Source organism: Legionella steelei, from assembly GCF_001468005.1.
GTDB classification, from domain to species: Bacteria; Pseudomonadota; Gammaproteobacteria; order Legionellales; family Legionellaceae; genus Legionella; species Legionella steelei.
Window position 1 is genome coordinate 2,123,783 of sequence record NZ_LNYY01000019.1, and the last position, 57,671, is coordinate 2,181,453.

Here is a 57,671-nt window from a genome sequence, read left to right on the forward strand (position 1 = left end):
CATGGAATGCAAAACTACATCCCGATGAATGTAGAGTTCTTCTCTTCTAAAGACTATAAAGAGTTAGTTAATCTAGGCTCTAAGTTAGCAAGTTTGGTGGAAGAAGGAGCTTATATCAAACGCGGCGATAAAGAGTTAGTTGTCGAAAATTTTGAGCAGGCATTAGGCTGGTTAATGGATGAAGCGAAAAGAGGCCAGACTATTCAGCGTTATAAAGGTCTGGGAGAAATGAACCCCGATCAACTCTGGGAGACAACAATGGATCCAGCTGTGCGGCGAATGCTGCAAGTGAGCATTGAAGATGCGGTTGCGGCAGATGCTATTTTTACCACGTTAATGGGTGATAATGTTGAGCCTCGAAGAGAGTTTATCGAAAGTAATGCTTTAGAAGCAGAAAATATAGACGTATAAAGCATCTTGCATGATCATTCGACTTGAATGATCATGCAACATCCACCCCTCAAAGTAAACCGTGAGCAAAAACACCTTTTAAAAAGAAAAATTATTTTAAATCAAACACATATGATTCTTTAAAACATTTCTGGACAAATGATATCACCTATGACAGGATATCTATCACTAGAAAATACCTACTAGCCGTACAGTTTAGAATGTAAAGGCCTCTTTCAAACCGAGTCAATATAATGAAGTAATTTAAGTAACTACACTGCTGTTTTGTACTCAGCTAACATCGTTGCGCTTTATGGTTGTAAAGGATTTAACTATATAAAGGAAACGTTATGAAATTAAAATTGAATGGGTTGCCATTTAAACTTCTAGTTACACCAGTTGTTTTAGCTTTATTGAGCCTCCAGGCTTATGCACTACCGAAAGCTCCAGGGTTAGCACATCATCCCATCCACTATAAACCAAATACCCCCCATTTCTTGCCTTCAGGATTAACACCAAATCAGGTCAGTGTAGCCTACGGGTTTAATTCAATTAGTGCTCAAGGCCAAGGACAAGTTATTGCCATTGTAGATGCATTTGATGATCCTAAGATTGAGGCGGACTTGCGTGTATTTTCAAAACAATTTGGTTTACCTGCATGTACTACTGCAAATGGATGCTTTAAAAAGATTTATGCAAGCGGTAAAAAACCAAAGACCGATGCTGGATGGGCGGGCGAGATCGCTCTGGATGTGGAGTGGGCGCACGCCATGGCTCCTGCTGCTAAAATTATTTTGGTCGAAGCAGCAGATGACAGCATGGATAATTTATTCAAAGCAGTACAAGTTGCGGTAAATAGCGGTGCTACAGTTGTTTCAATGAGTTGGGGTGCTGGTGAGTTTGCTGGACAAACCTCCTATGACGCTATATTTAATAATCCAAACGTAACCTTTACTGCCTCTTCTGGCGACAGTGGTGCAGGAACAATTTATCCTGCGGCTTCCCCATATGTTTTGGCTGTTGGGGGAACTACTTTATATGTGGACTCATACGGGAATTATCAGGGTGAAGCTGCATGGTCGGGAAGTGGTGGTGGAGTAAGTACGGTGGAAGCTTGGCCAGATAGTCAAAAAAATCTGCCTATCCCCCAAGCCAACAACATGCGCGGAGTTCCTGATGTAGCATATAATGCTGATCCAGAGACTGGATTTTCAGTGTACAGTTCAGTTCCAGGTGATGGCGGTGTCGGTTGGTCGGTGGTAGGGGGCACAAGCGCAGGGGCACCACAGTGGGCAGCAATTGTTGCAGTGGCTAACTCCATGAATGCTGTCGTCTACGGCGGTAGCTTCGCTAACTTAGTTTATGCTGCGGGTAATCCAAGTACTGGAAATTACTATTATAATTTTAACGACATTAATACTGGAAGTAATGGAACTTGCGGTTATTACTGTACAGCACAAGATGGCTATGATTATGTAACAGGTTTAGGCTCTCCAGAGCTTGGTAGCTTGATCCCAGATTTACCAAATTACCAACTGATAAAGATTCCATCACTTCAATAAGTAAATCCACTTTTGGTTGAGCTTAAGACTCAACCAAAAGCTGTTCTTCTTAAAAACGTTATTTTAACTCGATACAAGCTGTAATCATTTTGTGGCGTTTCCATGACGCATGTCTTGAATCGGTACGAGTTTTTGATTGAGTACCCAACAACATATATGTATAATCCGCACGCTTTGTGAATCTAAATTTGACATATCTTTGAGGCGAATATGATTTTTGTAGTTATTGGTGGAGCATCAGGCTCCGGAAAGACAGGGTTATCCCAACATTTATTAACAAAATTAAAACAAGCTGGAACAAGCGCACAAATATTAAATATGGATGATTATTATCGTGAAATTCCAGTAGGTGTTGATATTGCGGAATTTCGTAAAAAAACTAATTTTGATACACCGGATATGCTGCACTTAGATTTATTAAAACAGCATATTGTTGCATTGCATGAGGGCCTATCAATCACTAAACCTATTTTTGATTTCAAAACGAACAAACGTATCGGTGAAGAGACGGTGCATCCATCTGATGTGATTATTCTAGAGGGGATATTTGCGCAATATTTCTATAAGCACTACTGGTCATCTGAGCTGCCTGTCGTCACCGCAAATGTCGCAACTGACAATTATTTAGATATCATTGAGCGTCGTATCAAGCGCGATATGAAAGAGCGCGAACGAAAGCGTGAAGAGAGTACAGCGCAGGAACAAAAAAATGTTGGCCCTGGCTTCCTAAAATATACGGCCAGTAGCTCTATGGGGGCAGATGTATTTGTTATCAATGAAAATAGAGATGGAGCTGATGGGCAAAATCTTATTTTAGATGCTGCGGCTGATGAAATTATCGTTGAAGTCGAACAAAAACTAGCGGCACAACAGGTTGGTTCGCTAGAGGACAAAAAACCTTCACCCAATGCACAAGAACTCATCGCGAAAAGCCATCTTATTGCCGGAACCTTATTTCAACCACGCAGATTTGAAGGGCATTTTAGTGGTGTGTTTGGGGACTTTAAAGGAAAATATGTTCGGGAGTTTTCTGTACGGGAAGCAGAAGAAATTACCGCACCGTTTAAACCCTAGGAGAGCTTAGAATTATCATAATCCTTCAAGACGCTGTTATTCTTGGGAGCATCGTAGGTTGAGCCTTGGCCTAGCAATAAGTAATAAATTGCAAATTCTCGGACGCCACAACAATGCTTAGAATAGGGGATCTCTCTTCGCACCAGCCATGGCAGGAAGAGAGATTTTTTCTTATGGAGAAATAAGATACATTAAGCGTTTAGTGTGCTGCATCCTTGCAGCGAAGTACATCCCATGTACTTGTCCCTTAGTTTGACTTCCTGTCAGACGAATCCGTGTCATCCCTTTGAGTTACAGTATAGCCTTTTGGCTGTTGTTGTCATTGCGCAGATAGAGCAACAATGCGTAAGAAATATCTCAAAGAGAAGCGTGCGTTGTCTTAGGCTCCTGTTGTGTAATGCAATGAATTCCACCACCTCCAGCAAACACATCCAGCGCATCAATTTGTGTAATATGATAATCAGGATATAGCTGCGTGAATAATTGGTAGGCAGCTTTGTCATGCTGTTCATAACCAAAAGCAGGCATGACAATTCCTTTATTTGCTAAATAAAAATTAATATAGGATAAGGTCAACCGTTCTCCATCAAGATAGGTTGCTGGTGGTTGTTCTACCGTGTACACCTCTAACTTTCGTCCTTTAGCATCAGTTGTTGATTTAAGAATTTCCAGGTTTTCATGCAAGGTTGCGTAGTTAGGGTCTTCCTTATCATGCGTGATAAGACAAAGTACTTTTCCTGGTGCAATAAAACAGGCGATTTCATCAATATGTCCATCTGTTTCATCCCCTAATAAGCCCTTGTTTAACCAGATAATTTTTTGAGCACCAAGAAAATCATACAAATAATGTTCAATTTCTTGTTGACTGAGTTGAGGATTGCGATTCTCATTAAGCAAGCATTCGCGTGAGGTGAGCACGGTTCCTTCACCATCTACATGAAATGAGCCACCTTCCATAACTAAAGGTGCTGAAAAGGCCACGGCGTGGGTTCGCTTCAAGATGGCTGCCGCAATTTGGTTATCCAGCGCACAATCTTTATAGTTGCCACCCCAAGCATTATGAATCCAATCAACCCCAGCCAATTGTTGCTGCTGGTTTAACAAAAAAGTAGGCCCTGTATCTCGGGTCCATGAGTCATTAATTGCCAGAGTAAACAATGAAATTTCATCACCACATAGGTTTTTGGCTGATTCTTCATCCCCGGGATTGACTAACATAGTTACCGGCTCATATTGCGCTATGGCATGTGCAACCCGCGCATAAGCTACACGTGCTTTTTGCAGGCCGACTTTAGACCAAGTGTCGAGATGACAAGGCCATGCCATCCAACAGCGCTCATGAGGATGCCACTCAGCAGGCATAAAAAATCCGCTTTGTTTTGGTGTCATCTTATTATCTCCGAACATGTTCATCTAAATAGGTTAATTGAGAAAAAATGCTTCTTAATTCATTCAAATACAAAAGTGCAGTTTCCTTAGGTAATTCCGCATGGATTAATTGCTTCTCATAGGATTGCACTAATTTTTTGGTATCAAAATGAGCGAGATTCAGAACGTTAGTCACGGTATCGCCACTAACCAAATCATTAAGTTCAAACTGCCCATCGTCAGAGAGCTTGACGTCTAAGGAATTGGTATCGCCAAATAAATTATGCAAATTACCTAGGATCTCTTGGTATGCACCTACCAAGAAAAATCCTAATGAATATGGTTTGTTATCATCATACTGTGGCAGCATTAGCGTCGAGTTCACACAAGAACTACCAAGATATTCTTTAATAGTACCATCTGAATCGCAGGTTAAATCTTGCAAAACACTGTGCATTGCCGGTGTTTGTGTAAGCTGTGAAATCGGCGCGATCGGAAAGATTTGCCCTATAGCCCAAGCATCAGGAATCGATTGAAAAAATGAAATATTGCAAAATACTTTAACGGCCATATCTTCATTAATTTTTGCCAATAAAGTTTCTTCAGTGGGATTTTCCTCGTTGAGGCGTTCTTTAAGTTCCAGACATATATTGGTATAGAATGCTTCTACTTTCGCCTTCTCCTGCAAACTAATAACCCCATGCTTAAACAAAGAATGTGCTTCATTCAAAGAATGTTCTGCATAGTTGTATATCTCAATAGGTGCACTTGCAGTTATTGAGTGATATGTGTCATATATATCACGAATCACATGTGAGTCTTCTTCAGTAATTTCCGGAAGAGACGGTGATTTATTCATTATTTCTATATCACTAATATCAGAAATTAAAACCGCATGGTGAGCCGTTAATGCTCTTCCTGATTCTGAAATAATGTTGGGCTCAGGAACATTGGCTTCCTGGCAAAGATATTGAATGGCGAGAAGAATGTGGGTGGCATATTCATGGATGCTGTAATTCATAGAGCAGCCTTGATTTGAATGCGTTCCTTCATAATCCACACTGAGTCCACCACCCACGTCAATGGTATCTATGGGCGCATTTAATTGCCGTAACTCGACATAGTATCGAGATACTTCCTGCATGCAATGGCGAATATCGTGAATGTTGGCAATTTGTGAGCCCAAATGACAATGCATGAGTTGTAGGCAATCGAGCATATTATGGGCTTTTAATTGATTCACCAACTCGAGCACTTGTTTTGCAGTAAGACCAAACTTGGATTTGACACCACCAGTGTGCTCCCATTTGCCGGCACTTTTCGTGATTAAACGGATACGAACCCCTAGAGTTGGTTTTACTTTTAAGCGCGCAGACTCTTTTAAAATAATGTCCAACTCGGATATTTTTTCAACAACAATGAAGACCTTATGTCCCATTTGCTGGGCAATTAAGGCTGTACGTATGTAATAACTGTCTTTATAACCATTACAAACAATGGTGCCGTGTTGGTGATTACTCAGCATGCCAATTACCGCCATGAGCTCGGGTTTTGAACCGGCTTCTAGCCCTATCGTATGATTGGGTGATTTCAATAGTTCACGCACAACACTTTGTTCTTGGTTTACTTTAATGGGGTAAACCAGCTTATATTGCCCTGTATAGTCATTTTCTGCTATGGCTTGCGTGAATGCTTCGTAAATGCGATGCACGCGGTCATGTAAAATATCAGAACAACGAATGAGCAGCGGCAAATGGAGTCCTGTTCTGCTCGCCTCATTAACAATAGCCTGTAGCTCAACACCTGGTTTACCTGGTGCTTTGCTTATTTCAATATTCCCTCGGGGGTTAATACTGAAGTATCCCTCACCCCAGTTGTTGATGTTATATAAATTTTCTTCATGTAGTGCACTGTTGTTCATATATCGATATTCCAAAGGACTTAACGTGGTTTTACAAGGTCATGGTAGGTAGAAGGCTCTCGCTGCTGTGCAAAAGGAAACAATCTTCCCCATAATGCGCGTTGCCCAAAGTCTAATTCGGCGACTAATACGGCAGGTTTGTCTCGAGATGCTTGTGCTAAAACTTCTCCCATAGGTGTACTTATGAAGCTGCTACCATAAAACTCTAATCCGTCTTCACAACCAATTCTGTTGGCTGCAATGATAAATGTATTACTCATGATTCCCTGGGCAACCATAACTTTTTGCCACATAGGTTGTGTATTGACTTCAGGAGCAGTTGGTTCGCCGCCAATTGCAGTGGGATAAACCAAAATTTCGGTGCCTTTTAAACCATAAATTCGTGACAATTCTGAAAACCATTGATCATAGCAGGTCGGCAAACCCAATTTATGTCCTGCAATTTGGTGGACTGGGTAATCAGAGTCTCCAGGTTTAAAGTAGAAATTCTCATGGTATTTTTCCCCGCTAGGAATGTGCTGCTTGCGGGTTATGGCAATAAGCTCACCTTTATTGTTATAAGCCACGGCAGTATTGTAACCTGCTTTTTCAAAGAGTGAAGCGGTGATGCTCACATTATACGCTTTTGCCATTTTACTGACAAACTGAGTTGTAGGGCCGGTATGGATATCTTCCATAAATGGGGTGGGATCAACATCTGGGCGAGTACAGAAATAAGGGCTTAGTGTCAGCTCTTGCAAACAAACAAGGGCTGCTCCTTGTTGTGCCGCGGCAGTAATTCCGGACGCCAGTTTGTCTTGATGTTCTTTGGGGTTTTCATGCCATTTTTCTTGCACTAATGCAACAGTAAGTTTTTCATGCGTCATTAATATCTCTCTTGAAATTAAGGATCAAAATAAAGTGCCCTTACAAAGTAAGGGCGGGTGTGTTTCAGTTTAATGTGGCGTGAAAGAGGGTGAGTCTTCAAGATATTCTTCTTCCTCTTTATTCTCAGGCGTTTTACCTTGAGAAAGCTCATCATCAGCATCACTACCTGATTCAAATTCTTCTAAAGGCAGCGATTTTACACGTAGGAGAGGTGTTGGCGATTTTTTATATAAAAAGCCACTTGGATTGCTGGCTTGAGAACCGGTTTTCTTTGTCTCAGTACTTTCTTTGGCACTAATAGAATCGGCAATAACTCTAAACGGATTGGTTTCATCAAATGCTTCAGAGTGTAGGAGCTCTAATTCATGTTGGATTGATGCTTGGTGAGTAGATTCTAAAGTAGACAACTTTCCTGCAATGGATGTTTCATGACCTTGTAATAAGGTACTGAACATATTGACGAACGTTTTGCAGGTTTCAGCTTTATAATCGCGGCTGGTAAAAAATTTCTCTGGATTGTCACTTAATAACAATGTCTCTATATTTCGACGCAACGTAAACGCAAGCTGAATTTTTGCTGCGAGAATACTCTTAGGAAATACCGTACTTAGAGTATGCGCGATTTTGCTGCGTTCCTTTTCTGGCGTACACAAGGCTAATCGTTCGGCAATAGCTGACTCATTACTTTCTAATACCTGTGTGGCCAGATCGCTAAAGCGATGAAAAGGTGCAGGGTCAAATTCTTTTGCTAGAAATAAAGCATGTGGTGATTTATTGCGCAAATCATGTAACGAATTGATATGCTGTCTTACCAGATGCGCTGTGCGGAGTACCTCGTGGAACGTTCCCCCATTTTTAGCGAAGTTGTCTAAAGCTTTAATGTGGTTACTGTATTGTTTGAATTTTGATTCCGGACAAGCAGCAATTATCTTAGTTGCAAGCGCCAATTGTTCTTTAGTGCTTAATGCATTAAGCACTTTTGCGTTCTCAGCTAGGGCATCATCATCGCTCAGCTGCTCATAGGGATTTTCTAGTGCAATTATTTCTTTATAAGTAAATACCATTTAATCCTCCTTAATTAAGGTGAGAAAGGTACTGAACAATTATACAAAGGAGTTTCTCCCAAAAAATATAAGCATTATCTCCTTTGTCCTCTTTCGGCATAACCGAAATTCCTTTTATCGACTACAGAGTTAAATTTGCACACTATTTTAACGGATTAAAATCGAACTGTCATGAAATTAATCTAAAGTTTTACGAAAAAGTGTCGAATAACTGATCAGATGCATGTTTTGCCTTAAAAAAATACAATAACAATAAGGAGTGGGCAATGTCTAAAACTCATTTACTACAAGACCCCTTTTTAAATGAATTACGCAAAGAAAAGGTGCCTGTATCAATTTTTTTGGTCAATGGAATTAAATTGCACGGTATTGTGGATTCTTTTGATCAGTATGTGGTCATGCTGAAAAACTCAATTACACAAATGGTTTATAAGCATGCGATTTCTACGGTTGTGCCATCACGTGCAATAAAAATGCCGGCTGAAGACGAAAACTCTGGAAACGATGGAGCTGTGGAGAGTTAGAAGCAGTGGAATTCTATTATAGGCCTGAGTGTGGTTTGCAGAAAATCAATAGGCGTTGTTTTTTGCTGCACTCGGGCTTGTTTATGTGGTCTTTGCCGAAGGGTAGCACATCATGAACCACGATGGGCTATACTAGCTATTAATCATCATAGATAGTTCATATTGACTCAAAATTGATGAAGGCGTTAATTGGGCTGGATGGAAATAGATCTTTCTCAGAATCACCTCAATGGTCATCGCGTTTTTGTTTCAACAGACCAACATTTGGGGCTCATCTATTCTAACTATAGTGTTTTTTTTCTTCTTTTGACATAAACTGGCTTCTGTAGTTTTTAGCCTTATAAATAGGGGTTTCTACGCGCTTACACTGTGTTGTGATGCGAGATCCCTCGCTATGCTCGGGATGACGGGGTACAGTTTTGCCAGAATAGTAGAAATGTAATTAGGCTCTAATAAAAACATATTTTTTCGGAGAATAAGTTAGTGTTTGAACGTCCTCAAGGCGGTGAGCGTGCAGTATTGGTGCAATTAGCACTACCGGGAGTTGATGCAGATAAAGCATTGCAAGAATTTGAAGAGTTAGCGCTTTCCGCGAATGCGGAGATTTTGGATTGTGTTTTAGGTACACGTGCAACCCCAGATGCTAAATATTATCTCGGTAAAGGTAAAGCAGAGGAGATTGCACAGCTTGTTAAAACACTTGATGCAGAGTTGGTTCTCGTCAATCATGAATTATCCCCCTCACAAGAACGAAATCTGGAGCGTTTATTTGAATGCCGTGTGGTTGACCGAAGTGGTTTGATTCTCGATATATTTGCCCAGCGTGCACGTACGTTTGAGGGAAAATTGCAAGTTGAGTTGGCTCAATTGCAGCATTTATCAACGCGCCTAATCCGAGGCTGGACGCATTTGGAGCGCCAAAAAGGAGGGATTGGACTACGAGGCCCCGGTGAAACTCAATTGGAAACAGACCGTCGTTTACTGCGAGAACGCATCAAATACATTAATAAACGCTTGGAAAAAGTACGTAGCAATCGTGATCAAAACCGCCAGGCGAGACGCAAAGCCTCTTTGCTCACGGTGTCTTTAGTTGGTTATACCAATGCGGGGAAATCCACTTTATTTAATGTGTTGACTGGTGAAAGCATTTATGTGGCGGATCAGTTGTTTGCTACTTTAGATCCTACGATGCGCCAACTTAATTTACCGGGTTCTTCCTCCGTGATTTTAACTGATACCGTGGGATTTATTCGTGATTTGCCCCATCAATTGGTCGAAGCATTTCGGGCAACTTTGGAAGAGACACAGCAGGCGGATTTATTGCTGCACGTGATCGATATTTCTGATCCGCATTGGCGAGACAACGTTTTTTCAGTGCAACAGGTTTTAGATGAGTTAGGAGTACATGATATTCCTGTCATTCTGGTATTCAATAAAATTGACTTAAAAGAAGGGTATGAGCCTAAGGTGGATTATCAGGAAGAGAAATGTAAAGTATGGATCTCTGCTGCGTCCAATCTGGGGCTGGATTTACTCAAAGAAGCAATTAGCACCCAATTACATGGGGCTGTTCTTATTGAGCATGTAGTGCTTAAAGCGACACAGGCAAAATTGCGCGCACAACTTTATGCATTAGGTTCTGTTTTAAATGAATCGCATGATGAGCACGGTGATTGGTTGTTACAAATTCGCATCACTAAAGAACAAAAACAACGTTTGTTTGCAGAGAATACGCCCTCGCGAACGGAATAGCTTTGTAGCCTGGCCGCGCAGCGGAGCCCAGGCTATAAGATCCAAAATACAATGATTTAAGTCTTTTTTATTACCGTGTCTAAGGTTTTAATATCTTGGCCGCCATAGAGCGTATCAACGAGCTCACCTTGGGGATTAATCACAAAGGTAACCGGCACACCAATAATATCACCTAATCCTAAAGCAAGTGCTGGATCTGAAGCGAGTGAGGGGTACTGGATATTGAATTTTTGAATGAGTTTCTTTTGTTGATGTACTGGGAGCCCATCGTAATTTACAGCAAATAACACAACGGAATCTTGCTCATGCTTTTGATAAAAACGGTTCAATTCGGGGATTTCATCAATACAGGTTTTACACCAACCGGCCCAATAATTAATAAGCACCCACTTCCCTTTTAGAGATGAAAAAGGAATTGTGTTGCCTAGGGTATCTTTAAGCAGCACATCTGCCTGGCTTATAGATGTGATGCTCATTAAGATAAATGCGACAAATAAATTTTTTATTTTGAAGTTCATAGTTATCTCATATTTCGAAAGCTATTCCATTCTATGGTAAGTGCTCATAGGAAAAAATATTTTTTCATACTACATCAAAAAATGCAAAATCGCTCGTATTTAATCGCGCATTAATGAATTGGGACCAACATAGTAGATCATAGAGGGATGGTTTAGGTATGATGATCGTATTTCAAAAAAACTAAAATCCTATGGCCAAACTCTATTTTTATTTTGCTGCAATGAATGCTGGGAAAAGTACGGTACTCCTGCAATCAAGTTATAATTATCGCGAACGCGGAATGAACACTTTGTTATTTGCGCCATCAATTGATAATCGATATCAACACGGCGAAGTACATTCGCGTATAGGACTCTCCGAACAAGCTTTGATTTTTAATCCAAATGATGATCTATACCAGCAAGTCATGGCACAAGAGAAAGAATATGCCTGTGTTTTGGTTGATGAAGCCCAGTTTTTAACCCGTACGCAAGTTCATCAATTAACAGAAATTACCGATCAACTTGGAATTCCTGTGCTTGCCTATGGCTTGCGTACCGATTTTCGCGGAGAACTCTTTGAAGGAAGCCAATATCTTTTAGCATGGGCGGATGAACTTGTTGAACTCAAAACCATTTGTCATTGTGGACGTAAAGCCACGATGAACTTACGCTTAAATGCTCATGGTGATGTAATCACTGAAGGAGATCAAGTCATTATAGGCGGTAATGATATGTATTCATCAACGTGTAGAAAACATTTTAAGCAGGGAGAACCAGGACTTAATCGAGCTATAAAAGAACCCTCGATGGAGAGTGTTTTTGACCTGGATTAAGTGTTCATCCGTTAATTAAAATCCTGTCTGTTACAACAGGTTCCTACGCGATAAAGAATATCTGGAGTGTAGGGTGAAGGACTGCAACCTGGGTTTCCACTTCGTTTCACCCAGGCTACATTTCCTGCCCACCGGGAGGCTCGCTAGATAGTTCATCTATGACGGAACGCTTATAATGTCGGCGCTTCGCCAGTGCCAGGTGCTATAGGTTCTTTTTTAGGATTGGATTCAATTAGAAAGCGAGCGTACTCAAGGAGTGCTGGCGAGCCAATAGGAATCTCCTTGGGAACACTTTTCAATACCATCGTTTCTTCAGTTGCTGTATACCCTTCAATAAGCGCACGATATTCAGCAGAGCTCATTAAAGTAGAGGCATCAGCGAGTACTAAAATTCTACTGTCGGGTGCGATTAATTCTAATTCACGTGCTCGTTTATTCATTTTGTCAAATTGTTTGTGAAAGTAGGCGCCCTCACCCGTGGTAGTTGATGCAACCTCTATTGCCATCATTCTTTGACAGAAGCTTGGATTGACAATAGTTGTCGCCTGTACTTGCTCAGCTTTAGCAAATCCTTTCAAGAAGCGTCCGGCAGCCCCCTCTACAATGACCATACTATGTAGATCGGTATCAAAATTTAGGCGCCAGTCATCTTCTGGTCTTGCGCCTAAGATTGCCGTTGTTTCATTATTTCCCTGGGCAAGATCAAAAATGTCCTCAACTCGTCTAAAGTCCCCAACATCCTGTTCTCCATGAAGGAGCTTTTGATAACATTGAAATGCTTCAACATCGACATGTCGTGCTGTTTGCGGACGAATATATACACAGGGTAAACACGTGGAGGCAATGGCTCCTTTCGCACTGATGAGCTGAAATCCAACCATATATTCTCTCACCGTGTGTGGATCAGGTGACATCGAAAATAAAGCACAGCTCTTAGGGACATGTATGTATTTAGCAATATCTAAATCAAAAGGTCTTTTGGCATAGAGCCCTGCACCAAATCGTCCATCGGTTGCAATATTTACGACCTCTTTAAATCCTGACATCCCACGATGAACTATATATGGTCCTCTGGGCAAACTTTTTAATAACTCCTCATATTCCATCTTTGCTGTTTTTACAGATACTTCTGCAGGTGGATGATGGGCGCCCTTAGGTGCATGATGGGCGCCCTTAGGTGCATGATGTGTGCCCTTAGGTGCATGATGTGTGCCCCCATGTGCATGATGTGTGCCCCCATGTGCATGATGTGTGCCTCCATGTGCATGATGTGTGCCCCCATGTGCATGGTGTGTGCCCCCATGTGCATGGTGTGCACCGCCCCCTGTAGCTGTATGTGGTGATTTTCCAAAAAGTCCTTTGGGAGTAACCGCTTTTAAAACCGCTGCGCGGCATGGGGATGGGGGTACGCGTACACGTAGAGGTCGAGTTACTCTGCCTAGCATAATTTGGCCCTCCGGCTTATTTTAATTAAATGCAGTTATTTTAAATAAACTGTTTTTTTTATAAGCATAGCAGAGAAATTTGTGTTTAAAAATAGGCCAGGCGGATTAATTTATGAATGTGCAAAACGCCGCCCCCAACATAGTGGGGGTTGAAAACGATATTTGGGTTTGGGTTCTGTCGCAAAAAGTTATTTACCAAGGCAAGATCTCGATTTTTGCATAGGAATGGTGAGCGATGATTAGTTTTAAGTAGCATCATTAAGCATAGCAGAGAAACTTTTGTCTAAAAAACAGACAATTCGTGTTGGCTTATAATTCATAGATAAAACTTCTTAGCCCCACACTGGCGGCTAAGAATAACGTGCTGAGCTCGTTGTATCCGTGGGTATTACTGGTGTTTTCTCAGGATTGGATTCAATTAAAAAGGCCACATACTCAATGAGTTCTTCAGAGCCAATGGGAATACCTCTTGGAACACTTTGTAATACCATGGTTTCACCGGTTGTTGTATGCTGCTCCATCAGCTCAAGATATTTAGGTGAGCTCATTAGAGCGGATGCATCACTCATTGTTAATATTCTTTGGTCGCCTTCGATTAGTCCTAATTCTTGAGATCTTTTCGTCATCGTTCTATGGTATTTGTCATAAAATGCCCCTTCACCAGAAGCAGTTGAGAAGACTTCAATGGCCATGAGTCTTTTAGAATATCCTGGATTCTCAATCGTTGTTGCTTCTACAGTATTGGCATTTGTAAAGCCGCTCAAAATACGTCCTGCACCTTCTACTAGCACGATGCTATGGATATCTCTATCAAATCGGGGACGCCAATCATCCTGTTTTGTTGCACCTAATATTACAGTGGTTTCATTATTTCCATGAGCAAGATCAAAAATATTCTCGTATTGGGTCCGATTTCCTAATTCCACCGCCGCATTGATGACTTTCTGATAATGTTCAAACAATTCCACATCGACATGTCGTGCCGTTTGTGGGCGAATAAATACGGCCGGTAAGCCCATGGAGACAATAGCGCCTTTTGCCGTGATGAGCTGGAACCCTATCATATATTCTCTAACAGTGTGTGGGTCGGGAGAGGTAGAAAGCAATAAGCTGCTCTTAGGTTTATCTATAAATTCCGCAATATCTAAAGAAGCAGGTCTTTTAGTGTATTTCCCCGCGCCAAATTTCCCATGGGTTACAATACTTTCTACCTCTTCAAGTCCGGCCATGCCGCGATGAAGGGGGACGCTTTTGGGTAAGCCCTCAAGCATTGTCGGGAGATCTACCTTTGCCTTTTTAGCAGGTAGAAGCACGGTTGACTTAAGCGTTTGCTCGAACTCTCGAGCGCGAAACGTGCTGCTAAAAATGGTACCCAATCGACCACTATAAGAAGAGCTTACATTGCTTAAAACCGTGGAGCCGAAAGGACTGAGTACAAGTTTATCTGCTTTTTTCCACATTTGTGTCTCCAGAAACTTTAGAAAGAGAAATAATTTGGGCGGCAGCGTTAAATTTGATTAACGTGGCCTTTATTTGATCATAGCACAAGAAAGTTTTTGTTCAAAAAACGGAATCTATGAATTTATATAGATCAAATTAATATATGTTTAGGAGGTGCTGTTGATGGCAGAATTTCTGCTTTAGTCCCGTCTACAGGGTGATTAAAAATACTTCTGATGAGCAACGTAGATTTTTTAGTAGATTTCACCGCTGCAGACGATTCTGTTTTTTCTGTCACAACCAAATCTACAGGGCTAGAAGTGGTTGTTTTCAGGGATCACATCACCTCGAGCTAATTTTTTTTTGTGTTTTCGTATGTTTTGTGTGGCCGCAAATTAAATATTATTCAATGTGGTCATTTGCTGAATGTATGATGCAATAAATTTATTTGCAAGGCTTAATTTTGTTGCTAAGTGCAGATTGCGAGAGCTTGTTGAGAGTTAAAAAATTTCTTCGTGCATTAAATGGGCGGCTATTGATTTAGGCCTTTGATTAATATTTATATCGCCTGATAAATTTTGGACTATGCTATATAGCAGTGATGTGGAAATTAATGTTTTTTGTTAGCTAACATGGAGCGTATTCATGAGCGAAATTAAAGTAGAGCGATTGATTAAAGGTATCCTGGTACGCGAAGGTGCTGGGGTGAAATTACATCGCTATATTGGTATTGAGAGGAGTAATGATTTTGAGCCTCTTCTTCTGCTCGATTATTTCAATAGCACGGATCCTTTGGATTATATGGCAGGGTTTCCTGCCCATCCTCATCGAGGTTTTGAAACAATTACTTATTTGCTCGACGGTAGTATAACCCATGAAGATAATAAGGGGCATAAAGGAACTATTGCGGCTGGAGACGTGCAATGGATGACCGCTGGTAAAGGAATTGTGCATTCAGAAATGCCCTCCACTAATGGTCGATTACATGGTTTTCAGTTGTGGTTAAATTTACCTGCATCAGAGAAAATGCGCGCTCCTCGTTATCAAGAAATGCAAGGTACTCAATTGCCAGTGGAAACACATGATTCAGGTGGGCAAATTAAGGTAATTGCGGGTCAGACCGATAAGGGGACCGTTTCGCCGATTACAGGCATTGCTACGCACCCCTTATTATTCGATATTGTTTTACCACCTGAAGCAAGTATACAGCAACATATCCCCAAGGATTACCAAGCGATTCTTCTCGTTATTTCAGGAACTGTACGTATCGGGGAGCAGTTAGTACAACATGATACCGTAGCCAAACTTGGTGCGGGCGATGTTTTGCTTTTGAAAAGTGAGACCGCAAGTCAATGCATCTTGATCGCTGCTGCTCGAATTCATGAACCGATTACCCGCCATGGGCCGTTTGTAATGAATACCCAGGAAGAAATAATACAAGCTATGGATGACTTTCGTAGTGGTAGATTTTAATTGTGTGATCTATTGATTAACGGGACTTTACTAAAAATTGGTCTAAAATTGGATTATTAGGATATAAAAAAGGCAAGTGAATGGGAGTGAAGCCTGTGCACCCAAGAAAAGAGCAATCTGCCAAAGAAATCTATAGGATTGTAGATCAATACTGTGAAGCAAACATGCACAGTAAATACCGATCAAGTTCAGCGATATCTCTGGTTTTAGGTATTTCAAATACCGATGCGGTGAAATTGATTAATAAAATTTTGATTGCATTACCGGATTGTTTTTTTTATTTGGCAAAGCCAGAGCGTATTAGTGAGATGGTGAGTTTTATTGCCCAACAGTATTTGCTTTTTCAGGCCCAAGAAAACGTCAATGATGAGTTATTCCCTAACTTACTTATTAACTTTGTTGACAACTTAGTCGAAGAAATAATGCTTCGTTATTTTTCATATGCTTAACCAGGTGATTTATGACTCGAGAAGAAATAATTCAAATAACAGGACTTAGCAGCAACGATTTAGATGCATTATTTTTACTGAATAGATTAATGCAAGCGGATAACCCGCGGCCGGACCTAGAATTAGCAGGCAGAGAAAAAGAGATGGTTGTTGCCTTTTTAGAAAAAGCGATTGGTAATATGGAGTTAAATGGAAAAATTATGGAGTTGAGAAAGCTGACAGAGCACGATACTGGGATCAGTTTTGCTGTGATTAGAACGCTGAGAAATCTGACGTTTAAATCAAGATATTGGCATCAAACTCATTTTGATGATCATGACAAAATAACCTTAGCCAAGTTGGGTGCGTTAGCTGATTTAGCCTCTCTGACTCATGATTTGGCTGTGTTTGAATCCTCTGGCATCACTATGGAAAGCGCGCGTTTGTCTCAGCTTTATCAGGATGCACAATGGGCATCACAATCCGGCTTTTCTAAAAATTTGGATCTTTCTTCTAGTACGACGGTTTTTGAGATTAAAGCGACAAAAAGTGGGGCGCCTATGTTTTTCCATGCAAAGCAGCAAAAAGATCAGTTCATTTTGTCTGAATTTCTCTATAGCGAGGAATATCGGATTAAATTGGACAAGTTAATTGGACATGATGAAACAAAAAAATTTTTAAAAAAACATTTAGGTGATGATTGGCTCCAGCAATTAGAGCATAAATTTGGGCTAATCCAACGTGAAATTCATGATGCACAGCTCATAGGTCCCATTCATCAAGGGATTGTACATCAGGATGCCTCAGCCCAAGAGCTTTTCCAAGCAGAAGATAAAAGCCCAGTAACCCTTATTTGTTCTCCATTTGTTGGTATGTGTACTATGGCTGCCATTAAGGAGTTAAATGTACAGATGGTGCAGGAGTTGAAAAGTAAAGGAGTGAAGGATATCCCTTCTCCTTTGTTGCAATTACCTGTTGCTGAAGAAGTGGCGGCATTATCTCCTTCCTGTTTTATTGATACATTGGACAAATGCAATGCTTTAGAGCGAATACCTAAATCTGCTATGAAAGGACGTTTGAGTAGTGATAAAGGTGAGGGTGACGAAGAGCGTCCATCCAATCAGCCTAAGTAGTGGTGAAAAGAATCCTCCACCGGGTTTACTTATATTAGATTCCCTTCTCCCACTTGGAGAGAAGGACTAAGGATAAAGGGCTATCAACCCAGGCGCATTTACTTAAGCCACTCAGCTAACAATGACTCCATCGTGCTGCGAGCGCTTTTTAAAGAATCTGAGTCAAGCACAGAGGGGCTATGTAAATCATCACAATGTGCCGCTCCTGCAATCAATTGATAAGTCAATTTAGGATTAATCGCATTACCATTTTTTTCCGCCAAAGAAAGCGTAGACCAAGGATCGTTTTCTCCGTTAGTGAAATAGATATTAGACGTTAAAGTATCCATTAGAGGAGTGTACAGCGTATTATTGAGTTCGGTTGTGTTAACCGGTTGCGTGAGACCAAACAAGCGTTGGCAGATTTGATGATGATAATCCAGATTAATTAATGAAGAACGCGTAGACAGAGCTGGATTCGGATGGGCATTTTGCCAATAACCGTATTCTTTACAGGATTGATAGTACCATTGGCGCATGCCCAAGCCATTTTTATAATCACGTGGATTTTCACTCATAGCACCTTGTGCGGTCATCTCTACCGCAGTGACATGCATGTCTTTATATAATTTTTTAGCGAACTCAGCATAGCCTTGAAGTGGTGTTGGACTGGACGCTAAGCTGGAACAAAAAGTATCGCGCATCCCATATTGCACCGCAGCCGCACCGGTATCCGCAATCAAGTATAAAAAATCAACTGGATGGTCAACTGCTGCCGCATCAAATAGTGATTTCATTTGTGCCCACTTCCCTGCATCATTTAGGCTGGCTTCCACCTCACTGACCACTTCACGCATTTGACTGGCGCATTGTAAGCCCGCAACTTGCGTCACATGGGCATCATATTCAATGAAATCTTCTTTTGCCATGACGGGAGCGGACGAGGCCAAAGCGCCTACAACCAAATAAGGGAATTTTAAACGATAATAAGCCGATAAAGAACCAGGGTATGAGCCTCCAAATGCAACCCATTTCCCATTCCAGTTTTTTTCATTTTTGAAATGGCGTTGGAAATATGCCAAATCATCTAAAGCGGCTTCGGTGGTTAAGAAACGTAAGTTTTGAGTTGACAATGAATTGAAAGGTAAACTCTCACCATAATATCGATGTTCTAAGGCAACCAATTTGGCATGAAATTTTTGTGCATAATTTCTGATTGCCCCATTTAAAGCGCGTTTCGTGCATGCGGCTTCACCGCAAATGTAAAAGAACACTGGTGAATCATCTGTCGCACCATAAGATTCATCGATGTAGTAGCGTTGTGAAAAGGTACCCGCGGCGGGATCATTATGGTCAATCAATTGTTTAAAGTAAGCGAGCTGAATTGTTTTTTCGGTGACTAAAGATTTATTTTCTGCTTGTTTTTCTTGCATGTAGCGTTCTACCATCCCTGCATGAGCGATAGACAAAGCCCAGAGACTAAGAAAAAGTATGGTATATTTTCTGGCAAACATCATATTATCCTTAAAAGAATTAAAACAGTTAATCTTGCTATATGAATCAGCAGGGCTAAGAACCCTGCTGTTTTAGTTAATTTGCCAAATTACGAGCGCAGCGAATACCAAACGTAAAATTTTTCCCATTAAGCTGTTGGGAGCTAGGTGAGCCAAATTGTCGGTTCCATGAAAAAATTGCTACATCCGACGCTTCTGTGCTACTCCAGTAGGTACCATTATTAACTAATCCACCAATACCCTGTAAGAATAATTCATCGAGCATATTCGTGCTCCCTGGGGTACATAGAGAAGAAGGACTATATGGATTAAATGGTCCTAGCTCACACATTGCAGGTAAATGCCAATCTAAATATCCTCCATCACTAATACCTTGACATATTCCTGCAGAATAAGTATTACCGGTTGAAAATGAGGTAAGCATATTACTGCTGTTGCAGAATCCATCATCTGGGCCATCACAATTTGCCTGTCCCAAAACAAGAATAGCAGGGTAAGGGGACGTAGCATTAGGTGAAGGGTAGAAGGCGGTGGAGGGGATGGAACGGTCTCCTATCCCCCAAATCGGAGTATCTATCCCACCTGGACTCCAATAAATGCCTGTAGAGGGAGATACCTGATCGCTTAATGCGGCAACAATTCCCCCGATGCTTGCTGTAGTCGGTGTTGTGTCATCAATTGAAAAAAGATAGCCACTTTGATAGATACATCCATAACCTAAGATAAGAATGTTTGCATCCACTGAACTTCCAATATCAGGAGTGAATGTTAAAACACTCGGGGTTGGCCCTGTCGTACAGTTAGCACTGGTGTTGGCTGCAGATCCAGGATCAACGGTTACTGTGCACGAAGCACCCGGTAATAAAGTAGTTAAACAATTATTTGATGTAATGCTTGCAGCTCCTGATCCTGAGCCTGGTAATGCAGGCGTAGGACCAGAAATAGAGCCTATAGTAGTGGGTACTAGGTTGGTATTGGTTACTGTGATAGTTCTTGGAGCGCCACCACCAATACCTGAAAGTGCTAGAGTTGAAGGATTGACAACAAGCCCAGAGCTAGGCGTTACAAAATTACTATAGGTAAGAATACCTGTACCACTGGCATTATTCGCAGCCACCGTAAAAGTATAAGTTGTTCCATTAGTAAGGCCTGTTATCGTAGTAGTTAAAACAGAACTGCCTACTGTTACCGCTGTTTGTCCCACGCTGCCAATAAAAGGGGTAATGGTATAACCTGTAATAGCGGAATCTCCTGTATTCGTAGGCGCGCTCCACGTGAGTGTAGCTTGCCCATTCCCTGCTGTTGAAGTTAAATGACTAGGTGCTCCAGCAACTGCGCCAAGCACAGTAGCTGATAAACTGACTGTATTGGTGTTGTCACCATTGATAGGAACATTTTGAGTGGTTGTTCCTGTTGCGCTAAATGTTAGCTGACATGAGTTTCCAGACGATAAACTGGAGTCACAAGTTGTACTTTGTATGCTAAGAGGGCTCGTTGGTGATGCCGTGACGTTGAGTGCAGATGCACTTCCAATATTAGTTACCGTCACCAATTGACTTTGACCTATAGTCGTCGTGAACGATGAGGGTGTGACACTGAGTGTTGTTGGCGGTATCGTTTCTGTAATTCCTATGGGAACTGAGTTTACCGTGTTTGAGCCCGCGATCGTTGCCGTGGTGCTGCCAGCGCTGGAACCCGGTGTAAAAGTGATTTGGCATGAACCATTCGGCAGTAAAACAGAAGGACAATTGCTTGACACCATAATGCCAAGAGTAGGAGAGTTTAATGTAGCCAGTACATTATTTGCATTTGCATTACCGATATTAGTCACTGCGACACTCTGTGCTGCTCCTCCGTAGGTTAAATTGATTGTCGTTGGACTGGCACTTAGTTTTGCTTGCGGTATTGTTTCTGTAATTCCTATGGAAACTGAATTTATCGTGTTCGAGCCCGCGATCGTTGCTGTGGTGCTGCCAGCGTTGGAACCCGGTGTAAAAGTGAATTGACACGAAGTATTTGGCGCTAAAGTAGAAGGGCAATTGTTTGTTAACATAATGCCAAGGTTAGAAGAGGCTAATGTAGCTTGCACATTATTTGCATTCACATTACCAATATTGGTTACGGTGACGTTTTGCGATGAGCCTCCGGTGATTAAATTGACTGTAGTTGGCGTGGCAGATAGTTCTGCTTGTGGCGTAGCACAAGCTAATGCCTGCATATTAAAAAAAGTCGAACTGGTATTTGTGCCTTTGACCAGTACATTAGAAATTAAAAAGGCTATTGACGTATTGGTAAAAAAGCTAATGCTGCAGCTTTGCCCTGGTTGCAAGAAAGCAGGACAGCTATTGTTTTGCACGACATAATTAATGAAATTACTGTCTGCGGAAGATGCTTGTATATTATTTGCCACGATTCTCGAGTTGTTGGTAATCGTAATGGCCCCTGGTTTAGGCAGGCACTGAGGGAGGTTTTGGCTAATTTGGATCACACAATTTTGCAGTGCGTTAGAGCAGTTTTGCGCGCTATTTCCAGCATTAATGATTAGTGACGCTTTTTCCAAAGTCTTAAAGGATTCTTTTGCCCATAAAAGCTGGATTGGAACAATTAGAAGTAGTGCAAAATATAACCATGGTGATTTTGCGCGGCTCATGAGTTTATCCTTAAAACTAACCGGGGGCATAACCATATACAGAGCCCATCATTTTTGCAAGAGTATACCGCATCTGATGAGTTAATTGATTGAAAAAATTAGCTTATATTTGCTAAGTTGGCAAAGAATAATATTTGCACAAGCAACTTGTGGATTGTTTATTTTCATGCCATCATGATGCCATTGTAGATTTTTTGAGTGATTTTTATGTTAAAAAAACTTTTGTGCGCCACTCTTGTTTTTGTCACTTATGATGCATTTGCTGTAACCGAACTGGATTTATATCAAGCGCCCTTAAGTAGTTTAAATCAATTTTCACTCAAGCAAACGTCTCATGCAAAAGCGCGAGTTGCTGTTAGTGCAAACGCAGAAAAAAATACATTACAGCCAGTAAATCAGACTCAAGAACACGCAAAAACCATCATGCGGTATCAACAAATGTATCGAGGAATCCCTGTGGTTGGTGCACAAATTATGATTACTAAAGAGGATGGACAAGTAAATGGACATTTACTCAACGACATCCAACTAAACATACAACCCGTACTGACCTCGAATCAAGCGATTGATTTGGCGAAAAAATCTTGGTTCAGCTTTAATCCACAAATGCCTACTTATGAAGAGTTGAGTGAACTGCAAATCAGAGCAGAACAGCAGAATGAGTTGAAATTGGTTTATCAGGTTTCATTTAAAACAACTCAGGGTGACAATAAGCCAGCATGGCCATTTTTTATCGTAGATGCGCAAAGCGGTGAAATCACTAAGGAATGGAACAATATAAAAAATTATATGGATGGCGGGCCTGGCGGCAATGAAAAAGTTCATGAGTATTGGTATGGACGAGATGGATTACCTTTTTTGGAAGTAATTCAAAATGGCAGCCAATGCATTATGGATACATCCAAAGTAAAACTGGTTAATCTGAACTCTGCCTGGGATTGGAATGATCTATTGACTACTCCTTTTGAATATCCGTGCAACAAGAATATCGAAGAAAACATCAATGGTGCATTTTCACCAACTAATGATGCTTATTATTTTGGCCAAACAATTGTGGATATGTATCAAGAATGGTACGGCATCAGTGCGCTACAAAATACGAATGGTACCCCAATGCAGTTAGTGATGCGCGTTCATTTTGGCCAGCATTATGATAATGCTTTTTGGGATGGACAATTCATGTCTTTTGGCGATGGTGAGGATTTTTATCCTTTGGTGTCTTTGGATGTAGCCGGTCATGAGGTGACTCATGGTTTTACGGAACAGCATTCTGGCCTTGAGTATCATGATCAGTCCGGCGCGCTTAATGAATCATTATCAGATATGGCTGGCCAAGCAGCACGAGCTTATCTCTTGGAGAAATTTCCTCAGCTTTATAATAAGCTGTATCTGGAGTCCAATACGGTAACATGGGGCATTGGCGAGACTATTGTGCGCGAATCGTTTGGTAAGGCTTTACGCTTTATGGATTTTCCTTCTTCAGATGGTAGTTCTGCTGATTGTTTGGATAAAAAACTGGCCCAAAGTCATGGTGCCTATTGTGCAATTAGTTATCCTGATTTAGTTGCTTACGCCAAATCACGTATTACCAACCCTCAAGAGAGACAAAGTTTTATTGTGCATACGGCGAGCGGCATATTTAATAAAGCATTTTATTTATTGGCCAAAAATATAGGTATTAAAAAGTCCTATCAGATGATGATTATTGCCAACAGCAAATATTGGACTCCGACGACTAACTTTATTAAAGGCGCTTGTGGCGTAGTTTATGCTGCTAAGGATTTGAACGTGGATCGACAAATGGTTCAGTCGGTTTTTGCTCAGGTAGGTGTCAGTACTACCAGCTGCATGAGCAACTAATTACTTCCAAAATATTTCTTTGTGAGTAGAATTGATGTCAACAAGCGCGGGGCTTACAGCCCAGCCCACTTATGCTTTCTTTTGTAGCCTGGGTGAAGTGAAGCGGAACCCGGGGGACCGGAGTCTGATTTTTTATCTTAAATCCGAGTTACGGCGCCATTCCACCCTGGCTACTTTAACGATCAGGCCAAATTAAAAGTGGCTTATTTGTGTCCTTACGCAATTCATAAAGCACTATTTTTAATCTGAATGTTGTTTGCTGGGCAGCAGAATTAGTATATAATTGCGCAGTTCAATATTTATTTAGGTTGGTAGCCGAATGGTCATTTTTTTTATTACTCTAAGCATTTTGGTATTAAGCCTGCTTTGCGTAGCCGTTATGGTTTTCAAACTCGTTCGCCAGCCGGCTGAGCCACTGTCTTTTATGCAATATTTGAAATTAGGTATCAGTGGTGTGATTGCTTTTATTGCAGATACTTTGGGTATTGGTAGTTTTGCTGTCAATGTCGCTTTGGCAAAATTGACGGGTACATTTCGTGATGATGAAATGCCTGCTGTGAATAATGGGGCTCAAGTTATCCCCGGAACAATCGAATCATTATTTTTTATGGGTCTAATTGATGTTGATTTAACTACTCTTCTAACCTTAGTTATGGGAACTTGTGTTGGTGGTTTACTGGGTGGTTTTGTCGTGAGTCACTTAAGTAAGCAAGCGATTCGTTTGTCTATGATTTGTTGCTTTGCTTTAATTATTCTGCTCTTAGTGTCACATGAGTTTCGTTTATTACCTGTTGGCGGTGAGCTCACCGAGTTGAGTTCCTGGAAATTGATCGTAGGTTTCTTAGCGATGGTGGTTTGTGGCGCTTTAACCTCCGTGGGTGTTGGTTTGTTCGTTATGGTACAAGGTGTGCTCTTTTTAATGAATATTTCGCCTGTAGTCGCATTCCCAATTATGACTACTGCCGGAGCCATGCAACAACCGTTAACTACGTTGGTGTTCTTAAAACACGATAAAATCCCTCTAAAGAAAACCATGATTCTAAGCCTGTCAGGGTGTTTAGGTGTCCTAATTACTATTCCTATTTTTATGCAATTAACTATTACTTGGTTGCATTTACTTTTATTATTCATCCTGATTTATAACTTCTTTGCCGTGGGACGTACGTATTTACGTTCTAGACCCAGCAAACAGTATGTACAAACTCCAAGCCCTGCTTCTCTTGTAGCAGCTGAATAATAATCCATGCTGCACACGCTCATTTGGTGAGCGTGTGCAGTATATAGTATCATTAGCTAATTTTACGATTAAAAAGAACCCACTATGGATGAACCAGTCAGTAAATCACAGAAAAAAAGAGAAGCCGATTTCTTGCAAAAAACAGGTGTAAAATTTATCGACTTGAGTTTGGCCAAGCTTGATTTACTTCCCCTTCCCGAAAATTTGTACAAAGCAATTGTCGAGGCAAAAGCAATTAAAAGTCATGGGGCGAAAAGAAGGCAAGCACAATTAATTGGCAAGCTGATGCGTGCTGCCGATTATGAAGAAATTTTGGCTGCTTATGAGCGATTACTCGAAGAAGACAGTGCGGTGACTGCATCTTTCCATGAGGTTGAGCTTTGGCGTGATCGCTTGATTAACGAGGGAAAAGACGCATTAACAGCATTTATTGAAGCTTATCAACCTGAAGATGTTCAGCATTTAAGACAACTCATTAAAAAAGCAGTTGATGATCAGCAGAAAGAAAAAAATACAGGTGCTGCCAAAGCACTGTTTCGCTATTTGAGGTCATCCATAGAATGAACTATTCTCTATTCATTAGCTGTCCACGTGGACTTGAATATTTATTAGAAGAAGAAGTAAAAGCCATAGGCTTGTCGGTTACACGTGTTAATCCACAAGGTGTGTATGGCGAGGCCAATTTGTTGACCCTATATAAATTATGTCTTTGGTCAAGAATAGCGAACCGCGTGCAATTAATTCTTTTTAGTGGATATGCTGGTAATGAACAGGCTCTGCATCAGCTGTGTACCGAATTTCACTGGCAGACGGTTTTCTCACACGATAAAACCATTGCGATTGAATTTCATGGCGCTTCCGAGCACATTCGCAATACCATGTATGGCGCTCAGGTGGTTAAGGATGGAATCGTTGATCATTTCCGCCGCTTAGATCATTCTCGTCCTTCGGTGGATAAGGAAAAGCCACAAATTCTTATCCATGCCTATTTAAAAAATGATGTCGTTACGGTGAGCTTTGATCTTACTGGATACAGCTTACATCAAAGAGGATATCGCCAAAAAGCAGGTGCTGCTCCCCTAAAAGAAAATGTTGCTGCGGCATTACTTATGCGCGCTAAATGGCCAGAATTGGCTGCGAAAGGGTATGCGCTGCATGATCCTTTTTGCGGTGCAGGTACTTTGGTTATTGAAGCAGCGATGATGGCGGCACATATTGCTCCTGGTTTGTTGCGCCAGGACCAATCCTTGCAACATTGGGCACAGCATCAATCCTCATTATGGGAAAAAATACGTGTAGATGCTTTGCAGCAAGTTAAATCAATGCCTTTGACTTTATTAGGTACGGATGCGGACAACAAGATAATTGCTATAGCACGTGCTAATGCTGAGCGTGCTGGCGTGGCTCCCTTGGTTGAGTTTAAAACCCAAGCCTTAAAAGAAGTTCAGGCTTCAGCAAAAACAGGATTAGTAGTCTGTAATCCGCCCTATGGCGAGCGTCTCAGTGAGGCGACCCATTTGGTTCCTCTCTATCAGCAACTAGGCAAAATTTTGCATGCGCATTATCAAGGTTGGCAGGCAGCTGTTTTGACGTCCAATCCTATTTTAGCAAAGGCCTTAGGATTACGTGCCGGCAAACAATACACTATATATAACGGTGCATTGGAGTGTAAGCTTTATTGCTTGGATATTCATGTGACCAATGAGCTTAAAGGAAGCATGAGCCATACTTTGTCTGAAAGTGCACAGATGCTGTTTAATCGGATAGAAAAAAATTATCGTCATTTACAAAAATGGGCGAATAAGAACCATATTTCATGTTACCGAGTATATGATGCTGATTTACCTGAATATGCATATGCCATTGATGTATATAATGATTATGCTGTACTACAGGAATATGCGGCTCCTACAAGTATTCCTATTCATAAAGTAGAGAAGCGCAGTTTAGAAGTAATACAAGTTGTTCCAAAAGTGTTGGGGCTCGAGCCTCACCATTTGGTCGTAAAGCAGCGCAAACAACAAAAAGGAAGTGAGCAATACCAAAAACTAGGGCAAAGCCGACAAACCATGGTTGTAACAGAAGGCCAAGCTAAATTTAAAGTTAATTTATATGATTATCTGGATACAGGTTTATTTTTGGATCATCGTCTAATGCGCTTAAGCTTTGCTAAATTGAAACCAGGAACGCGGTTTCTCAATTGTTTTTGTTATACGGCCAGTGCCAGTATTCATGCTGCTTTAGCCGGCGCGTTAACCACTAATGTCGATTTGTCTAATACATATTTACGATGGGCTGAAGAAAATTTCAAACTCAATCATCTTGATTTATCCAAACATCAGTTTGTGCAATTTGATTGTCGTGAATGGATGAAGGTTGCTCGCGATCGCTTCGATGTTATTTTCTTAGATCCACCTAGTTTTTCCAATTCTAAACGCATGACAGACACCTTGGACATCCAACGTGATCATCTGTCTTTGGTGAATTCGGCCATGCGTTTGTTAAATCCAGATGGGGTGTTATATTTCTCTACCAATCTACGTCAATTTAAATTGGATCCAATACTTAAAGAAAAGTATTCAGTACAAGATATTAGCGCGCAAACTATTGATCTGGACTTTAAACGAAATCAAAAAATTCATTATTGTTTTAAAATAATGATGCCGCAATTCGCCGAGGCTTGAACTGATAATTTGTGTACAGGGAGTACAAATGAAAAAACATAAGAAAAAAATACCTGCTAATGTATATCTACATATGCTACGTAATGCTTTTTTCGGGCTACTAATGACCTCTTTGGCGCTTTTTATAGGTATGTGGGGATATCATTATTGGGAGAGTATGTCCTGGGTTGATTCCTTCATGAATGCTTCGATGATTCTTTCTGGTATGGGGCCTGCATCCAACTTGGTAACAACTCATGGAAAGATCTTTGCAGGATGCTATGCATTATTTAGTGGTTTGGCTTTTATTGCAATTATGGTGATTATACTTTCACCTCTGATTCATCAGTTTTTCCGTAAGATTCATTTGGAAAGCCAAGAGTCTGTCTCTGAGGAGTAAATTGGGTTTGTCCTGGTGGCGGTTCGTAGGCTGGGCTGCTAAGAAGCCCAGCAAGCGATCGTTGTGTTAATTCTGCTAATGCTGGGCTTAGCAGCCCAGCTTACGAACAACGACTCTTAATTAAAGCGTATCTTTTTCAGTACCGTATATTTGTTTTTTTAAGGATTGCATGAGACCTGCCATAAAAAATAATTCTGCAACCAGGTATAAAGGAGCGATGAGTGCTTGGCACAAGTTATCCATGAATGCAGGTTTTTTACCTTCCAGATAATGGCCGTAAAATTGTAACCCCCAGCCTAAGATAAACAGAATGACAAATGACCAAACGCCTAAAGTTGTTGGGCCATCTTGGCTAAACCAATTGGCTATTAATAACAAGATGATCATGATTGGTGTAAGTGCTAAAGCCAACTGCCAATTTAAACGGAAATAGTAAATTAAAGCAATGAGGGTTCCTAAACAGGCAAGATTTGTTGCAAAAACACCGGGCATAATGATTTTTATGAACCCTAGCAGAATCATTATCGATAAAATAATGATAGGGACTCCTGCCATATGGGTGTAACGTGTTTGCATGTTTTGGTGATACGCGGCATAAAATTGTGCTTGTTCAATAAAGGATTTCATTTTAAGAATCTTCTGATAGAGGTACTTAAAACATAGCACATTCTCTTAAAAAAAGCAGATATGCATTTTGTAGCCTGGGGCTGCACCCAGGCTACATGTAGTTTTACTTATCAAAGGAGTATGTTCCGACAATATAAAGAACATTGCCGTTGGTTGATGAGCCAGGCACATAGGAAGCTTTTAAGGCAAATTTTTTATAGAATACCCCTGCCCATGGGACTGCGCCCGGAAAAGGAATACTATGAAAAATATCAGGCCGTGAGGTAACAAATACAGAAAATCCCAATCCAGCCTTAAAGTCCTTAGTCAGATTTGCTACTTTCAAATAGGCGTATCCAGCAATTGGTTCTACATTACGGTGGGAGTCAAGGAACGCAAATGTGTACAGGCCATGCCAATTTCCCTTCTCATCAAAAAATCCCTTGCCAAATCCTCCACCCCAAGCAAGCTCGTTGTATTTTTTTTTCTGGATCTGTTCTGCAGAATAGGTAAAACGGTTATGCCAGGCATAACCAGAAAGATAAAGATCGGTACTTCCCTCAGTCCATGTCTGATGAAGGTGATGGCAAAAATGTTTAAATAATGGAAGCCAATATTTACACCCCTTGGGTTCTGCAGTTGCCTCTTGCGGGGTTTTAATTGTCAAAGAACCAGTCTTATGCGTTTTGTCATTAGATATAGATGAAGAAGAAATTACAGGCGGATTACTGCTGTAAGTATTAAAGGAAAACAGTGTTAATAGACCAATAATGATCATTCGTACCGTAAAGTTTTTCATTTAATTTTTAACCTAAGCGGGAGCTATACTACAAATATAAACTTTGATCAGAATTTCCTATGCTGATTTGGCAGCGTTCTTGCTTATTTATATAGAAATATGAGTTTAAAAACGGTGAGCATACCATGGACTTGTTTCGTAAAAAAGAGATCAATGCATCATTGGCCGATGAATCACATCTGACTAAATGCTTAACAGCTTTTGATCTGACCCTTTTAGGTGTTGGGGCGATTATAGGCGCTGGTATTTTTATTTTGACAGGAGTTGTTGCGGCAAAAGACGCGGGGCCTGGAATTATCTTTTCTTATGTATTGGCTGGGTTTGCTTGCATCTTTTCAGCGTTATCTTATGCAGAACTGGCTGCATCTATAGGTGGATGTGGTAGTGCTTACGGTTATGCCTATGCTGGTTTTGGTGAGTTAATTGCCTGGATTGTGGGTTGGGACTTGTTGTTGGAATATGCCATTTCTGTTTCTGCAGTTTCTGTTGGATGGAGCGGTTATGCAAATGATTTTCTTATGGCGATAAAAATAAATCTCCCGAAAACACTTTTGTCTGGCCCAGAGAATGGTGGTTTTTTTAATTTATTAGCTTGCCTGATTATTGCAATTTTAACTGCATTATTAATTTGGGGGGTCAAATCAAGTACCCGAGTCAATAATATTATGGTGATGATTAAGCTGTTTGTTGTTCTTCTTTTTATCGGAATTGCTTTAGGGGAAGTTAAGCCGTCTAATTGGTCGCCATTTTTACCTTTTGGTTGGCACGGTGTAATTCAAGGTGCATCATTAATATTTTTTGCATATATTGGATTTGATGCAGTATCTACCGCTGCCGAAGAAGCAATCAATCCGCAGCGTGATTTACCTATAGGAATCATAGGTTCTTTATTTATTTGCACCATTTTATATATTGTTGTTTCTGGATTATTAACAGGGATCGCGCACTACAGTACCCTCAATGTTGCCTCCCCCATCAGCCATGCTTTATTAGTTTTAGGTTATAAATCAGCTGCGAGCTTGATAAGCCTGGGTGCTATTGCCGGATTAACTACCGTCATGCTGGTGTTATTTTATGGTCTAACGCGCGTTATGTTAGCAATGACGCGTGATGGCCTATTACCGAAGATTTTTTCCAAAACAAATCCATATACTCATACGCCCATAAGGATTATTGTATTGTGTGGCATTTTAATGGCATCGCTTGCTGCTTTTGTTCCCATGGATGTTTTAGCTGAGCTAGTTAATGTCGGTACTTTATTTGCATTTTTTATTGTCTGTGCCGGTGTGTTATATTTACATTATAAAAGGCCAGAGATGCATCGTCCGTTTAAAACCCCAGGAAAGCCTTTGGTGCCTATTTTAGGGATGGCAACCTGTCTTTATTTGATCATTAATTTGCCTTCAATTACGCTAATGCGTTTTTTGATTTGGATGGGAGTCGGGTTGGTCATTTACTTTTCTTTTAGTTATACCCGTAGTGCGTTGCAAAAAAATGGCTAAGAGCTGTGCCCGGATGTGTTAGGTAATTCGTTGACAAAATAGCAGTGCAGGCTGGACTGATAAGCCCAGCATTTGCTGAATTAATTTCGTATTCTCCAAAATGTTCATCATGAAACACCGCATCCTAAGTTCAGTTAACAAGGGTTTGTTCATTGGTCTTAAAAGGAAATATATTGGCCTGTTACATGCTGGGCTTATCAGTCCAGCCTACTTTACCTTTATCAACGAATTGCCTAACACACCCGAGTATAGCGGGGGTATAGTATCAGGATATGATTGGGGATCCCTCGTTGCACTCGGGATGACGAGGACCGAGGCACTGAGCTCTCTTAGATGTGGCTTAATACCAATGCCGCAGCAATTATTCCTGCGGCAGGAACTGTAATGATCCAGGAAAAGAAAATTCGTTTGATGACATGCCAATGTGTTCCATTAACTCCGTTCGCTAAACCCACGCCGGCAATTGCTCCTGTCACGGTATGTGTGGTTGAGACAGGAATACCACATTGAGTTGCTATAAAAAGCGACATGGCGGCGCCAGTTTCCGCAGCACAGCCCTTCATGGGATCAAGTTTTGTTATTTTGGTCCCCATTGTATGTACGATACGCCATCCTCCAGCCAGAGTCCCGAGACTAATCGCTGCCTGGCATGAAATGACTACCCAAAAAGGAACATAAAATGGCCCTTGAATCCATGCTGATGAAAACAGCAATATAGAAATGATGCCCATAGTTTTTTGTCCATCATTACTGCCGTGGGTTAAGCTCAGTAATGCAGAAGAGCACAGCTGAAATACTTTAAAGAATTTGAATTCAGTTTTCTTTTTATGACGTAATAATGTATTAAAAAAATAGATTAGGAGCAGGGCAACACATAATCCGAACGCTGGTGAAATGAAAATTCCACCAATTACTTTGATGAAACCTGAAAGCTTGAGGGATGAAAATCCGCCTTTGGCTATTGCAGCACCAGCTAGGCCGCCAATCAGAGCATGTGATGAGCTTGAAGGAAGTCCATAATACCAAGTGACAAGATTCCAAAATATAGCGCCAATCAATGTGGCTAAAATAAAATGTGCATCGACAAAATCGGTATTAATTAATCCACTGCCTATGGTTTTTGCTACGGTCAGATTGAAAACTAAAAAAGCGATGAAATTGAAAAAAGCAGCCCATATTACTGCTTGTCTAGGGGTCAAAACCTTGGTCGTAACAATCGTTGCTATGGAATTTGCTGCATCATGAAAGCCATTGATAAAGTCAAAGACATAGGCAATCAAGATAACAAAAAGTGTGAATAAAATGGCTGAGTCCATATTTAATAGTTCCTTGTGCCATAACTTTATTTGTATCCATTCATGCCCCATGCACCGAAAGGTTGTATTTGGCGCATCTTGCGCAAAAAAATAAACCTTAAGGGTGGCCTAGGTGAATGTCCGTAGGACCGAAACCGGTTTCGCTTCACCCTAGCTACAAGTACATTTATGAATGTTAACGCATCAAACCATTATACATAGTAACTACTTTTAGTCATTAATTTAGAAACAATCCGCATTAACTGTTTCACCGGATAAGGAAGTTCAATTGCTCCAGCGTTTAATGCCGTAGCTGCATGGTGTTCTTCATCTTCTTTCATTTTAACGAGGATTGCTTGGGACTTTTTATCGTGCTCTGGTAAGTTATCTAAATGGCGTTGCAAGTGAGCTGATACTTGCCGCTCGGTTTCTACAACAAAACCCAAGCTGATTTTATCGCCGGCGAAGCCTGCAATTGCTCCTAAAAGCATTGATCCACCATACCAAAAAGGATTTAAGATACTTGGTTTTGAATTCAATTCTGCTAATCGCATTTCACACCAGGCCAAATGGTCGGTTTCTTCGGCTGCTGCATCGCTCATTTGCTTTTTAATATGGGTTAATTGTGCGGTTAATGCCTGGCCTTGATAAAGTGCTTGAGCACAAACCTCTCCTGCGTGATTGACGCGCATAAGTCCAGCAATATGTTTTTTTTCTTTACTAGAAAGGTTCGTATCAGCAAGTTGTTCTGCTGGTGAGGGGCGAGCGCTCATTCTTTGAGCGGGGGGAAATAAAGTGCGTAGTGCATTATCCACTTCAGATATTAGTGTATCAAGGACGTTATTCATGTGACGCAAATTTTTTTATATTGAGTGATGTACTATGATATCCTGAGCGATGATGTCATCGCCAGATTTTTCTTTGGCTTTTACGGGGCGTCGTCGTCCAAAGGAAGTATTTAACATCCCACTTGTTCCGTGAACATAAGGCTCGCTTTCCCCCACTACTTCATATCCTTTGAGAAGATCATCACTGTCATCTTCATCCTCAATATCCACAGTCCGTGGCGGTGACACTTTTTTGTTATCTGCTGCTGACGTGCCTTCTTCTGGATAAATTGTTTTGCGACCGAGCATATGCAGGATAGCTAAAGTTAATGCGCCGGTGGCAAAAGTGAGGGCAGCGCCTGTAGCAGCGGGAATCGATACACTCAATAAAGAAAATAATTGGGCAAAAGGATAGGCCAGAATATTGAGCATGGCAATTGCACCAGGTCCCATAGTTGGCATCAGTGCTGCTAATATGGGCGGTGCGAATATTGTCAGTGAGGCGACTATTGCACCAATAAAACATGCTGAGGCTAAAGCACTCAGGTATCCCAAGACAGGATGAATTTTATGCGCTGCCTTAAAGCTGGCCATAGGCGAAGTAATCGTTCTCAGCAGATAGTATGCACCTTGAAATAATCCTTGTAGACCCATAGTTGTGAGCAGTAAAACACTGCGTATGCTCTGAGTTACGCCATTGGTTGGCGCCCAAGAAAATAATTTATTCTTTATAAAAGAGGATGCCTCACTCAACAGATTAAGTGGAAACTCGACGGCAAGTGACAACAAATTAGTTATCGGCGCAGTAATAAATTTTAGGGTTATAAAATAAGCTATTTTAGAGCCGTTGGCCTGTGGCCAACCCATAAAGTAATGCCCAAAATGATGGGCATCCCTTTCTTCTTCGGCAACAAGAGGCAAAAAAGTATCTTGCCAGGCTTTTTTCACAAAAGAAAAAAAAGACGTTTCTGGAACTCTTGGTGCCTTGTGCATACACAGTTTTTGGGCTGAAGTGCTTACGGGAGCGGTGGTTGCATCTAAAAGCTGTTTAGGACTTGGGTTGGCATTGGGATCTTGTTCAAGAAAACCTGCTAAAGTTTTGATGAGACTCCCGGTATGATAACCACAAGTAACGCCATCAAAAAATGATTGGGTTCCAAAAGAATAATAGCTGGCTGATTTAATTTGCTGCGCGTTAAAATGGCTTAAGTTAACCGTTTGTTCTGGGCTTGCGAATGGGTTTAAGGCGTGAAACAAGCCTTTTGCAATTCCGGTGATGGTATTTTTTGATGGCTCACGCGCAAAAAAACGTTCAGGATTACTGTATTTGGAGTCGTAGACTTTAGCTTGTGCACCATTGGGTGGGAGATGCATAGCGACAATATGTTGTTCGGTCGCTCCTTGGCCGATGACGCCAAACAAGATGTGTTTTTTGGTTAAATCTGGTCTCGTCTCAAGAAACTTAAAGAATGCTTCAAGTGATTGAACGGGGATTGACTCATGCACCATCACCACGTTATCGCGCTGTTCTAATGTCAGCTCTAACGAGGACGCTTTTGTTTCAATTTGGCCTTTACCATCTTTAAATAAAAACGGAAAGACAATATCACCAAGAGGAAAATAGCCAGCCATAATAACCTTGGATTTTAAGGTGCTCTACGTAAGTACTCGCCATTATACACATTGGGCAATATTAACACAAGATTAAATTATTGTTGGATCCAATCTTGCACCGCGGCGATGGTTTCCTGATGCACTTGGAGAAATTGTTGGTACAGCGCTTGCGGGTACATTTGTGGATGGTGTTGGAAATGCTTTTCCAGAGCCTCGCACGCATGACGCATGCGGATGGTACCACAATAAAGGGCACTACTTTTTATTTTATGGGTGATTTTATGAATCTCAATGAGATCTTGTTTTTCCCATGCTTGTGTTGTTTTTATTAAGTCTTTGACATTTTCTTCAATGAATAGGGGCAATATTTTTTTGAGTGCCGTTTCTGAGCCGAGATTGTTTACCCCATGAGTCATATCGAATAATGGATATTCATCAATGGGCAGCATGGATTCAAACTTGGTGGAGGGCAAATCATGAGCTTGTGGATTGACGTTGTAATGTTCCAAGAACTCTTCCAGCATATGACTGCGCAGGGGTTTAGTAATTACTCGATTCATTCCTGCCTGCAAACACTCCTTTTCGACATCAGCCACAGCGTGGGCTGTTAAACCAATGATGGGAGTGGGGGGGCGATGATGATTTTGTTCATGCAAGCGAAATTGTTTCGCTAATTCTATCCCGGTAGTATCAGGCAGACCGATGTCGCTTAATACCCAGTCAAAAATATGTGTTTGAAATAATTCCAGTGCTTTGCTCCCTGTCGATGCCGATAAAAAGCGGATCCTAAGTTGTTGCAAAAGATTCTCTATCATCTTTAAAGCAATCGCATTATCTTCAATAAGCAGTACAAAGGGTGCGCCCTTTGCTTTTTCTAGAGTACTTTTTTTCGCGGCGATGCTGGATGCGACTGGCTCATGCCTGTTTGTAGGTTGTTCTGCGTGATGTACGGGAATTGTCAGTGTGAATGTAGTCCCCACATGATAGGTTGAGTCGACACGTATTTTTCCTTTTAATAATTGAGTATAGCGTTTCACTATATGCAGCCCTACACCATGGCCTGAGTAGATCCCTTGATCAGCAGGTGTTGCACGATAAAAACGTTTGAATATTTTATCTTTATCTTTTGGTTTAATGCCTGTTCCCGTATCTTTGACAAAAAACTCCAGAACTGTTTTGCCAGGGCTTTGTGATTTTGGCCGGACACCAATTTCAACAACACCTTTTTCCGTAAATTTAACCGCATTACCTAATAGGTTTAATAAGATCCGGTGCAGCTTTATCACATCTGTCGTTATCCATTGCGGCGTATTCATGTCAACACTCACTACTAAATCCAGTTTTTTCAAAGTAATGGTCGGAAATTCCAGATCCGTGATGCTGCGAATCAAATCATGAACATTGCATACCGATTCATTGATTATATTTTCTTGTTGACTACCTGCCGCAATAATATCGAGTACCCCATTAAGCAGAGCAAGGAGGTGCTCTCCACTGATATTGATCATATGCGCATGTTCTTTTAATTGCGTATCTTCAGCCGCCTGCTCCAGTATGCTCGACATGCCAATAATCCCGCTTAAGGGGGTACGAATATCGTGGCTCATATGACGAATAAACTCATCTTTAGCGCGGTTTGCTGCTTCTGCTTTGTCTTTAGCTTGCGTGAGCTCAGCTTCGATTTTTTTAAGATAAGTGATGTCGATGGTATTACCAACTATACCGACAATTTTGCCTGCTTTATCCAATAATGGTTTTTTAGTCGAAAGTAAAATAATTTCTTCACCTGAAGGTAAAAGCGTCTTTTCTTCCCGTGACAATTCAACATTTTTTTCGACTACTTCAAGATCGTTGGTCCGAAAAAGCTCCGCACTTTGTTTATTAAATATCTCATAATCCGTTTTACCAATAACCTCATTTTCACTGCATTCAGTGATAAATTTCATATGGTGAAGACTTTCAACACAGCGTTGATTCATCCCAGACCACACTCCTGCTAAGTCTTTCCAATAAATATCTCCAGGCAAGGCATCAAGCAGGCCTTTTAATTGGCTGCACTGGGCTTCCAAGTGATTGATTTTTTTTTGCAACGTATGGATTGTTTTTTCTAAATCGGCTACTAAATTCGTCGAGTTGGAGGTTTCTTTTTTTGCCATTTTTTTCCATTATCAATAATAATTCTTAATTTAGCGTATATTGCATCCCAATTCTAAAAAACATGAATTATCATGTATTTTTGAGCGGGGTCAACTGACTCAATTGAAATAGAAGAACACTTTTATTTTTAAGCATAGATAAATAATCCCTAATTTTCTATCAACATAGGATTTTTATTGATTCAGTTGTTCTGAAACTTGATATTATGTTTTATTTGTATTCTGATATAATGAGCAAGGTTAAATTTCCGGTGACATTATGTTAACTCCTGATGGGCATTGTGCTAATAAAATTGAAAAAGTAATGTTGTTGGCCTTATGGGCAAATACGTTAAGGGATGAAATTCAAGCACAAGGTTTATCTGCAACGAAAAAACTAATCTTTGCCGGTCTTGGAAAGCCAACTTATCCCATTAATTCACATACGATTGCCTCTTATCTTTCCTATTGGCAAAGATTAGATGGTTTAATCAAAAAATGGCAAATGGATCCTGATCAGATTGAAGAGGATATTGCGATTGATTATGGCGATCCTCGCGGTGATTATGCGCCACGGAAATTAATGGCGGATATTATGTCTCACTGGTATACGGCAGAAATTAACCCAGAAAACATATTATTTACGGTGGGTGGAATCGGTGCCTTGCGGGTGCTGTTTGAGACCTTTAATACTCATTATGAAGATGTTCCAGGATATCGAATTATCACCCCTTTTCCTTATTACAGTGTGTATTCAAACAATCCATCACATTGTTTGCATCCTATTCATGTCATGGATGCACCAGGATACAAACTTACTGCGCAAGCAGTTGCAGAGAGCATTAAAGAGGCTTATGCATTAGCTGAAATGGACCATGGTTGGCCAAAAGCGATATTAATTTGTAATCCATCAAATCCTCTAGGAAACATTATTGATGCCGGTGAGTTAAGTAAAATTGCCGATGTTTTGCGCCAGTATCCGGATTTGTACATCATTTTTGATGAAGCGTATACCGAGATGAGTTTTGCGGAGATGCCTTCTTTTTTAAGAATTGCCCCAGATTTGCAAGAACGAGTGATCATCTTACGCTCGGCGACTAAGGCTTTATCCGCTGCCGGTGAGCGTATGGCAGTACTTTTAGTATTTGAATCAAGCTTGATGAATGAAATGCTCAATAAAAACATCAGCTACTTCATCCATGCGCCACGTTCAGCACAAGCAGCCTATGCCGAAACGATGGCGAATTTTAGGGATGAGGAAAAAAAGAGTATTGCGGCATTTTATAAGAAGAAGGTCGATTATGTCGTTGAGCGCTTAAAAGCCATGGGCGCTGCTATGCCAGATCCCCTCTATCATATAGAGGCCACTTTTTATGTTCTTGCCGATTTTAGCGATATGTTCGGTCTGCCTTTGCCTAAAGAGGTTGCACGAGTATTACAGAAAACGGGTATGGTCAAAACGGATGAGGAGTTGGCTTATTATCTTTTGTTCCAAGACAATTTGATGATTACCCCTTTGTCTTATTTTGGGCTGTCAAAGCATGATGGTTTTATGCGCATTACGTGCAGTGGTCAAGAACATGAATTGCACGATTTGATGGACAGATTGGAGGGAAGGTTATTTGCGTCAAGAAAAAATAAAAAAAGTGTCCTTCTAGAAAAAATTAAGCATAGGCTGCCGGAATTAAAAAAAATAGATGCCCATATGTTTGAGCTTATTTGGCAAAAACTGCGAGCGGTGGACGCGGAAGAAGATACGTGTTTGAATTTAAAATCGAGGAACCAAGCATTAAGAAAAATTTATGACACCGTTATCGATTTTTTTGAAATCATGAAAGAAGAAGTTTATTAACCTGGGATTTCGTAAGTGGTGGAAAAGCTATAAACGTAACAACTAGTTGTTACGTCTGATCTGCCGAAAGGCCATCATTGTAATTAATGGACGTGTTATGAAATTGATTAAACAGTTATATGTTCAGGTTATTGTTGGAATTGTTATTGGTATCATCCTGGGCGTTGTTGCTCCAACCTTAGCGGTTTCTTTTAAACCCTTTGCTGATTTATTTATAAAGCTAATAAAAATGATGATAACCCCCATCATTTTTTTAACACTTGTTTCAGGCATTGCTGCCATGAGTGACTTAAAGGCAGTGGGTAGGATTGGCGGTACAGCACTGATTTATTTTTTGATAACAACTGTTTGTGCCTTAACTTTAGGGTTGGTTGTTGCGAATATATGCCAGCCGGGCCGAGGGATGAATATTGACCCGTCGTCTTTAAATATATCAGAGGCCCGTTCATACCTTGGTAAAGCAGAACAGATAGATAATGTTCCAGACTTTGTACTAAATATTGTTCCTGAAACATTTTTTAGTGCATTTGTGCATGGAGAAATTTTGCAGGTATTGTTTGTTGCAATAGTCTTTGCATTAGGCTTAATGTCTTATGGCAATAAAGGAAAATTTATCTTAGAAGGTTGCGAGCATTTGGCAATAATATTTTTTAAGATAATTCATGCGATGATGTATTATGCGCCTATGGCTGCGTTTGCTGCTATGGCCTATACAGTGGGTCAATATGGCGCTCATTCTTTACTTGGATTAACTACCTTATTGATTTGTTTTTATTTAACTTGCATTGTATTTGTTGTAATTATTTTGGGCAGCGTACTTTATTTTTATTTAGGTTTAAATATATTTAAAGTGATCTATTATTTTAGAACGGAGATTTTTATTGTTTTTGCAACGTCATCTTCTGAAACAGTCATGCCAAACTTACTGGAAAAATTAGCGGAATTAGGATGTAATAAATCTGTGGCAGATTTGGTAATCCCAACCGGTTACTCTTTTAATTTAGATGGAACGGCAATTTATCTTACTCTTGCTGCTTTATTTATTGCTCAGGCAACCAATTCTGATTTAACCCTCCATCAGCAAATCTTTTTATTAATTATTATGATTATCAGTTCAAAAGGCGCTGCTGGTGTTACAGGCAGTGGTTTTATTATATTAGCCAGTTCTTTAGCTGCTGTAGGTACTATTCCTGTTGCGGGCGTGGTTATCATTCTTGGAGTAGACCGTTTTATGTCTTCTGGGCGTTCTTTAACCAATATGATTGGTAACGCTATTGCTGCATTGATTATTTCAAAATGGCAAAAATCGATTGATATGAAGAGAGTGCACGAAAAGTTGGCATTGAAAAACAAGGCGATGTAGATACGCCATCCTGAACAAAGTGCAGGCTTTCCTTCGTCCTATCCTTCTCAGGATGAGTGGCTTTAAGGTTCCTGGCCTACTACAAAAGAAATGAACTGGTGCATAAATTAGTATATGCGAAACCCTGGTAGCGTTCCGCATATCTAGCAGAAGATTAATTCTTGATAAATTGATTAATCGTTAGGGTTAATCGCTTAACTAACTCATCAATCTCATCTTCGGTAATAATCAATGGTGGTAAAAGACGTACCACGGTCTCTGCAGTCACGTTAAATAATATGCCGTTGGCAAGTCCCAATAAACGCGCATCGGTCGCAGGTCGATCTAATTCAATACCAATCATATAACCCTTGCCACGGATCCCTTTTACACCTGGATGTTCGCCAAGATTTTTGATTAATTTTTCCATTAAAAGGGCACTGTTTCTTGTGACCTTCTCACAAATTTTATCGCGCTCTATGACGTCCAAGACAGTTAAAGCTGTAGCGCAAGCCAGGGGATTACCGCCAAAAGTCGAACCATGATTCCCTGGTTTAAATAAATCTTTTGCTCTTTTACTCATCAGACACGCGCCTATAGGGACGCCATTACCCAAGCCTTTAGCTGTAGTAACAACATCTGGTTGAATGTCATAGTGCATGTAGGTAAACAGTTTTCCGGTGCGGCCATTTCCTGTTTGGATCTCATCCAAAATCAGCATCCAATCGTGTTGTTCACATAGTTTTGCCAGAGCACGCAGATAACCTTCTTCCGCAGCATAAATTCCCCCTTCGCCCTGAATGGGTTCAAGCATTACGGCAACAACATCTTCTCTATTTGCGGCAATCGTATGAATGGCATCTAGATCATTAAAAGGAGCACGAATAAAGCCGGGAACCAAGGGTTCAAAACCTGCTTGTACTTTACGGCTTCCCGAAGCAGTTAACGTTGCCATAGTGCGGCCATGGAATGCTCGCTCCATAACGATAATAGAAGGAGTTTCTATTCCTTTCTTATGACCAAAAAGGCGAGTCAATTTAATGGCTGCTTCATTCGCTTCAGCGCCTGAATTAGCAAAAAAAACTTGTTCCATCCCCGTCATAGATAGTAATTTTTCGGCAAGTAATTCTTGCTGTTTGATATGAAACGTGTTGGATGTATGAATGAGTTTAGCTGCTTGTTGCTGTATGGTTTGTGTCACATCGGGATGGGCGTGTCCTAACCCGCAAACTGCTATCCCGCTTAAGCCATCAAGATAAGCCTTTCCTTGTTCGTCATACAACCAAACACCTTCTCCATGGGTAAAAGTTATTGGCATAGGATTGTAACTCGTAATTAAAGCCATAGTATTTTCCTTAAAACTGAAGGATTGATCCCAACTCAAAAATTGTCTCTCCCGTTTCTGGGAGAGAGCGTGTGATGGTCACATTATAGTCATAACTTTCTTTTCTAGGCTATATGGAGGAAAGGCTTCCTCAGTAAAAAGAAATGCTTATTTCAAATTACTGGCTACGAAATCCCAATTGACTAATTTCCAAAATGCGGAAACGTAATCAGGGCGTGCATTACGATAGTCGATATAATAAGCATGTTCCCATACATCGCAAGTCAATAATGCCGTGACGCCTTCAGTCATTGGCGTACCCGCATTGCTGGTGCTGATTATTTTTAAAGCACCGCTACCATCTTGAACAAGCCAGGCCCAGCCGGAGCCAAACGTAGTAATTGCAGTTTGTGTAAATTGATTTTTAAATTCATCAAATGAACCAAAGTGCTTATTAATTGCTTCGCCTAATTTACCTTTGGGTTCGCCACCACCATTGGGACTGAGGCAATGCCAATAAAAGGTGTGATTCCAAACTTGGGCCGCATTATTAAATATTCCACCTTTGGCTTCTTTGATGATCTCTTCCAGGCTCATGGATTCAAATTCGGTTCCAGGAATTAGTTTATTCAAATTAGTCACGTAGGCTTGATGATGTTTGCCATAATGATACTCAAGGGTTTCACTGGAAATGTGTGGCTCTAACGCATTCTTAGCGTATGGTAATTCAGGCAATGTAAATGTCATCCTAATCTCCTATTATTTTATTCTGCGGGTAAGTGTAGCAGGAAGGACATGATATTCAATGAAGATTATCTATAATACTAAAAAAAGCGGCGTAGCTATCTGACTCTTCGATTTGTGGTAATCAGCGTAATTGGCATATGACATCCACAAGAATTTCTTGATTATTATTAGCTCAAATGGGGCATTAGTTGGCTTTTTGTTTCGGATCTGTTAATCTATTGGGCTAAAAATTTATTGGTTGCGGGCTTTACAGCTTTTCGCGATAATGAGCGTAATTAACTCTCTTAATTTAAGGTGTGCGCGTGGATACTTTAGAAAAAATTAAAAAGCAAATTGCAGAAAATGCCATCCTGCTTTATATGAAAGGCTCGCCGAAGATGCCACAATGTGGATTTTCTGCGCGTGCAGTGCAATGCATTGAATCGTGCGGCGTAGACTTCGCCTATGTCGATATTCTGGCTAATCCTGACATTCGCCAAACATTGCCCCAGTATTCTGATTGGCCCACGTTCCCACAACTTTATGTGAAGGGTGAGTTAATCGGTGGTTCTGATATCATTGCTGAGTTATTCCAACAAGGTGAATTAGAAACCATGTTGCGCGATGCGATTGCTGCATAATATTGATAAATAATAACTATAATGATGGAGATCATAGAATGAGTGTATTAGTGGGACGAAAAGCCCCTGATTTTACCGTAGCTGCTGTAATGCCTAACGGTGAGATTATGGATAAATTTAATTTACACGAGCATTTAAAAGGTAAGTATGGTCTCGTGTTCTTTTATCCTCTTGATTTTACTTTTGTGTGCCCTTCTGAATTGATTGCTTTAGATCATCGAATTGATGAGTTCAAGCGTCGTAATGTTGAAGTGGTTGCTGTTTCTATTGACTCACACTTTACTCATAATGCATACAGAAATACTCCAGTGAATAAGGGTGGTATAGGCCCCGTTCGCTTTACTATGGCTGCAGATATGACTCATAGTATTTGTCAGTCTTATGGTGTTGAGCATCCTGCTGCAGGTGTTGCATTCCGAGGTGCATTCATTATCGATACTAATGGTGTTGTTCGCTCACAAATCGTTAATGATTTGCCGATTGGTCGTAACATGGATGAAATTATAAGAATCATTGATGCGGTACAGCACTTTGAAGAAAATGGCGAAGTGTGCCCTGCTGGCTGGGAAAAAGGTAAAGCGGGCATGAAGGCATCCACTGAAGGTGTGGCTGCTTATTTGGCCGAACATTCTGAAACATTGTAAGATTATAGTGTAGGGTGACCTTTGGAGGCTACCCTACATCCCCATTCTAATCTAAAGCATTTTGATTTTTTTTATCTACTTCTTGTACCACTTTCCACTTGTTCGCCATGTGACAAAATAAATCGGCGGTTACTTCTGCATCATAAATAGCCGAATGTGCTTCCTGAGCATTAAATTGAATTCCTGCCGCCTGTACCGCTTTGGCTAATACTGTTTGCCCATAAATGAATCCGCCTAATGTTGCTGTATCAAAGCAAGTAAATGCATGAAATGGGGATTTAACGCCAGTTCTTTTTATGGCTTCCTTGATAAACAGCAAATCAAACCATGCATTATGGCCGACCAAAACAGCGCGTTGGCATTGAGTTTTTTTAAGCGCAGTAAAAATAGGTTTAAATAGATTTTCTAAAGCAGTTTTTTCATCTATAGCAAAACGTAACGGTTGGTAGGGATCAATTTGATTAAACTCTAGAGACTTTTGATCCAGTTCGGCACCAGGAAAAGGTAAAATATGTTCAAAATAGCGCTCACCACGGTGCAGATTACCTTGTTTGTCCATAAAAACTAGTACGATACACATTTCTAGCAATGCATTTTTGGATGGATCTACCCCTGCAGTTTCTACGTCAACAACCACAGGTAAAAAACCACGAAACCGTTCTTTTAAATTCATATTAGGTAAACTATCGTGCGAGCCCATGAACGCTCCATTGTATGGTTTCACCTGCAGCAATTGGGACTACTTGGCCTGTGCCAAACGGTAGATAGTCAGGTATTGTTTGCGGGGATTTAATTAATTCGAGGTGTTGCTGATTGATGGGTAATTGATAGAACTCAGCGCCAAAGCGACTGAGAAAATGATTAAGATGTTTTAACTGTCCTAATTCATCAAATACATGTGCATATAAAGCAAGTGCATATGGCGCCGAATAAATTCCAGCACAGCCGCATGCATTTTCTTTTGTATTGACACTATGTGGCGCACTGTCTGTTCCAGCAAAAAACTTAGGGTTGCCACTGCAGGCAGCATTTTGCAATGCTTTTTGATCATTTTCATGTTTCAAAATAGGTAAGCAGTAATAATGTGGTCTAAGTCCACCAACAAGCAATTTATTGCGATTATATAATAAATGATGTGGTGTAATGGTTGCTGCAACAGTTGCTGGCGCTTCGCTCACATATTCGACAGCCGCTTGGGTTGATATATGCTCAAGGACGATATGCAGTTTGGGAAAGTTCGCTACAATTGGTTTTAAATATTCATCAATAAATAAAGATTCACGTTCAAAAATATCACTATGGGTCACTTCTCCATGAATTTGGAGTACTAACTCATTAGTCTGTAAGGCCTCAAAAAGGGGATAAAGATCCTTAAGTGATTTTGCACCTGCTTCAGAATTAGTTGTTGCTCCTGCAGGGTAAAGTTTTGCACCAAGTATATAAGAAACTTGTGCTGCTTGATGTAATTCTTCGGCATGCACTGAATCATTTAGATAAAAAGTCATATAAGGTTCAAAATCACTTCCTTTAGGGAGGGCGTTTAAGATCCTATTTCGATACTCATTAATTGAAGATAATGTAGTTAGAGCGGGTTTAAGATTTGGCATAACTAACGCACGTGCAAAGTGTTGCGCACAGTCTGCTACTGTGTGTTGTAACATCTCATTATCACGAAGATGGACATGCCAATCATCAGGACGATTAATTATTAGTGTTTGCATAGTAAAGATTCCTGCGTTCTTGCCGATAACTAAGGATATCATGAAATAAGCCACAGGAATGAGTAAAAGATGGCATTTGTGAATCACAAAGGACAATTTCTAACATGTATCGCATTGAGTACTCTGCTGACAATAAGCACAGCATATACGATGACTCAAGTGCAATTTGCAAATCCCTTAGGGGCAAAGGGATGGCGAGTAAGCCGCAATCCAATTCGCTGTGGGTTGTCACTTACTATTCCTAATTACGGCATCGCATATTTTGAACAATATGCAGCCAAACCGCCGCATTTTATTTTACGAACCTGGAATGAGGTGCAACGATATTTACCCACTAAAATTATTATAAAATCACCGATGTGGAAACCGGAATCCCCTTCATTTCTAGTTGGTCAATCAATGGTTAAACCAGGCGAATATGGTCTTTATTTGAGACGAGATGCTACATTAAGGTTACTTACTTTTTTAATGCAGGGTTACGAACCAAATTTCAGTTACCGTGCTGAAACCGGTTTTAGCACAACGGTTGCTTTGTCACCTGTTGGATTCCAGAAACCTTATTCTCGCTATCAGGAATGTATTGGCAATTTACTACCGTTTGATTATCAACAAATAAGAAAGAGCGTGTTCCATTATGAAGAAGATGACAGAGAGTTAACTGATGAAGATAAGGAACAATTACGGCGTATTGCTCAATATGTGGACGCGGATCCCCAAATACAAGCAATAAAAGTCATTGGTTATGCTGATGCAAATGGACGTAAGGGTTATAACAACGCAATATCTGAAGATCGAGCCAAGATTGTTAAAAAATATCTGTTAAAGCTTGGCGTACCTAAAGAAAAACTCCATGTGACTTGGGTTGGTGAGCTTTATCCAATCGCGAGAAATGATACAGATGAAGGTCGAGCAGCAAATCGTCGCGTTGTGATCACGTTAATAAAAAAATAGACCTGATAATTCAGTCATAAATTAATAGACCATTTAATTAAAAAATGGTTGCAACTTATAATATATTCACTATATTAATTAGCCTTAGGATTGCATTCTAAGGCTAAGCTTTATTGACAATGGGATACAGCGGATTGTTTTTAGCATGGGGTCTAAAGTATCGCCATGCTGCTCAAAAAAAATATCCAATGAACAAAAAAGGCATATCTCATTGAAAAATATTAATTTTTTTAATAAATCTTCTTGACTTATTCCATTCCACTGCTAATACTCACACTGTTGCATGCATCGACCTGAAGCGACGAAGGCATGCTAATGACAACTCCTAGTAGAGAGTTATCAATGAAACAGAAAATAATAATAATTTATGCGGAGACATAAGCATGTTAAGTTTAAAGAAAACTACTTTAGCTATTTTAGCTTTGGGCAGCAGTTCATTATTCGCAGGTACTATGGGTCCAGTTTGCACCCCAGGTAATGTTACGGTTCCATGTCCAAGTACTGGATGGAACGTTGGTGGGCAAGCTCTTGTTTTACAAGTAATGACCGACAACAATGTTTCTTTAGATTTGGATACTACTCCAACTGGTGCCTCAATTAGCACTGATTTGTCTGCTCAATGGGACTGGGGCTTCCAAATTGAAGGTTCTTACCACTTCAACACTGGTAACGACATTACTTTGACTTGGTATCACTTAGATACTGGTTGGAACAACCATGAGTTTACTCCAGGCTTCGACCCTGATTTATTAATCGGTTTTGGTCACAAGAACAGATGGGATGCAGTTAACGGTGAATTAGGTCAATTCGTTGACTTCAGCGCTAACAAGAAAATCCGTTTCCATGGCGGTTTCCAATTTGCTAGCATCAAGAGAAGTGTGCATGCATTTGCTGCTGATGTTGATGGCGATGCTGATGATTTATTAGTTGGCTTCGAAGGTAGCACTCAATACAACGGATTTGGTCCACGCACTGGTATCGACATGAACTATGTATTCGGTAACGGTTTTGGTATTTACGCTAAAGCAGCTACTGCAATATTAGTTGGTACATCTAAGCACGGATTTGATTTCGATACATTTGATCCTGCAACTGGTGCACAAACATTTGATTTCGAAGTGAATGGAAACAGAACTGCGATTGTTCCTGAACTGGAAGCTAAGTTAGGTGCCAGCTATGATTACGCAATGGCACAAGGCGACCTGATTCTTGACGCTGGTTATATGTGGTTTAACTACTTCCATGCGTTAAATACAACCGTGTTGCCTGTTACAGCTACTGACTTTGGTGCCGCTGGTCCTTATTTCGGCCTGAAGTATATAGGAAACGTTTAATTCGCTATCGTTTTAATAAATTTAATCAATACTGTTGACTTTATGAAGGTCCGGTTAGATAATTGAGCAAGGTACGCTCTCGGTATAGAGCGAATATGCGTACCGTTGCTAACAATTTAAAATTGGTAACGAACGGAAATAATAATAAAAAGTGGAGATAAGCATGTTAAATTTGAAAAAAACAGCGTTAGCTGTTCTTGCTTTAGGTAGCAGTGCAGTATTCGCTGGTACTATGGGCCCAGTTTGCACCCCAGGTAATGTTACTGTCCCATGTCCAAGTACTGCATGGAATGTTGGCGGACAAGCTCTTGTTTTACAGGTAATGACCGATAACAATGTTTCTTTAAATTTGGACGTTACTCCAACTGGTGCTTCTATTGACACTGATTTGTCTGCTCAATGGGACTGGGGCTTCCAAATTGAAGGTTCTTACCACTTCAACACTGGTAATGACATCACTTTAACCTGGTATCACTTGGATACTGGCTGGAATAACCACGAGTTTACTCCAGAATTCGCTCCTGAGTTAGAAATCGGTTTTGGTCACAAAAACAGATGGGATGCAGTTAACGGTGAATTAGGTCAATTCGTTGACTTCAGCGCTAACAAGAAAATCCGTTTCCACGGTGGTTTCCAATTCGCTAGCATCAAGAGAAGTGTTCATGCATTTGCTGCTGATGTTGATGGCGATGTTGATGATGTTCTTGTTGGTTTCGAAGGTAATACTCAATACAACGGATTTGGTCCACGCACTGGTATCGACATGAACTATGTATTCGGTAACGGTTTTGGTATTTATGCTAAAGCAGCTACTGCAATATTAGTTGGTACATCTAAGCACGGATACGATTTCGATACATTTGATCCTGCAACTGGTGCACAAACATTTGATTTCGACGTTTCTGGAAGCAGAACTTCGATCGTTCCTGAACTGGAAGCTAAATTAGGTGCTAACTACACTTATGCAATGGCTCAAGGTGATTTAACTCTGGATGCTGGTTACATGTGGTTCAACTACTTCCATGCTTTAAACACAACTGTATTACCAGTTACTGCAACTGACTTCGGTGCTGCTGGTCCTTACTTCGGTCTGAAGTATGTTGGAAACGTTTAATTTCTTAATTGATTAAGATCTTATAAAAGCCCGTCATTAATGATGGGCTTTTTTTTTCTAATGGAGTATTCATGTTTAAGAAAGCAACTATAACTGTATTAGGGTTGGTAGCCGGTGTAGCGACTGCTGGTAGTATGGGACCAGCGTGTACCCCTGGTAATGTTACTGTACCATGCATAACAAATCTTTGGGATTTTAGTGGGCAAGCACTTTATTTAAGATCAATTTTTGGTCCTAACAAATCTGTAGAAGCTGGTACATTTCCTTTAAATCAAGAGATAAAAAGTGACTGGAATTGGGGATATCGTTTAGAAGGTTCTTATCATTTTAATACAGGAAATGATATAACGATTAATTGGATGCATTTTAGTACTTCCACAGATCCAACAGAGCTTGCAGGAATTCTCACTATACCTGCAGTAGGGCTACCAGCAATCCCAGCTCCATTTGAATTAGTTAGCCGCAATAGAATAGACCAAGTAAATGCCGTTATGGGACAGCACGTAGATCTCAGCATGAGAGATAAGATGCGCTTTTATGCTGGTCTGCAATATGCGAACATTCAATCAACATCTACAAACTATTATATAACTGAGGAAATTCCTTTTATTGCAAGCAACCCGTTTTCTAAATTTGACAATACTGATTATAAAGGTTTTGGACCAGTTGTAGGAATTGATTACGCTTTCTCTATTACGAACGCACTCAGCTTAACCGCAAACGGAGCAGGCTCCATCCTCATTGGTACGAATAAGTATCATGCCGGTTTTGTTGTATCACCGACCGAAGCTATTGTTGAGCAAGTGTTCTACCGTAAAAAAGGCATTGTTCCAAGCTTAGAAGCAAAACTTGGTGCGAATTATGCCCTTTCTACTCCTATAGGTGTTGCAAATATTCAAGCGGGATATCAGGTAGTAAATTACTTTAACGTATTACTAGAACAACCATTCCCCAATTTAGCAGGCCCAGTGCGTCCAACTGATTATGGAGTATTTGGTCCCTATTTTGGCTTGAAGTTAGTTGGTAACGCATAAAATAGTTCCGTCATCTCACCTAGAGAATTTCTTAATTGAAACCCATACATACGCTATGGGTTTTTTTTATACAAATCATTAAGTTGCAAAATTTAAGCATATTTGTGAAAAATAAGCTAGCCACTCCCTGTTTAGCGAGATATAATTTTCTGCCCTACCGAGGTGGAAGTAAAAATAATGAACAGGAGTACCGCATGCAGTATAAAAAAATCATATTGGCTCTAGTCTGTTTATCATCGCCACTCTATGCGGAACATGATCAACAGTTACAACGACAAATAGCTCGTTTACAAAAACAAGCAGAACAATTACAAACGCAATTAAATGCCTTACAAAAAGAACTTGTTACCAGTAAAGTCAGTCATTCAACTAAGACGACGAAAGTGGAAAACAAAAAACGAGTACATGCTCCCCATAAAAAGCGTGGGAAAAAACATGAGCACCAGCAAACTGAACAAGATAAAATGGTTAAATACCATTCATCAACAATTTCAGTACACACGCCTAAAGAACACCCAGAAACAATAGGATTTTATCCAACTGCCCTAGTAGCAGAAGACCGTGTGGTTACCTACATTGCAGGAACGCCGGTAGTCGCTTCTCCCTATTTGGGTGATAGACCGGCATTTGATGGCTCTGATTATATTGTGAATATTTCGAGTATTAATCGGGACATTCGTTTGATGCAACAACGTCGAAAATTATATAGGGCCTATAAAAATATGGGGTATCCAATCCCTGACAGGCCAATCATTGCACTTAGTGGTAAAGCAGAACCTGTAGGCATGATTAATAGTAATTATGTTGGGGGAACGAATGTTGATTTAACCCTAGGTTCAAGTGAGCTCGATGTTGCTGCAGCATTAAACCAAAACGTTGAAGCTTATATTGCAATAGCCTACGATGCCAGTCCACCCGAAGTTGGACCAAGAATTAATAATTCAGCATTTAACTTGAATATGGGCTTTGTTAACATTGGTAATCTGGATAAAACGCCATTTTATTTTACTGCCGGACAACTATATGTGCCCTTTGGACGATATTCCAGCTCCATGATCAGTTCACCAGTAACTTTGGATATGGCGCGCACGAAAACACGTCCTTTTATTTTAGGTTATAAATCTCAAGATGAGACTGGTCCATTTATCTCTACATATATCTATCGAAGTGATACTACATTAGGAAGAGCGGGTGTTGGAGGGGTGAACGCGGGATACTCCTATGCATTTGACGAAATTCGCGGTGAAGTAGGCGCAAGCTATATCAGCTCGATAAATGATGCAGCTGGAATGCAAAGTACTGCTGCAAATCCAGGAACTTTTGGTGGGTTTGGTTCCTTACTTAACGGAAACGAGTCAGTACGCAAGACCCAAGCTGTAGATGTTTATGGCAATCTGGGATATGACCGATTTAACTTTGCCGCAGAATGGGTGGGCGCTATTGAAGCATTTAGGGCTCAAGATTTAAGTTTTAATGGTCGTGGTGCACAACCGCAAGCATTACAGACTGAAATTGATGTGACATTTAAAGCATTCAACAGACCTTCATCTATAGGTGTAGGCTATCAATGGACAAAAGATGCGCTTGCTTTAAATTTACCTGAACAACGTTTTATTGGTGTATTTAATATTTCCATTTGGAAAGATACCGTAGAAAGCATCGAATATCGACACGAAATCGATTATGGACCAAACCAATTTGCTAATGGTGCAGCGCCTGCAGGGGTTATAAACGCTCCGACATTGGGAACAGGTGGTACTTCGGATACGGTTTCTGCACAGATTGGGGTCTATTTCTAAAAAATCTATTCTTGAAACGCATGTAACCTGGGATACATTTTTCGCCCAGGTTACCCATAGACCTCCAAGGTCTAAGGCAGTCTGCCGCAGTTCAAATGGCAATAAAGCACATAAACTGTGCTATCTTTTATCATATATACCGTATTTCATAAAGGAAAGGAGCATGTGTCATTCTCATCGCATGCCAAGGTCCGTATTCACATTATTTGGTCGAAACAGATTTGGATTCCGATTTGGTTTACTGTTAGGCCTATTTCTTATTTATGCTTCCTCCTATGCATCAAAAGTTATTGAACTACATATCAAAGGTGCGATTGGGCCGGCGACTGCAGATTATGTTGTCCGCAATATTGATAAGGCGCAACAGGCAGATTTAATTTTAATTATTATTGATACCCCCGGTGGACTCGAGGCGGCAACGCGCACAATCATTCAAAAATTTTTATCTTCTAATGTTCCTATCGTCACTTATGTCAGTCCCAATGGTGCACGTGCCGCAAGCGCTGGGACTTACTTGCTTTATGCCAGTACCTTGGCAGCTATGGCACCAGGAACACAATTGGGGGCCGCAAGCCCAGTTAATTTGGAAGCAGCAGGTTTGGGAAACGAGAGTACAAATAAGCCAACAACGATGGATAAAAAAATTACTAATGATGCTGTAGCAACAATACGTTCACTGGCTCAATTGAGAGGGCGAAATGCTGATTTTGCCCAAAAGGCTGTTGTGAATGCCGAAACATTAACTGCTACAGAAGCCTTGAAAGAAGGGGTCATTAATTATATTGCTGCTGATGAAAAGGATTTATTAGCGCAGTTGAATGGTGTATCCGTAATGCAGAACAATCAAAAAATTACGCTCAATACCAGTAGTCCCGACATTCAGCGCGTCGAAGCTGATTGGCGTACACGGTTTCTATCGATAATTACAGATCCCACGGTGGCATATCTGCTGCTGTTACTTGGAATATACGGTATCTTTTTTGAATTGGTCAATCCAGGACATTTATTACCGGGAGTAATAGGTGTTATATCAATGTGTATCGCACTGTATGCATTCCAATTATTACCAATTAATTATGCAGGCTTTTTCCTTATTATATTAGGTATAGGATTTATTATAGCGGAAGCATTTATTCCCGCTTATGGTTCGTTAGGTGGCGGCGGCACAATTGCTTTTATTATTGGGTCTATTATGTTACTGGATACCAATAATGCGTTGTATCATATCGCTTGGTCGGCAATAGCGGCAATGGTGTTGGTGAATATCGTTCTTTTTGTGATCTTACTCGGTATGGCGATAAAAGCAAGACGACAAAGTGTAAAGCATGGCGTTGTTGTTTTGTTAGGCGCGAAAGGACGAACATTGGGTGATATTAATCTAGAAGGACAAGCAATAATTCACGGTGAAATTTGGAGCGTGCGCGCAAAACAATTTATTGCAGCAAACACGTCAATAAAAGTCATTGCAGCTTCGGGACTGGTGTTGGATATTGAAGAAGATGCAGGTAATCAAGGAGGGTAAAAAATGGGACCTTTTTTAACGGTAATCATCGTACTGATCCTGCTGCTTTTGTTATCAGCAGTTAAAGTATTCAGAGAGTATGAACGGGGTGTTGTATTTATGCTGGGCCGCTTTTGGCGAGTAAAAGGACCTGGTTTAGTGCTTATTATTCCGGTAATCCAACAGGTGGTACGAGTCGACTTACGTACTATAGTTATGGATGTCCCCAGTCAAGACGTTATATCCAAAGATAACGTCTCTGTAAGAGTCAACGCGGTCTTATACTTCCGTGTCGTGGCTCCAGAAAATGCAATTATCCAGGTAGAGAATTATTATGAAGCAACCAGTCAATTGGCACAAACAACACTTCGTTCTGTGCTGGGGCAACATGAGCTCGACGAAATGCTTTCTGAACGGGAACGCTTAAATAGTGACGTACAAAAAATACTGGATGCACAAACAGACAACTGGGGTATTAAAGTGTCTAATGTAGAAATTAAGCGGGTTGATTTGGATGAGAGTATGATCCGGGCCATAGCGAGACAGGCAGAGGCAGAGCGTGAACGCCGCGCGAAAGTGATCCATGCCGAAGGGGAGTTACAAGCTTCCTCAAAATTATTGCAAGCATCACAAGTATTGGCGCAACAACCACAGGCGATGCAGCTACGATATTTGCAGACTTTAGCTACAATAGCAGGTACAAATAACTCAACTATTGTGTTTCCAATGCCAATGGAATTAGGCGACATTTTATCGAATATGGTTGCGAAAAAAAAATAAGTTTGCCTCCCCAATAACAACGATGGAATCGTAACCCAGGACTTTCCTATTGTCCCCGGGTTACGGCCTATGCTTACCTCCGGAAATGCGGTTGTGGATAAATAAAATCATCGAGAAATATCAAGTACAATATCAATACAACCTTTCGTTTATCCGGCTTTTATGATAGAACACTCATTTTGAAGCATTCATGAGGTGTTTACTGTGTCGATTAAATCAGATAGATGGATAGAAAAAATGGCGCTTGAACATGGAATGATCTCTCCATTTCAACCAGGGCAAGTGCGTGAAAAAGAAAATGGCAGAATTATTTCCTACGGTGTATCTAGCTATGGATATGATGTGCGTTGTGCTAATGAGTTTAAAATTTTTACTAACATTAATTCTGCTGTTGTGGATCCCAAAGCGTTTGATGAAAACAGTTTTGTTGATGTGCAATCCGATGTATGCATTATTCCTCCTAACTCGTTTGCACTAGCAAGAACCGTAGAGTATTTCCGAATTCCACGTAATATCTTAACCATTTGCCTCGGTAAGTCTACGTATGCGCGTTGTGGAATTATTGTTAATGTGACTCCTTTAGAACCAGAGTGGGAAGGACATGTCACTTTGGAATTTTCGAATACTACGACATTGCCTGCCAAGATTTATGCGCATGAGGGCGTAGCACAAATGCTGTTTTTAGAAGCTGCAGAAGTTTGTGCTGTTTCATATCGTGATCGTGGTGGAAAATATCAGGGACAGACAGGCGTCACGCTACCGCGGACTTAGTTTGGATAAAGATTGAATGTCCTAGCCCGGGTTTTGCGGTGCATCACCCAGGCTACGATTTCCGATCATTGGTGTGCAACAAATCAAGGTACCCTATTCTTCATCGGGTAACTTATATTTATCTCGTGATGCATCAACGCGTTCACGTAATTCTTTTCCTGGTTTAAAGTGAGGACTGTATTTTGCTTTAGTCACAACTTTTTCGCCAGTCTTGGGATTATGGGCATTACGTGGAGGTCTGTAATGAAGAGAAAAACTGCCAAATCCCCGAATTTCTATTCTTTGATTTTTAATGAGTGCATCACTCATTAATTCCAATATTTTATTTATTCCATCAGCAACTTGCTTTTCAGTAAGATGCGTCATTCGAGCAGCGATTTGTTCAATGAGTTCCGATTTGATCATACCCACCTCGTGTTGTCGCGTGTTTCAAAGTCTGCTACCAATACAGATTAGCTGACAATTGTCCCTTGTTTTATAAGTATAGACTGGGAAAAAAATTATTCAATATTTTCAAGACAGTTAGTCGATGTACTTTTTCGAGAATGAACATAAGCGAGGACGACTCCCCAGCTCATTTCAACTTTAACGCGTCTTATCAAAGTAAAATGGTCAGAGGATAATGTTTTACTGGTGGTAATAACGCTTTTCAGCTGTGATAGCTGATCCAGTTTTGCGCAAAGCTTTTCCCACGTAGGTCCAAAAAAAGCGGTGGAATTAATGAAGATAAGCGTTGCATCACTTAAATCTACCTCAAGAAAATTACCTAAAATAAATTTAATTTTTTTTGCTTGCATTGCATAATGTTCTATTTTTGCCAATTGCTCGGCTTGTTTGCACGCAACAAAATGGAGTTCGGGAAATAATTCAATTCCTACACTTTGACGTACGGGAAAGACCATGCTGCAGGCCAGCACTGCCTTGCCTGTCCCTGAGCCCAAATCATAGAAGACAGTAGTTTCATTGGGTTGGGTTAATGATATGAGCGCGATAAACGACGAAAATTCGATTTCTCCATAAGCGTATTCCATGGCATCGTATTCTTGGCGTGCATTTTTTGAGAGCATAAACCCGTTGACATCGGTATAGAGTTGGTGAAACACTTGGGCGTGTTTTTGTAACTTTAATGATTTTTGCCAGCGGTTTACATTGAGTTGCTTTCTTCGCAATCTTACATGAATGAGCAAGGTTAAGAGTACGAGAAGCATGCAAAACAAATAAGGTATCCAGGGTTTCAAAGTCATCCTTTAGTGATGTGACATGCCAAAAATTAGCAAGTGTTAATATATCCGATTTATTCGTTTTATATGTAGTTTGCCTAAATTTCATATCATTGCAAAGCATAAAAAGTCATTAATCGCTGTCTTATTATTGTATAATCGAGTAAAATTATAGCATCCAGTATAAAATTATAATTTTAAGTATTATTTTATTGCTATAATTTTTTTTGAGACACGTGCGAGGAATTGTAGATTTATGCTGATGATGTTGGGTAGTTAATATTTCCTTAATTTTGATTCATTAGAATGAAATTATATTGCGGGGCGGGAGAGTATTATGGCGGGTTTTTTTAATACTAGAGCTTATGTACATCATGAGCCTAGACCACGTGCAGAATACAGTAATTTTATTAACGTCGGTACCGAACAATTTCATGCTGTTGCTGTAGCCCTGATTGATTCCTTACAAGGTACTTCCCAACGTGGTAATGATGTTACTCTGAAAAAAATTTTGGAGCGTTTTTATCTACATTTCCCCAAATATGTCAGTAATCAGCCGTATTTAACACTCCCAGAGCGTATGGGAATGCTACTCAATAGTTCTCGTAAGTCAGAATTAGTGGAATGTATGGCATATGTACTACGTCAACTGGCAGTGGATGAGCTATATACACATCCGCTGATGTACCGTGAAGTATTTGATGGGTTAAGTGCTGAAACACCAAAAAGTTATTTGCGTGATCCCACAATTCAATTGCCCGCAAGTGCTTTAAATGCGTTGGCGCAGACACTGGGGGTTAGTATTACATTATCTTTTAAAGAACTCGGAAAGGAACTGAGAAAAAAAGAAGTATATGACGGAGAAGCATGATGTCTAAAATTAATTTAGTAATCCAAGTTCAAGGGGAGCAATATTTCCCTGCTGTGAAACATAAAGCAGACTTTGCGTATGTTGGTCAATTAGCCATTAATGCACCTGAGCCTGTTGAGAATACAAAGGAGCGGGGAGAAACACTGCATGATATTATTCATTTACTCGAAGAAGACAAAAAACAGCTGGTGCAGTCTTTCGAGCAATATAGAAAAGCGATTTTAAGCACACGTGAAGATGAAGAATTAACTCCCGAACTATTTCGCGCACGATTGCTGGATCTCTACATTAAACATTTATCGCAATCGAACAATACGGTATCCGTCGCTGCCTTAGCGCAGTCAAACGGGCAGCCGGTTATTGCTGGAGTACCTCAGAAAGAGCAGCAAGCAACCACAGAGATGTTAGCAAGTGCTTTAGCAGATTGGATTACCACAAAGCAAGTTGATGCAGACGATATATTTGAAGCGCTGGAAAAACGCTCTACGGTTACATTAGGCGGACAAGGTTTTTAAGTAGCGCCAAGTAGTTTATGTAGCCCGGATTATAAGTAATCGTAATCCGGGATTAAAGTGATGTTTTCGTATTATGTCATGCTACATATAAGGGTTTAAGTTGACACCATTGCTTGAACGATTTCGCTTTTACAGAAAGCCATGTTCTTTCATCCATGCATCATTCGGGAATTTAGACATATAATTGCGAATGGAGTCAGGCAAAATAACCAGACATTTTTGTCCTTTGCTTAACGATTTCGCAGCTTGTAATGCCGCCCACATTGCCGCTCCGGAAGAACCGCCTACCAATAAACCCTCTTCACGGATTAAATCCCTTGCAGTGTGAAATGAATTGCGATCGTTTATTTTAATGTACTTATCAATTAACGTATTATCCAAAACTTCTGGAAAGAAATCATAGCCTATTCCTTCTACGGCATAGGACTTAATTTCAGTGCCACCGCCAAGAATCGAGCCCTCGGGATCTACGCCAATAATTTGAATTTCTGGATTATATTCCTTCAGACGTCTTGCAATACCAGTAATTGTGCCCCCGGTGCCTACTCCGGCAACAACCATGTGTAAGTCTTTGCCAAAATCATCAATAATTTCCTGAGCTGTGCCTTGATAATGTGCATTGGGGTTATTGGGGTTTGCATATTGATCAAGAATATAGGAATTAGGAATTTCCGCA

The 57,671-nt window shown here is 40.5% G+C and carries 51 protein-coding genes (2 of these 51 running past the window's edge); 29 read left to right on the plus strand and 22 right to left on the minus strand.

Translation table 11 applies throughout. The features are described 5' to 3' along the window. The 3 genes from gyrB to Lste_RS13365 form a co-directional block, all read left to right on the plus strand. On the plus strand, positions 1–411 hold the end of the coding sequence (gene gyrB, locus Lste_RS13355) for a DNA topoisomerase (ATP-hydrolyzing) subunit B (protein ID WP_058511414.1). 2,007 nt of this gene lie to the left of the window's left edge; only the last 411 of its 2,418 coding nucleotides appear in the window; the start codon falls outside the window, past its left edge; the stop codon is at positions 409–411. Between the two features lie 329 nt (positions 412–740). Further along, a complete protein-coding gene (locus tag Lste_RS13360) occupies positions 741–1,952 on the plus strand; it encodes a S53 family peptidase (RefSeq protein ID WP_058511415.1) in 1,212 nt (403 codons plus the stop codon). Between the two features lie 210 nt (positions 1,953–2,162). Continuing rightward, positions 2,163–3,026: a uridine kinase family protein gene (locus tag Lste_RS13365; RefSeq protein WP_058511416.1), complete on the plus strand. Its 864-nt coding sequence runs from the start codon at positions 2,163–2,165 to the stop codon at positions 3,024–3,026. 357 nt (positions 3,027–3,383) lie between these two features. Here the strand turns inward: Lste_RS13365 and Lste_RS13370 are convergent, their stop codons facing one another. The 4 genes from Lste_RS13370 to Lste_RS13385 all read right to left on the minus strand — a co-directional run bounded on the left by Lste_RS13370 (position 3,384) and on the right by Lste_RS13385 (position 8,246). Beyond that, on the minus strand, positions 3,384–4,415 hold the full coding sequence (locus tag Lste_RS13370) for an agmatine deiminase family protein (RefSeq protein WP_058511417.1): 1,032 nt from the start codon (positions 4,413–4,415) through the stop codon (positions 3,384–3,386). Between the two features lie 4 nt (positions 4,416–4,419). After that, positions 4,420–6,315: a biosynthetic arginine decarboxylase gene (speA, locus tag Lste_RS13375; protein ID WP_058511418.1), complete on the minus strand. Its 1,896-nt coding sequence runs from the start codon at positions 6,313–6,315 to the stop codon at positions 4,420–4,422. A gap of 20 nt (positions 6,316–6,335) precedes the next feature. After that, the gene (locus tag Lste_RS13380; protein ID WP_058511419.1) at positions 6,336–7,181 is read right to left on the minus strand and encodes a carbon-nitrogen hydrolase; all 846 of its coding nucleotides are present in this window, start codon (positions 7,179–7,181) and stop codon (positions 6,336–6,338) included. A gap of 69 nt (positions 7,182–7,250) precedes the next feature. Further along, on the minus strand, positions 7,251–8,246 hold the full coding sequence (locus Lste_RS13385) for a lpg0008 family Dot/Icm T4SS effector (protein WP_068310940.1): 996 nt from the start codon (positions 8,244–8,246) through the stop codon (positions 7,251–7,253). Positions 8,247–8,512: 266 nt separating this feature from the next. On the opposite strand from Lste_RS13385, the gene hfq reads away from it, so the two are divergent. Beyond that, positions 8,513–8,770 carry an RNA chaperone Hfq gene (gene hfq, locus Lste_RS13390; RefSeq protein WP_058511420.1) on the plus strand — a complete coding sequence of 86 codons (258 nt, stop codon included), beginning with the start codon at positions 8,513–8,515 and terminating at the stop codon, positions 8,768–8,770. A 483-nt stretch (positions 8,771–9,253) separates the two neighbouring features. Further along, positions 9,254–10,522 (plus strand): ribosome rescue GTPase HflX, encoded by a 1,269-nt coding sequence (gene hflX, locus Lste_RS13395; RefSeq protein ID WP_058511421.1) that lies wholly within the window; start codon positions 9,254–9,256, stop codon positions 10,520–10,522. A gap of 56 nt (positions 10,523–10,578) precedes the next feature. On the opposite strand, the gene Lste_RS13400 is transcribed toward hflX, so the two are convergent. Continuing rightward, positions 10,579–11,040, minus strand: a complete 462-nt coding sequence (locus Lste_RS13400; protein WP_058511422.1) for a TlpA disulfide reductase family protein — start codon at positions 11,038–11,040, stop codon at positions 10,579–10,581. 191 nt (positions 11,041–11,231) lie between these two features. Here Lste_RS13400 and Lste_RS13405 point away from each other — a divergent pair, with 191 nt between their 5' ends. Continuing rightward, complete coding sequence (locus Lste_RS13405) at positions 11,232–11,855, plus strand: thymidine kinase (RefSeq protein WP_058511423.1); 624 nt, start codon at positions 11,232–11,234, stop codon at positions 11,853–11,855. Between the two features lie 170 nt (positions 11,856–12,025). Here Lste_RS13405 and Lste_RS13410 read toward each other — a convergent pair whose 3' ends face one another. Both Lste_RS13410 and Lste_RS13415 read right to left on the minus strand, forming a co-directional pair. Beyond that, the gene (locus Lste_RS13410; protein ID WP_058511424.1) at positions 12,026–13,300 is read right to left on the minus strand and encodes a hypothetical protein; all 1,275 of its coding nucleotides are present in this window, start codon (positions 13,298–13,300) and stop codon (positions 12,026–12,028) included. Between the two features lie 350 nt (positions 13,301–13,650). Further along, positions 13,651–14,760 (minus strand): hypothetical protein, encoded by a 1,110-nt coding sequence (locus tag Lste_RS13415; protein ID WP_058511425.1) that lies wholly within the window; start codon positions 14,758–14,760, stop codon positions 13,651–13,653. Between the two features lie 625 nt (positions 14,761–15,385). Here Lste_RS13415 and Lste_RS13420 point away from each other — a divergent pair. From Lste_RS13420 to Lste_RS13430, 3 genes are all read left to right on the plus strand, one after another. Next, on the plus strand, positions 15,386–16,213 hold the full coding sequence (locus Lste_RS13420; protein ID WP_058511426.1) for a pirin family protein: 828 nt from the start codon (positions 15,386–15,388) through the stop codon (positions 16,211–16,213). An 80-nt stretch (positions 16,214–16,293) separates the two neighbouring features. Next, positions 16,294–16,662 carry a hypothetical protein gene (locus Lste_RS13425; RefSeq protein WP_237760486.1) on the plus strand — a complete coding sequence of 123 codons (369 nt, stop codon included), beginning with the start codon at positions 16,294–16,296 and terminating at the stop codon, positions 16,660–16,662. A gap of 11 nt (positions 16,663–16,673) precedes the next feature. Further along, the gene (locus Lste_RS13430; protein ID WP_068310943.1) at positions 16,674–17,774 is read left to right on the plus strand and encodes a hypothetical protein; all 1,101 of its coding nucleotides are present in this window, start codon (positions 16,674–16,676) and stop codon (positions 17,772–17,774) included. Between the two features lie 98 nt (positions 17,775–17,872). Here Lste_RS13430 and Lste_RS13435 read toward each other — a convergent pair whose 3' ends face one another. Together Lste_RS13435 and Lste_RS13440 are read right to left on the minus strand one after the other, a co-directional pair. Next, positions 17,873–19,270, minus strand: a complete 1,398-nt coding sequence (locus Lste_RS13435) for a S28 family serine protease (protein ID WP_157070750.1) — start codon at positions 19,268–19,270, stop codon at positions 17,873–17,875. A 73-nt stretch (positions 19,271–19,343) separates the two neighbouring features. Further along, complete coding sequence (locus Lste_RS13440; protein ID WP_058511428.1) at positions 19,344–21,917, minus strand: beta strand repeat-containing protein; 2,574 nt, start codon at positions 21,915–21,917, stop codon at positions 19,344–19,346. A 207-nt stretch (positions 21,918–22,124) separates the two neighbouring features. On the opposite strand from Lste_RS13440, the gene Lste_RS13445 reads away from it, so the two are divergent. From Lste_RS13445 to Lste_RS13465, 5 genes are all read left to right on the plus strand, one after another. Further along, positions 22,125–23,777: a M4 family metallopeptidase gene (locus Lste_RS13445; RefSeq protein WP_058511429.1), complete on the plus strand. Its 1,653-nt coding sequence runs from the start codon at positions 22,125–22,127 to the stop codon at positions 23,775–23,777. Positions 23,778–24,096: 319 nt separating this feature from the next. Next, positions 24,097–25,014: a hypothetical protein gene (locus Lste_RS13450; RefSeq protein ID WP_058511430.1), complete on the plus strand. Its 918-nt coding sequence runs from the start codon at positions 24,097–24,099 to the stop codon at positions 25,012–25,014. Positions 25,015–25,098: 84 nt separating this feature from the next. After that, entirely contained in the window at positions 25,099–25,578 is a 480-nt protein-coding gene (gene yjgA / locus Lste_RS13455; RefSeq protein ID WP_058511431.1) for a ribosome biogenesis factor YjgA, read from the plus strand. Further along, the gene (gene rlmKL / locus Lste_RS13460) at positions 25,575–27,698 is read left to right on the plus strand and encodes a bifunctional 23S rRNA (guanine(2069)-N(7))-methyltransferase RlmK/23S rRNA (guanine(2445)-N(2))-methyltransferase RlmL (RefSeq protein ID WP_058511432.1); all 2,124 of its coding nucleotides are present in this window, start codon (positions 25,575–25,577) and stop codon (positions 27,696–27,698) included. Before yjgA ends, rlmKL begins: the two co-directional genes overlap by 4 nt. Before the next feature lie 28 nt (positions 27,699–27,726). Then, on the plus strand, positions 27,727–28,077 hold the full coding sequence (locus tag Lste_RS13465) for a hypothetical protein (protein ID WP_058511433.1): 351 nt from the start codon (positions 27,727–27,729) through the stop codon (positions 28,075–28,077). Positions 28,078–28,197: 120 nt separating this feature from the next. On the opposite strand, the gene Lste_RS13470 is transcribed toward Lste_RS13465, so the two are convergent. After that, positions 28,198–28,704 carry an Mpo1 family 2-hydroxy fatty acid dioxygenase gene (locus Lste_RS13470; RefSeq protein ID WP_058511434.1) on the minus strand — a complete coding sequence of 169 codons (507 nt, stop codon included), beginning with the start codon at positions 28,702–28,704 and terminating at the stop codon, positions 28,198–28,200. Positions 28,705–28,807: 103 nt separating this feature from the next. Beyond that, positions 28,808–29,482: a lipid IV(A) palmitoyltransferase PagP gene (gene pagP, locus Lste_RS13475; RefSeq protein WP_058511435.1), complete on the minus strand. Its 675-nt coding sequence runs from the start codon at positions 29,480–29,482 to the stop codon at positions 28,808–28,810. A 125-nt stretch (positions 29,483–29,607) separates the two neighbouring features. On the opposite strand from pagP, the gene Lste_RS13480 reads away from it, so the two are divergent. Then, positions 29,608–30,984: an amino acid permease gene (locus Lste_RS13480; protein WP_058511436.1), complete on the plus strand. Its 1,377-nt coding sequence runs from the start codon at positions 29,608–29,610 to the stop codon at positions 30,982–30,984. A gap of 329 nt (positions 30,985–31,313) precedes the next feature. Here the strand turns inward: Lste_RS13480 and Lste_RS13485 are convergent, their stop codons facing one another. The 4 genes from Lste_RS13485 to Lste_RS13500 form a co-directional block, all read right to left on the minus strand. Continuing rightward, a complete protein-coding gene (locus Lste_RS13485) occupies positions 31,314–32,300 on the minus strand; it encodes an inorganic phosphate transporter (protein ID WP_058511437.1) in 987 nt (328 codons plus the stop codon). Between the two features lie 191 nt (positions 32,301–32,491). Next, positions 32,492–33,127 carry a 2-polyprenyl-3-methyl-6-methoxy-1,4-benzoquinone monooxygenase gene (coq7, locus tag Lste_RS13490; RefSeq protein ID WP_083503969.1) on the minus strand — a complete coding sequence of 212 codons (636 nt, stop codon included), beginning with the start codon at positions 33,125–33,127 and terminating at the stop codon, positions 32,492–32,494. Between the two features lie 15 nt (positions 33,128–33,142). Then, on the minus strand, positions 33,143–34,738 hold the full coding sequence (locus tag Lste_RS13495) for a hypothetical protein (RefSeq protein ID WP_058511439.1): 1,596 nt from the start codon (positions 34,736–34,738) through the stop codon (positions 33,143–33,145). Between the two features lie 77 nt (positions 34,739–34,815). Next, the gene (locus tag Lste_RS13500; protein WP_058511440.1) at positions 34,816–36,876 is read right to left on the minus strand and encodes an ATP-binding protein; all 2,061 of its coding nucleotides are present in this window, start codon (positions 36,874–36,876) and stop codon (positions 34,816–34,818) included. Between the two features lie 259 nt (positions 36,877–37,135). Here Lste_RS13500 and Lste_RS13505 point away from each other — a divergent pair, with 259 nt between their 5' ends. Next, positions 37,136–38,707, plus strand: coding sequence for a pyridoxal phosphate-dependent aminotransferase (locus tag Lste_RS13505; RefSeq protein ID WP_058511441.1), 1,572 nt, complete (start codon positions 37,136–37,138; stop codon positions 38,705–38,707). A gap of 97 nt (positions 38,708–38,804) precedes the next feature. Next, complete coding sequence (gene dctA, locus Lste_RS13510; RefSeq protein ID WP_058511442.1) at positions 38,805–40,070, plus strand: C4-dicarboxylate transporter DctA; 1,266 nt, start codon at positions 38,805–38,807, stop codon at positions 40,068–40,070. 154 nt (positions 40,071–40,224) lie between these two features. Here the strand turns inward: dctA and Lste_RS13515 are convergent, their stop codons facing one another. Both Lste_RS13515 and sodB read right to left on the minus strand, forming a co-directional pair. After that, a complete protein-coding gene (locus Lste_RS13515; RefSeq protein WP_058511443.1) occupies positions 40,225–41,394 on the minus strand; it encodes an aspartate aminotransferase family protein in 1,170 nt (389 codons plus the stop codon). Positions 41,395–41,541: 147 nt separating this feature from the next. Continuing rightward, positions 41,542–42,120, minus strand: a complete 579-nt coding sequence (gene sodB / locus Lste_RS13520; protein ID WP_058511444.1) for a superoxide dismutase [Fe] — start codon at positions 42,118–42,120, stop codon at positions 41,542–41,544. A 302-nt stretch (positions 42,121–42,422) separates the two neighbouring features. Between sodB and grxD the strand changes: the two genes are divergently transcribed. Together grxD and Lste_RS13530 are read left to right on the plus strand one after the other, a co-directional pair. Next, positions 42,423–42,740 carry a Grx4 family monothiol glutaredoxin gene (grxD, locus tag Lste_RS13525; protein ID WP_058511445.1) on the plus strand — a complete coding sequence of 106 codons (318 nt, stop codon included), beginning with the start codon at positions 42,423–42,425 and terminating at the stop codon, positions 42,738–42,740. Positions 42,741–42,778: 38 nt separating this feature from the next. Further along, a complete protein-coding gene (locus Lste_RS13530; RefSeq protein WP_058511446.1) occupies positions 42,779–43,384 on the plus strand; it encodes a peroxiredoxin in 606 nt (201 codons plus the stop codon). Positions 43,385–43,430: 46 nt separating this feature from the next. Here the strand turns inward: Lste_RS13530 and rnt are convergent, their stop codons facing one another. After that, positions 43,431–44,084, minus strand: coding sequence for a ribonuclease T (gene rnt, locus Lste_RS13535; protein WP_058511447.1), 654 nt, complete (start codon positions 44,082–44,084; stop codon positions 43,431–43,433). After that, positions 44,068–45,105, minus strand: a complete 1,038-nt coding sequence (gene pyrC / locus Lste_RS13540; RefSeq protein WP_058511448.1) for a dihydroorotase — start codon at positions 45,103–45,105, stop codon at positions 44,068–44,070. The genes rnt and pyrC overlap by 17 nt, the downstream gene beginning before the upstream one ends. Before the next feature lie 69 nt (positions 45,106–45,174). On the opposite strand from pyrC, the gene Lste_RS13545 reads away from it, so the two are divergent. The 8 genes from Lste_RS13545 to dcd all read left to right on the plus strand — a co-directional run bounded on the left by Lste_RS13545 (position 45,175) and on the right by dcd (position 54,389). Next, complete coding sequence (locus Lste_RS13545) at positions 45,175–46,056, plus strand: flagellar protein MotY (protein ID WP_058511449.1); 882 nt, start codon at positions 45,175–45,177, stop codon at positions 46,054–46,056. Positions 46,057–46,439: 383 nt separating this feature from the next. Continuing rightward, on the plus strand, positions 46,440–47,390 hold the full coding sequence (locus tag Lste_RS13550; RefSeq protein ID WP_058511450.1) for an Lpg1974 family pore-forming outer membrane protein: 951 nt from the start codon (positions 46,440–46,442) through the stop codon (positions 47,388–47,390). 163 nt (positions 47,391–47,553) lie between these two features. Next, positions 47,554–48,504 (plus strand): Lpg1974 family pore-forming outer membrane protein, encoded by a 951-nt coding sequence (locus tag Lste_RS13555; RefSeq protein WP_058511451.1) that lies wholly within the window; start codon positions 47,554–47,556, stop codon positions 48,502–48,504. 71 nt (positions 48,505–48,575) lie between these two features. Then, positions 48,576–49,538 carry an Lpg1974 family pore-forming outer membrane protein gene (locus tag Lste_RS13560; protein ID WP_058511452.1) on the plus strand — a complete coding sequence of 321 codons (963 nt, stop codon included), beginning with the start codon at positions 48,576–48,578 and terminating at the stop codon, positions 49,536–49,538. A gap of 194 nt (positions 49,539–49,732) precedes the next feature. Next, on the plus strand, positions 49,733–51,337 hold the full coding sequence (locus Lste_RS13565; protein WP_058511453.1) for an LbtU family siderophore porin: 1,605 nt from the start codon (positions 49,733–49,735) through the stop codon (positions 51,335–51,337). Between the two features lie 181 nt (positions 51,338–51,518). Continuing rightward, positions 51,519–52,859 carry an NfeD family protein gene (locus tag Lste_RS13570; protein ID WP_157070769.1) on the plus strand — a complete coding sequence of 447 codons (1,341 nt, stop codon included), beginning with the start codon at positions 51,519–51,521 and terminating at the stop codon, positions 52,857–52,859. A gap of 3 nt (positions 52,860–52,862) precedes the next feature. Then, entirely contained in the window at positions 52,863–53,618 is a 756-nt protein-coding gene (locus Lste_RS13575; protein ID WP_058511454.1) for a slipin family protein, read from the plus strand. Positions 53,619–53,822: 204 nt separating this feature from the next. After that, positions 53,823–54,389 carry a dCTP deaminase gene (dcd, locus tag Lste_RS13580; protein ID WP_058511455.1) on the plus strand — a complete coding sequence of 189 codons (567 nt, stop codon included), beginning with the start codon at positions 53,823–53,825 and terminating at the stop codon, positions 54,387–54,389. A gap of 93 nt (positions 54,390–54,482) precedes the next feature. On the opposite strand, the gene Lste_RS13585 is transcribed toward dcd, so the two are convergent. Together Lste_RS13585 and Lste_RS13590 are read right to left on the minus strand one after the other, a co-directional pair. After that, positions 54,483–54,794, minus strand: a complete 312-nt coding sequence (locus Lste_RS13585; protein ID WP_058511456.1) for an integration host factor subunit beta — start codon at positions 54,792–54,794, stop codon at positions 54,483–54,485. 95 nt (positions 54,795–54,889) lie between these two features. After that, positions 54,890–55,633, minus strand: coding sequence for a class I SAM-dependent methyltransferase (locus Lste_RS13590; protein WP_058511457.1), 744 nt, complete (start codon positions 55,631–55,633; stop codon positions 54,890–54,892). A 313-nt stretch (positions 55,634–55,946) separates the two neighbouring features. On the opposite strand from Lste_RS13590, the gene Lste_RS19620 reads away from it, so the two are divergent. Both Lste_RS19620 and Lste_RS19625 read left to right on the plus strand, forming a co-directional pair. Next, on the plus strand, positions 55,947–56,480 hold the full coding sequence (locus tag Lste_RS19620; RefSeq protein ID WP_058511458.1) for a hypothetical protein: 534 nt from the start codon (positions 55,947–55,949) through the stop codon (positions 56,478–56,480). Then, positions 56,477–56,995, plus strand: a complete 519-nt coding sequence (locus Lste_RS19625) for a hypothetical protein (RefSeq protein ID WP_058511459.1) — start codon at positions 56,477–56,479, stop codon at positions 56,993–56,995. Before Lste_RS19620 ends, Lste_RS19625 begins: the two co-directional genes overlap by 4 nt. A 129-nt stretch (positions 56,996–57,124) precedes the next feature. Here Lste_RS19625 and Lste_RS13605 read toward each other — a convergent pair whose 3' ends face one another. Continuing rightward, positions 57,125–57,671 carry the 3' portion of a pyridoxal-phosphate dependent enzyme gene (locus tag Lste_RS13605; protein ID WP_058511460.1) on the minus strand. 404 nt of this gene lie beyond the right edge of the window, so only the last 547 of its 951 coding nucleotides appear in the window; the start codon falls outside the window, past its right edge; its stop codon occupies positions 57,125–57,127.

Coding starts and splice junctions, on each gene's coding strand:
- Lste_RS13495 (WP_058511439.1), bottom strand. CDS start 34,738: ATGGCTGGCTATTTTCCTCTTGGTGATATTGTCTTTCCGTTTTTATTT.
- Lste_RS13360 (WP_058511415.1), top strand. CDS start 741: ATGAAATTAAAATTGAATGGGTTGCCATTTAAACTTCTAGTTACACCA.
- rlmKL (WP_058511432.1), top strand. CDS start 25,575: ATGAACTATTCTCTATTCATTAGCTGTCCACGTGGACTTGAATATTTA.
- Lste_RS13585 (WP_058511456.1), bottom strand. CDS start 54,794: ATGATCAAATCGGAACTCATTGAACAAATCGCTGCTCGAATGACGCAT.
- Lste_RS13575 (WP_058511454.1), top strand. CDS start 52,863: ATGGGACCTTTTTTAACGGTAATCATCGTACTGATCCTGCTGCTTTTG.
- Lste_RS13500 (WP_058511440.1), bottom strand. CDS start 36,876: ATGGCAAAAAAAGAAACCTCCAACTCGACGAATTTAGTAGCCGATTTA.
- Lste_RS13505 (WP_058511441.1), top strand. CDS start 37,136: ATGTTAACTCCTGATGGGCATTGTGCTAATAAAATTGAAAAAGTAATG.
- rnt (WP_058511447.1), bottom strand. CDS start 44,084: ATGGGCTCGCACGATAGTTTACCTAATATGAATTTAAAAGAACGGTTT.
- Lste_RS13555 (WP_058511451.1), top strand. CDS start 47,554: ATGTTAAATTTGAAAAAAACAGCGTTAGCTGTTCTTGCTTTAGGTAGC.
- pagP (WP_058511435.1), bottom strand. CDS start 29,482: ATGAAAAACTTTACGGTACGAATGATCATTATTGGTCTATTAACACTG.
- Lste_RS13380 (WP_058511419.1), bottom strand. CDS start 7,181: ATGACGCATGAAAAACTTACTGTTGCATTAGTGCAAGAAAAATGGCAT.
- Lste_RS13470 (WP_058511434.1), bottom strand. CDS start 28,704: ATGAAATCCTTTATTGAACAAGCACAATTTTATGCCGCGTATCACCAA.
- Lste_RS13405 (WP_058511423.1), top strand. CDS start 11,232: ATGGCCAAACTCTATTTTTATTTTGCTGCAATGAATGCTGGGAAAAGT.
- Lste_RS13370 (WP_058511417.1), bottom strand. CDS start 4,415: ATGACACCAAAACAAAGCGGATTTTTTATGCCTGCTGAGTGGCATCCT.
- Lste_RS13545 (WP_058511449.1), top strand. CDS start 45,175: ATGGCATTTGTGAATCACAAAGGACAATTTCTAACATGTATCGCATTG.
- Lste_RS13430 (WP_068310943.1), top strand. CDS start 16,674: ATGACTCGAGAAGAAATAATTCAAATAACAGGACTTAGCAGCAACGAT.
- Lste_RS13450 (WP_058511430.1), top strand. CDS start 24,097: ATGGTCATTTTTTTTATTACTCTAAGCATTTTGGTATTAAGCCTGCTT.
- yjgA (WP_058511431.1), top strand. CDS start 25,099: ATGGATGAACCAGTCAGTAAATCACAGAAAAAAAGAGAAGCCGATTTC.
- coq7 (WP_083503969.1), bottom strand. CDS start 33,127: ATGAATAACGTCCTTGATACACTAATATCTGAAGTGGATAATGCACTA.
- Lste_RS13530 (WP_058511446.1), top strand. CDS start 42,779: ATGAGTGTATTAGTGGGACGAAAAGCCCCTGATTTTACCGTAGCTGCT.
- Lste_RS13420 (WP_058511426.1), top strand. CDS start 15,386: ATGAGCGAAATTAAAGTAGAGCGATTGATTAAAGGTATCCTGGTACGC.
- Lste_RS13445 (WP_058511429.1), top strand. CDS start 22,125: ATGTTAAAAAAACTTTTGTGCGCCACTCTTGTTTTTGTCACTTATGAT.
- Lste_RS13435 (WP_157070750.1), bottom strand. CDS start 19,270: ATGATGTTTGCCAGAAAATATACCATACTTTTTCTTAGTCTCTGGGCT.
- Lste_RS13415 (WP_058511425.1), bottom strand. CDS start 14,760: ATGTGGAAAAAAGCAGATAAACTTGTACTCAGTCCTTTCGGCTCCACG.
- Lste_RS13590 (WP_058511457.1), bottom strand. CDS start 55,633: ATGACTTTGAAACCCTGGATACCTTATTTGTTTTGCATGCTTCTCGTA.
- speA (WP_058511418.1), bottom strand. CDS start 6,315: ATGAACAACAGTGCACTACATGAAGAAAATTTATATAACATCAACAAC.
- Lste_RS13570 (WP_157070769.1), top strand. CDS start 51,519: ATGCCAAGGTCCGTATTCACATTATTTGGTCGAAACAGATTTGGATTC.
- Lste_RS13365 (WP_058511416.1), top strand. CDS start 2,163: ATGATTTTTGTAGTTATTGGTGGAGCATCAGGCTCCGGAAAGACAGGG.
- Lste_RS13480 (WP_058511436.1), top strand. CDS start 29,608: ATGGACTTGTTTCGTAAAAAAGAGATCAATGCATCATTGGCCGATGAA.
- pyrC (WP_058511448.1), bottom strand. CDS start 45,105: ATGCAAACACTAATAATTAATCGTCCTGATGATTGGCATGTCCATCTT.
- Lste_RS13410 (WP_058511424.1), bottom strand. CDS start 13,300: ATGCTAGGCAGAGTAACTCGACCTCTACGTGTACGCGTACCCCCATCC.
- hfq (WP_058511420.1), top strand. CDS start 8,513: ATGTCTAAAACTCATTTACTACAAGACCCCTTTTTAAATGAATTACGC.
- Lste_RS13485 (WP_058511437.1), bottom strand. CDS start 32,300: ATGGACTCAGCCATTTTATTCACACTTTTTGTTATCTTGATTGCCTAT.
- Lste_RS19625 (WP_058511459.1), top strand. CDS start 56,477: ATGATGTCTAAAATTAATTTAGTAATCCAAGTTCAAGGGGAGCAATAT.
- Lste_RS13565 (WP_058511453.1), top strand. CDS start 49,733: ATGCAGTATAAAAAAATCATATTGGCTCTAGTCTGTTTATCATCGCCA.
- Lste_RS13385 (WP_068310940.1), bottom strand. CDS start 8,246: ATGGTATTTACTTATAAAGAAATAATTGCACTAGAAAATCCCTATGAG.
- Lste_RS13515 (WP_058511443.1), bottom strand. CDS start 41,394: ATGGCTTTAATTACGAGTTACAATCCTATGCCAATAACTTTTACCCAT.
- sodB (WP_058511444.1), bottom strand. CDS start 42,120: ATGACATTTACATTGCCTGAATTACCATACGCTAAGAATGCGTTAGAG.
- Lste_RS13465 (WP_058511433.1), top strand. CDS start 27,727: ATGAAAAAACATAAGAAAAAAATACCTGCTAATGTATATCTACATATG.
- Lste_RS19620 (WP_058511458.1), top strand. CDS start 55,947: ATGGCGGGTTTTTTTAATACTAGAGCTTATGTACATCATGAGCCTAGA.
- Lste_RS13425 (WP_237760486.1), top strand. CDS start 16,294: ATGGGAGTGAAGCCTGTGCACCCAAGAAAAGAGCAATCTGCCAAAGAA.
- Lste_RS13550 (WP_058511450.1), top strand. CDS start 46,440: ATGTTAAGTTTAAAGAAAACTACTTTAGCTATTTTAGCTTTGGGCAGC.
- Lste_RS13440 (WP_058511428.1), bottom strand. CDS start 21,917: ATGAGCCGCGCAAAATCACCATGGTTATATTTTGCACTACTTCTAATT.
- Lste_RS13400 (WP_058511422.1), bottom strand. CDS start 11,040: ATGAACTTCAAAATAAAAAATTTATTTGTCGCATTTATCTTAATGAGC.
- dctA (WP_058511442.1), top strand. CDS start 38,805: ATGAAATTGATTAAACAGTTATATGTTCAGGTTATTGTTGGAATTGTT.
- Lste_RS13560 (WP_058511452.1), top strand. CDS start 48,576: ATGTTTAAGAAAGCAACTATAACTGTATTAGGGTTGGTAGCCGGTGTA.